This is a genomic window from Streptomyces albireticuli, assembly GCF_002192455.1.
In the GTDB taxonomy this organism is placed as follows: domain Bacteria; phylum Actinomycetota; class Actinomycetes; order Streptomycetales; family Streptomycetaceae; genus Streptomyces; species Streptomyces albireticuli_B.
In genome coordinates this window covers 6,472,501-6,529,107 of the sequence record NZ_CP021744.1, presented here as the reverse complement: position 1 = coordinate 6,529,107, position 56,607 = coordinate 6,472,501, and the positions used below count along the sequence as shown (strand labels likewise).

Annotated in this window: 48 protein-coding genes, 2 rRNA genes, 1 pseudogene and 1 riboswitch (2 of these 52 cut by a window edge); of the genes and pseudogenes, 18 read left to right on the top strand and 33 right to left on the bottom strand. The window is 72.4% G+C overall.

Going from position 1 to position 56,607, the window contains the following annotated elements:
* Positions 1-253: the start of a CinY protein gene (locus SMD11_RS28385; protein ID WP_087929149.1), read on the bottom strand. 773 nt of this gene lie to the left of the window's left edge; 253 of the gene's 1,026 nt are visible here — the first part of the coding sequence; it begins with the start codon at positions 251-253; the stop codon falls past the left edge of the window.
* 115 nt (positions 254-368) lie between these two features.
* A complete protein-coding gene (locus tag SMD11_RS28380) occupies positions 369-2,522 on the bottom strand; it encodes a SpoIIE family protein phosphatase (RefSeq protein ID WP_087929148.1) in 2,154 nt (717 codons plus the stop codon).
* A gap of 70 nt (positions 2,523-2,592) precedes the next feature.
* Here SMD11_RS28380 and SMD11_RS28375 point away from each other — a divergent pair, with 70 nt between their 5' ends.
* The gene (locus SMD11_RS28375; protein ID WP_087929147.1) at positions 2,593-4,020 is read left to right on the top strand and encodes a lipase maturation factor family protein; all 1,428 of its coding nucleotides are present in this window, start codon (positions 2,593-2,595) and stop codon (positions 4,018-4,020) included.
* 4 nt (positions 4,021-4,024) lie between these two features.
* On the opposite strand, the gene SMD11_RS28370 is transcribed toward SMD11_RS28375, so the two are convergent.
* A complete protein-coding gene (locus tag SMD11_RS28370) occupies positions 4,025-5,449 on the bottom strand; it encodes an FAD-dependent monooxygenase (protein ID WP_087929146.1) in 1,425 nt (474 codons plus the stop codon).
* A gap of 351 nt (positions 5,450-5,800) precedes the next feature.
* On the opposite strand from SMD11_RS28370, the gene SMD11_RS28365 reads away from it, so the two are divergent.
* Together SMD11_RS28365 and ligD (SMD11_RS28360) are read left to right on the top strand one after the other, a co-directional pair.
* Positions 5,801-6,823, top strand: a complete 1,023-nt coding sequence (locus SMD11_RS28365; protein WP_087929145.1) for a PHP domain-containing protein — start codon at positions 5,801-5,803, stop codon at positions 6,821-6,823.
* 58 nt (positions 6,824-6,881) lie between these two features.
* The gene (gene ligD, locus SMD11_RS28360; RefSeq protein ID WP_087929144.1) at positions 6,882-7,835 is read left to right on the top strand and encodes a non-homologous end-joining DNA ligase; all 954 of its coding nucleotides are present in this window, start codon (positions 6,882-6,884) and stop codon (positions 7,833-7,835) included.
* A gap of 16 nt (positions 7,836-7,851) precedes the next feature.
* On the opposite strand, the gene ligD (SMD11_RS28355) is transcribed toward ligD (SMD11_RS28360), so the two are convergent.
* On the bottom strand, positions 7,852-8,754 hold the full coding sequence (gene ligD, locus SMD11_RS28355; RefSeq protein WP_087929143.1) for a non-homologous end-joining DNA ligase: 903 nt from the start codon (positions 8,752-8,754) through the stop codon (positions 7,852-7,854).
* A gap of 41 nt (positions 8,755-8,795) precedes the next feature.
* Here ligD (SMD11_RS28355) and SMD11_RS28350 point away from each other — a divergent pair, with 41 nt between their 5' ends.
* Positions 8,796-9,788: a Ku protein gene (locus SMD11_RS28350; RefSeq protein ID WP_234366194.1), complete on the top strand. Its 993-nt coding sequence runs from the start codon at positions 8,796-8,798 to the stop codon at positions 9,786-9,788.
* Positions 9,789-9,815: 27 nt separating this feature from the next.
* Here the strand turns inward: SMD11_RS28350 and SMD11_RS28345 are convergent, their stop codons facing one another.
* Positions 9,816-12,518: an ATP-binding protein gene (locus SMD11_RS28345; RefSeq protein ID WP_087929141.1), complete on the bottom strand. Its 2,703-nt coding sequence runs from the start codon at positions 12,516-12,518 to the stop codon at positions 9,816-9,818.
* A 536-nt stretch (positions 12,519-13,054) separates the two neighbouring features.
* On the opposite strand from SMD11_RS28345, the gene SMD11_RS28340 reads away from it, so the two are divergent.
* From SMD11_RS28340 to SMD11_RS28320, 5 genes are read left to right on the top strand one after another with little or no spacing between them, the layout of a single operon-like run.
* A complete protein-coding gene (locus SMD11_RS28340) occupies positions 13,055-14,608 on the top strand; it encodes a sensor histidine kinase (protein WP_234366193.1) in 1,554 nt (517 codons plus the stop codon).
* 25 nt (positions 14,609-14,633) lie between these two features.
* On the top strand, positions 14,634-15,026 hold the full coding sequence (locus tag SMD11_RS28335) for a roadblock/LC7 domain-containing protein (protein WP_221505784.1): 393 nt from the start codon (positions 14,634-14,636) through the stop codon (positions 15,024-15,026).
* On the top strand, positions 15,023-15,391 hold the full coding sequence (locus SMD11_RS28330; protein ID WP_087929139.1) for a DUF742 domain-containing protein: 369 nt from the start codon (positions 15,023-15,025) through the stop codon (positions 15,389-15,391). The genes SMD11_RS28335 and SMD11_RS28330 overlap by 4 nt, the downstream gene beginning before the upstream one ends.
* Positions 15,372-16,022, top strand: a complete 651-nt coding sequence (locus SMD11_RS28325) for a GTP-binding protein (RefSeq protein ID WP_087929138.1) — start codon at positions 15,372-15,374, stop codon at positions 16,020-16,022. Before SMD11_RS28330 ends, SMD11_RS28325 begins: the two co-directional genes overlap by 20 nt.
* On the top strand, positions 16,019-17,452 hold the full coding sequence (locus SMD11_RS28320; protein ID WP_087929137.1) for a cytochrome P450: 1,434 nt from the start codon (positions 16,019-16,021) through the stop codon (positions 17,450-17,452). The genes SMD11_RS28325 and SMD11_RS28320 overlap by 4 nt, the downstream gene beginning before the upstream one ends.
* On the opposite strand, the gene SMD11_RS28315 is transcribed toward SMD11_RS28320, so the two are convergent.
* Complete coding sequence (locus SMD11_RS28315; RefSeq protein WP_234366478.1) at positions 17,341-18,483, bottom strand: terpene synthase family protein; 1,143 nt, start codon at positions 18,481-18,483, stop codon at positions 17,341-17,343. The two genes, SMD11_RS28320 and SMD11_RS28315, sit on opposite strands and share 112 nt — an antisense overlap.
* 380 nt (positions 18,484-18,863) lie before the next feature.
* Here SMD11_RS28315 and lnt point away from each other — a divergent pair, with 380 nt between their 5' ends.
* Positions 18,864-20,429, top strand: coding sequence for an apolipoprotein N-acyltransferase (gene lnt, locus SMD11_RS28310; protein WP_418952488.1), 1,566 nt, complete (start codon positions 18,864-18,866; stop codon positions 20,427-20,429).
* On the opposite strand, the gene SMD11_RS28305 is transcribed toward lnt, so the two are convergent.
* Entirely contained in the window at positions 20,401-21,306 is a 906-nt protein-coding gene (locus SMD11_RS28305; protein ID WP_087929135.1) for a Gfo/Idh/MocA family protein, read from the bottom strand. The two genes, lnt and SMD11_RS28305, sit on opposite strands and share 29 nt — an antisense overlap.
* Positions 21,303-22,534 (bottom strand): annotated as a pseudogene (locus SMD11_RS28300) (FAD-dependent monooxygenase). The gene SMD11_RS28305 and the pseudogene SMD11_RS28300 overlap by 4 nt, the downstream one beginning before the upstream one ends.
* A 77-nt stretch (positions 22,535-22,611) precedes the next feature.
* On the opposite strand from SMD11_RS28300, the gene SMD11_RS28295 reads away from it, so the two are divergent.
* Positions 22,612-23,241 carry a TetR/AcrR family transcriptional regulator gene (locus SMD11_RS28295; RefSeq protein ID WP_107421980.1) on the top strand — a complete coding sequence of 210 codons (630 nt, stop codon included), beginning with the start codon at positions 22,612-22,614 and terminating at the stop codon, positions 23,239-23,241.
* A gap of 304 nt (positions 23,242-23,545) precedes the next feature.
* Complete coding sequence (locus SMD11_RS28290) at positions 23,546-24,322, top strand: hypothetical protein (RefSeq protein ID WP_159395366.1); 777 nt, start codon at positions 23,546-23,548, stop codon at positions 24,320-24,322.
* Between the two features lie 51 nt (positions 24,323-24,373).
* Here SMD11_RS28290 and SMD11_RS28285 read toward each other — a convergent pair whose 3' ends face one another.
* The 6 genes from SMD11_RS28285 to SMD11_RS28260 form a co-directional block, all read right to left on the bottom strand.
* Complete coding sequence (locus tag SMD11_RS28285) at positions 24,374-25,060, bottom strand: uracil-DNA glycosylase (protein ID WP_087929133.1); 687 nt, start codon at positions 25,058-25,060, stop codon at positions 24,374-24,376.
* 77 nt (positions 25,061-25,137) lie between these two features.
* A complete protein-coding gene (locus SMD11_RS28280) occupies positions 25,138-25,890 on the bottom strand; it encodes an SDR family oxidoreductase (RefSeq protein WP_087929132.1) in 753 nt (250 codons plus the stop codon).
* A 17-nt stretch (positions 25,891-25,907) separates the two neighbouring features.
* Positions 25,908-26,669, bottom strand: a complete 762-nt coding sequence (gene fabG / locus SMD11_RS28275) for a 3-oxoacyl-ACP reductase FabG (RefSeq protein WP_087929131.1) — start codon at positions 26,667-26,669, stop codon at positions 25,908-25,910.
* A gap of 173 nt (positions 26,670-26,842) precedes the next feature.
* On the bottom strand, positions 26,843-27,238 hold the full coding sequence (locus SMD11_RS28270; protein WP_087929130.1) for a DUF3037 domain-containing protein: 396 nt from the start codon (positions 27,236-27,238) through the stop codon (positions 26,843-26,845).
* Positions 27,235-28,059: a HipA family kinase gene (locus SMD11_RS28265; RefSeq protein ID WP_087929129.1), complete on the bottom strand. Its 825-nt coding sequence runs from the start codon at positions 28,057-28,059 to the stop codon at positions 27,235-27,237. Before SMD11_RS28265 ends, SMD11_RS28270 begins: the two co-directional genes overlap by 4 nt.
* Before the next feature lie 122 nt (positions 28,060-28,181).
* Positions 28,182-28,865, bottom strand: a complete 684-nt coding sequence (locus SMD11_RS28260) for a cysteine hydrolase (protein ID WP_087929128.1) — start codon at positions 28,863-28,865, stop codon at positions 28,182-28,184.
* A 130-nt stretch (positions 28,866-28,995) separates the two neighbouring features.
* Here SMD11_RS28260 and SMD11_RS28255 point away from each other — a divergent pair, with 130 nt between their 5' ends.
* The gene (locus SMD11_RS28255) at positions 28,996-29,466 is read left to right on the top strand and encodes a pyridoxamine 5'-phosphate oxidase family protein (protein WP_087929127.1); all 471 of its coding nucleotides are present in this window, start codon (positions 28,996-28,998) and stop codon (positions 29,464-29,466) included.
* A gap of 20 nt (positions 29,467-29,486) precedes the next feature.
* Here SMD11_RS28255 and SMD11_RS28250 read toward each other — a convergent pair whose 3' ends face one another.
* Entirely contained in the window at positions 29,487-30,404 is a 918-nt protein-coding gene (locus SMD11_RS28250; RefSeq protein ID WP_087929126.1) for a LysR family transcriptional regulator, read from the bottom strand.
* 74 nt (positions 30,405-30,478) lie between these two features.
* Here SMD11_RS28250 and SMD11_RS28245 point away from each other — a divergent pair, with 74 nt between their 5' ends.
* Positions 30,479-31,474 (top strand): DMT family transporter, encoded by a 996-nt coding sequence (locus SMD11_RS28245; protein ID WP_087929125.1) that lies wholly within the window; start codon positions 30,479-30,481, stop codon positions 31,472-31,474.
* A gap of 97 nt (positions 31,475-31,571) precedes the next feature.
* On the opposite strand, the gene SMD11_RS28240 is transcribed toward SMD11_RS28245, so the two are convergent.
* From SMD11_RS28240 to SMD11_RS28230, 3 genes are all read right to left on the bottom strand, one after another.
* Positions 31,572-32,585 carry an EamA family transporter gene (locus SMD11_RS28240; RefSeq protein ID WP_087929124.1) on the bottom strand — a complete coding sequence of 338 codons (1,014 nt, stop codon included), beginning with the start codon at positions 32,583-32,585 and terminating at the stop codon, positions 31,572-31,574.
* Between the two features lie 40 nt (positions 32,586-32,625).
* The gene (locus tag SMD11_RS28235; RefSeq protein ID WP_087929123.1) at positions 32,626-33,216 is read right to left on the bottom strand and encodes a Clp protease N-terminal domain-containing protein; all 591 of its coding nucleotides are present in this window, start codon (positions 33,214-33,216) and stop codon (positions 32,626-32,628) included.
* A 211-nt stretch (positions 33,217-33,427) separates the two neighbouring features.
* Positions 33,428-34,024 carry a PadR family transcriptional regulator gene (locus SMD11_RS28230; protein ID WP_087929122.1) on the bottom strand — a complete coding sequence of 199 codons (597 nt, stop codon included), beginning with the start codon at positions 34,022-34,024 and terminating at the stop codon, positions 33,428-33,430.
* A gap of 155 nt (positions 34,025-34,179) precedes the next feature.
* Here SMD11_RS28230 and SMD11_RS28225 point away from each other — a divergent pair, with 155 nt between their 5' ends.
* Positions 34,180-34,995: a PhzF family phenazine biosynthesis protein gene (locus SMD11_RS28225; RefSeq protein WP_087929121.1), complete on the top strand. Its 816-nt coding sequence runs from the start codon at positions 34,180-34,182 to the stop codon at positions 34,993-34,995.
* Between the two features lie 31 nt (positions 34,996-35,026).
* On the opposite strand, the gene SMD11_RS28220 is transcribed toward SMD11_RS28225, so the two are convergent.
* Both SMD11_RS28220 and SMD11_RS28215 read right to left on the bottom strand, forming a co-directional pair.
* Complete coding sequence (locus SMD11_RS28220) at positions 35,027-35,830, bottom strand: CPBP family intramembrane glutamic endopeptidase (protein ID WP_087930774.1); 804 nt, start codon at positions 35,828-35,830, stop codon at positions 35,027-35,029.
* A 188-nt stretch (positions 35,831-36,018) separates the two neighbouring features.
* Positions 36,019-37,521, bottom strand: a complete 1,503-nt coding sequence (locus SMD11_RS28215; protein ID WP_087929120.1) for a glutamate--cysteine ligase — start codon at positions 37,519-37,521, stop codon at positions 36,019-36,021.
* A 495-nt stretch (positions 37,522-38,016) separates the two neighbouring features.
* Between SMD11_RS28215 and SMD11_RS28210 the strand changes: the two genes are divergently transcribed.
* Positions 38,017-38,604 (top strand): hypothetical protein, encoded by a 588-nt coding sequence (locus tag SMD11_RS28210; RefSeq protein WP_087929119.1) that lies wholly within the window; start codon positions 38,017-38,019, stop codon positions 38,602-38,604.
* A gap of 304 nt (positions 38,605-38,908) precedes the next feature.
* Positions 38,909-39,115, top strand: coding sequence for a DUF5999 family protein (locus tag SMD11_RS28205; protein WP_276522629.1), 207 nt, complete (start codon positions 38,909-38,911; stop codon positions 39,113-39,115).
* Between the two features lie 143 nt (positions 39,116-39,258).
* On the opposite strand, the gene gcvP is transcribed toward SMD11_RS28205, so the two are convergent.
* Positions 39,259-42,150, bottom strand: coding sequence for an aminomethyl-transferring glycine dehydrogenase (gcvP, locus tag SMD11_RS28200; protein WP_087929117.1), 2,892 nt, complete (start codon positions 42,148-42,150; stop codon positions 39,259-39,261).
* Positions 42,151-42,338: 188 nt separating this feature from the next.
* A riboswitch (glycine riboswitch) is annotated at positions 42,339-42,446 on the bottom strand.
* 164 nt (positions 42,447-42,610) lie between these two features.
* Here gcvP and SMD11_RS28195 point away from each other — a divergent pair.
* Positions 42,611-42,997 carry a PRC-barrel domain-containing protein gene (locus tag SMD11_RS28195; RefSeq protein WP_087929116.1) on the top strand — a complete coding sequence of 129 codons (387 nt, stop codon included), beginning with the start codon at positions 42,611-42,613 and terminating at the stop codon, positions 42,995-42,997.
* Here SMD11_RS28195 and SMD11_RS36575 read toward each other — a convergent pair.
* The 12 genes from SMD11_RS36575 to SMD11_RS28135 form a co-directional block, all read right to left on the bottom strand.
* On the bottom strand, positions 42,904-45,345 hold the full coding sequence (locus tag SMD11_RS36575; RefSeq protein WP_234366192.1) for a DNA polymerase IV: 2,442 nt from the start codon (positions 45,343-45,345) through the stop codon (positions 42,904-42,906). The genes SMD11_RS28195 and SMD11_RS36575 overlap by 94 nt on opposite strands.
* Positions 45,346-45,492: 147 nt before the next feature.
* Positions 45,493-46,098 (bottom strand): MerR family transcriptional regulator, encoded by a 606-nt coding sequence (locus SMD11_RS28185; RefSeq protein WP_418952540.1) that lies wholly within the window; start codon positions 46,096-46,098, stop codon positions 45,493-45,495.
* Positions 46,099-46,287: 189 nt separating this feature from the next.
* A complete protein-coding gene (locus SMD11_RS28180) occupies positions 46,288-46,761 on the bottom strand; it encodes a bifunctional nuclease family protein (RefSeq protein ID WP_030874883.1) in 474 nt (157 codons plus the stop codon).
* Between the two features lie 52 nt (positions 46,762-46,813).
* The gene (locus tag SMD11_RS28175) at positions 46,814-47,599 is read right to left on the bottom strand and encodes a MerR family transcriptional regulator (RefSeq protein WP_087929114.1); all 786 of its coding nucleotides are present in this window, start codon (positions 47,597-47,599) and stop codon (positions 46,814-46,816) included.
* Between the two features lie 44 nt (positions 47,600-47,643).
* Positions 47,644-48,507 (bottom strand): FHA domain-containing protein, encoded by an 864-nt coding sequence (locus tag SMD11_RS28170; protein ID WP_087929113.1) that lies wholly within the window; start codon positions 48,505-48,507, stop codon positions 47,644-47,646.
* 106 nt (positions 48,508-48,613) lie between these two features.
* Entirely contained in the window at positions 48,614-49,603 is a 990-nt protein-coding gene (locus SMD11_RS28165) for a DUF881 domain-containing protein (RefSeq protein ID WP_087930773.1), read from the bottom strand.
* Between the two features lie 269 nt (positions 49,604-49,872).
* The gene (locus SMD11_RS28160; protein WP_049715989.1) at positions 49,873-50,205 is read right to left on the bottom strand and encodes a small basic family protein; all 333 of its coding nucleotides are present in this window, start codon (positions 50,203-50,205) and stop codon (positions 49,873-49,875) included.
* Positions 50,202-51,101 carry a DUF881 domain-containing protein gene (locus SMD11_RS28155; RefSeq protein WP_199843970.1) on the bottom strand — a complete coding sequence of 300 codons (900 nt, stop codon included), beginning with the start codon at positions 51,099-51,101 and terminating at the stop codon, positions 50,202-50,204. Before SMD11_RS28155 ends, SMD11_RS28160 begins: the two co-directional genes overlap by 4 nt.
* A 105-nt stretch (positions 51,102-51,206) precedes the next feature.
* On the bottom strand, positions 51,207-53,702 hold the full coding sequence (locus SMD11_RS28150) for a mannose-1-phosphate guanyltransferase (RefSeq protein WP_087929111.1): 2,496 nt from the start codon (positions 53,700-53,702) through the stop codon (positions 51,207-51,209).
* A gap of 116 nt (positions 53,703-53,818) precedes the next feature.
* Complete coding sequence (locus tag SMD11_RS28145; protein ID WP_087929110.1) at positions 53,819-54,427, bottom strand: CDP-alcohol phosphatidyltransferase family protein; 609 nt, start codon at positions 54,425-54,427, stop codon at positions 53,819-53,821.
* Between the two features lie 172 nt (positions 54,428-54,599).
* Positions 54,600-54,716 (bottom strand): 5S ribosomal RNA (gene rrf, locus SMD11_RS28140).
* Positions 54,717-54,791: 75 nt separating this feature from the next.
* Positions 54,792-56,607 (bottom strand): 23S ribosomal RNA (locus tag SMD11_RS28135); it runs 1,309 nt beyond the window's last position.

The following is a 56,607-nucleotide window of genomic DNA, read 5'->3' as shown; positions in this document are numbered from 1 at the left end:
AGGTGCCCGAGCGGCCGGCGATCTGGCCCAGGGAGCGGGGTTCGAAGCAGGTGCCGTCGGAGGGGGTGCCCGGCCGGCAGGCGAGGGCGGCGCGGGTGATGCGCTCATGTTCGGTCTGCTGGCCGAACTTCCCTATGGTGCCGAACGCCTGAGCGGGCGCCACCTGAGTCAGCGTCAGTATCGGTGCCACCAGGGTCGCGACCGCCAGGGACAGCACGGCGCGGCGGATCGGGGTGGGTCTCTTCTGCCACATGGGTCTTCGGCCTTCGTTACGTCGAGGGGGGTGGAAAAAGGCGTAAAGACGACAGTGCACCGGCAAGTGACGGAATATGCAATGTTGCTTGTAGTGTCCCACGTTATCCGTGGGGTCATTGGGGTCCAGGCTCTCCCGCCAGGCGCGGCTCACGGCGCGGTTCCCGCGCGGAAGCGGGGTCGGGCTCGGCGAGCTCGTGCCGCCCCGGCACGACGAACTCGCACCACACCGACTTGCCGGTGCCCCGCGACTCGACCCCCCAGACGTCGGCGAGCCGGTCCACCAGCAGCAGGCCGCGCCCGGAGACCCCGGACTCGCCGGGTTCGCGGCGGCGCGGCAGGGCGCTGGAGCGGTCCTCCACCTCGACGCGCAGCCGGCGTTCGGGGCCGGTGAGCATACGGATCGTCACCACGGCCGCGCCGTCGGTGTGCAGGAGGGCGTTGGTGACCAGCTCGTCGGCGACGAGCTCGATCTCGTCCGAGCGCTCCCGGGCGCCCCAGGCCCGAACCGCCGCCCGGATCATGTGCCGGCCGGCGGAGAGGGCCTCGGGGTCGGCGGGCGCGATGTGCTGCTGGAGGCGGCCACCGTGCCGGGCGGTGGAGCCGTGCCGGCGCAGCAGCAGGACGGCCATGTCGTCCTCGCCGACCCGCTCCTCGATCACGTCGCACAGCCGGTCGGCGAGCTCGTGCAGGTCGTAGGGGCCCTCGCCGACGAGGCTCGTGAGGTACTGCATGCCTTCGTCGAGGTCGGAGCCGGGCTGTTCGACGAGGCCGTCGGTGAACATCAGCAGGGTCTCGCCGGGGTCCAGCTCCACCGTGGTCACGGGGTAGTCGAGGCGGCCGAACTCGGCGGAGAGGCCGAGCGGCAGGCCGCCGGCGACGGGCAGCCGGCGGGCGGTGCCGTCGGCGTGCCGCAGCAGCGGGTCGATGTGGCCCGCGCGGACGAGCTGGACGACGCCGGTGGAGAGGTCGGCCTCGGCGTAGGAGCAGGTGGCGAAGCGGTCGGTGTCGAGCTCGTGGAGGAAGGAGGAGGCGCGCGCCATGATGGTGGCCGGGGCGTGGCCCTCGCTGGCGTAGGCCCGCAGGACGATGCGCAGTTGGCCCATGACGGCGGCGGCGTGGGTGTCGTGCCCCTGGACGTCGCCGATGACGGCGCCGACCCGGCCGCCGGGCAGCGGGATCACGTCGTACCAGTCGCCGCCGATGTCCCGGCCCATCCGGGCGGCGCGGTAGCGGACGGCGATCTGCGCGCCGGGGACGTCGGGGATCCGGCGCGGGAGCATGGCCTGCTGGAGCCCCTCGGCGAGGTCGTGCTCCTGGTCGAAGAGCATCGCGCGGGCGATGGCCTGGGCGAGGCTGCTGGAGAGGGCGATGAAGAGGTTGCGCTCCTGCTGGGTGAAGCCGCGGGTGCTGCGGTAGAGCAGGCCGAGGGCGCCGATGGGGCGGGCCTGGGCGATGAGGGGGAGGTAGGCGGCGCAGGAGATGCCGATGTCCTCGATGTTCTCCCACAGCCAGGGGTAGGAGGTGGCGAAGTCCTCGCGCGACTCGATGAAGCGCGGCGCCATGGTGCGGACGACCTCGCTCATGGGGAAGGCGTCGTCGATGCGGGTGTAGCGGGTGCCGGGGATGTAGTGCTCCTCGGGGCCCTCCGCGACCAGGTGGATCCGGCCGGACTCGACGAGGCCGAGGACGAGCAGGTCGCAGCCGATGTGCTGGATGGCCTGGGAGTCCTTGAAGAAGTCGATGACGTCCTGGACGGTCCTGGCGTGGGCGAGGGCCGCGGTGAGCGTCTCGACGACGGTGGTGGTGTCGCGCGCCTCCAGGTCCGGCAGGCGGGGCCCGGCCGCCTCCAGCTCCACGGTGGCGTCGCGGACGATGCCGACGATGCGGCAGGGGCGGCCCTGGTCGTCGCGCTGGATGCGGCCCTGGGTGTAGGTCCAGCGCAGGGAGTCGTCGTCGGCGCGGACCCGGTAGTAGGCGCCGTAGGTCTCGCTGCCGTCCTTCAGGGCGCGGGAGACGAGGGCGTCGAGCCCGGAGGCGTCGGCGCGCGGCAGCCGGCCGGTGAGGTCGGTGATCCTGCCCTCGAACCGGCCCGGGGGGACGTTGAGCACCTCCAGGGCGGTCCCGTCCAGGTGGAGCCTGCCGCTGACGAGGTCCCAGTCGAAGGTGCCGACGCGGTTGAGGGCGGCGCACCGCTCCGGGCGAGCGGGCCAGTCGTCCGGCACCGATCCGGCCGGCACGGCGGCAGGCGTCGCTCCCCGATCAACCATAGAGCTACTCTGACACCTTTTGCCCGTTTCTTCGATGTGACTGCACGCTCCAGGGTGGTACGGATACGCCATGGAGTGGTTCACGGTCTCCGGGTACTGGCTGAGCCGGCTGGTGGTGCAGCGCGCGCTCGCCGCCGTCTACCTGACCGCCTTCCTCACGGCCGCCCTCCAGTTCCGCGCGCTCATCGGCGAGCGCGGCATGCTGCCCGTACCGCGCCACGTGCGCGGCCTGCCCTTCCTCCGCGCCCCGGGCGTCTTCGTGCTGCACTACTCCGACCGCTTCTTCGCCGCCTGGGCCTGGGCGGGCGCCGCCCTCTCGGCGGCGGTCCTCGCGGGCGCCGCGGACGCGGTGCCGCTGTGGACGTCGGTGCTGATGTGGGCCGCCCTGTGGGTGATGTACCTGTCGATCGTCAATGTCGGCCAGACCTGGTACGCCTTCGGCTGGGAGTCGCTGCTGCTGGAGGCGGGCTTCCTCGCCGTCTTCCTCGGCAACGCCCGGACCGGCCCGCCGGTGCTGGTGCTGTGGCTGATGCGCTGGCTGCTCTTCCGCGTCGAGTTCGGCGCCGGGCTGATCAAGATGCGCGGGGACCGCTGCTGGCGGGACCTGACGTGCCTGTACTACCACCACGAGACACAGCCGATGCCGGGCCCGCTGAGCTGGTTCTTCCACCGCCTGCCCCGCCCCCTGCACCGCGTCGAGGTGGCCGCCAACCACGTCGCGCAGCTGGTCGTGCCGCTCGGCCTCTTCACCCCGCAGCCCGTCGCGAGCGTCGCCGCCGGCGTGATCATCTGCACCCAGCTCTGGCTCGTCGCCTCCGGCAACTTCTCCTGGCTCAACTGGGTGACGATCGTCCTCGCCTTCTCCGCCGTCGACGGGGACCGCATGGCCGACGCGCTGGGGCTGCCCGCGCACGGGGCCATGGGCGGGGCCCCGGTCTGGTTCGAGGTGCTCGCGCTCGCCGCGACCGCCCTGGTGGCCGTGCTCAGCTGGTGGCCGGTGCGCAACATGCTCTCGCGGAACCAGCGCATGAACATGTCCTTCAACGCCTTCCACCTGGTCAACACCTACGGCGCCTTCGGCAGCGTCAACCGGCTCCGGCACGAGGTGGTCGTCGAGGGCACGGACACGGCGGAGGTCGGCCCCGGCACGGTGTGGCGGGAGTACGGCTTCAAGGGCAAGCCCGGCGACCCCCGTCGGCTGCCGCGCCAGTTCGCCCCGTACCACCTGCGGCTCGACTGGATGATGTGGTTCGCGGGGATCTCGCCGGCCTACGCGCAGTCCTGGTTCGGCCCGTTCGTCGAGCGGCTGCTGGAGGGCGACCGGGACACCCTGCGGCTGCTGCGCCACAACCCCTTCCCCGGCGCCCCGCCCACGTACGTACGGGCCCGGGTCTACCTCTACCGCTTCACCACGTGGCGGGAGCTGCGGGCCACCGGCGCCTGGTGGCACCGCACGCTGGAGCGGGAGTTCCTGCCGCCGGTGGCGCTGCGCCGCTGACCCCTCAGCGCGGCGGCAGCCCGCACAGCGCGAGCTCCGCCGCCGTGATCGGCGGCCCGCCCCGGCGACCGGCCCGCCCGGGGCCGCGCGCGACGCAGAGCGCCACGGACGGTCTGAGCAGCTCGGTCATCGGCGCGGACAGCGTCATCACGTCCATCAGCGCCTTCAGCACCACCGGGTCGCCGGTCGCCGTCCGCATCAGCCGCTGGACATAGCCGCGCAGCAGCCGGGTGGCCGCCGGCGGCGGCGCGCCGATCGCGCCGGGGTAGTTGATGTCCTCGCCGGTGGCCAGGTCCCAGGGCCCGCTCGCCGCGCGGGCGACCCGTCGCTGGAGGTCCGGGGCCAGACCCGGCGCACGGACGCTCCGCAGGGCGAGCGTGTCGCGCAGCACCACGGCGCTCCGGGCCGCCACCGAAAGGCCCTGCCCGTACACGGGGTTGAAGGTCGCGAGGGCGTCCCCAAGGGCGACGAACCCGTCGGGCGGCGCGGGCAGCCGCTCGAAGAACCGGCGCCGGTTGACCGTGCTGCGGGTGAGCGCCACGTCCGTCAGCGGCTCGGCGCGCGCGACGAGGTCGGCGATGAGCGGATCGCGCAGGGCCCGGAGGAACGGCTCGAACTCCCCCGCCTCCCCCGAGGGTTCCCCGCCCCGGGTGCCGGAGGTGGTGACCAGCCAGCGGCCGCCCTCGACGGGGACCAGCACGGCGCCCTGGCCCGGCCTCCGCCGGCGCGGGTCGGCCTGGACGCTGACGACCGGGAACCGCTCGGACTCCGGCGGTGCCTGGAAGATCCGGGTGGCGTAGACCAGCCCGGAGTCCACGGTCTCCTCGTGGACGACCGGCAGCCCCAGCTCGGTGAGCCGGCGCGCGGCCCGCGAGCCCCGCCCGGAGGCGTCGACTACCAGATCGGCCTCCAGCGTCCCGCCGGCGCCCGTACCGGCGTCCCGGACCCGTACGCCCGTGACCCGGCGGACGTCACCGAGCAGGGCGACCGCCTCGGTGCCCTCCCGCAGCACGATGCCGGGCAGGGCCAGGACCCGCGCGCGGACGACGAGGTCCAGCAGGTCGCGGGTGCAGGCCAGGAGGTACTGCGTGCCGGGCCAGCGCGGGAACCAGCCGCCGGGCCCCAGGGCCACCAGCCCCGTCGGCAGCGCCAGCCGCCGGGCGCCCGCGCTCACCCACCCGTCGAGCGTGCCCGGCAGCAGCGACTCCACCGCCCGCGCGCCGCCGGACATCAGCAGGTGCGCGTGCCGGGCCTGCGGCAGCCCCTTGCGGGGCAGCGGCCCCTCGGGCATCCGGTCCCGGTCGACGACCACGACCTCGTCGACGTGCCGGACGAGCACGGCGGCGGCCAGCAGCCCGGCCATGCCGCCACCGAGAACGACGGCACGGGTCCGGCCGTCGCGGGCAGGGATGTCGTCAGACGTGCGCATGCCCGGACCCTCCCCTTCCGGCAGAGGGGTTACGCACGGTTCACCCGTGCGTAACCGCACCGAGGCGCGGTTCCCCGCCTCACAGGGCTCTGCCCCCGGTCTCGTCGGGCAGGTCGGGACGTGCTTGCCCGCGGGAGACAGCCGGCCTGAGCGAGATCCAGCCCGTCCGGCGCTTGAGGACACCGCGCGGAAGCGCGGAACGGGGGCCCGGGGGCCGGCCCCCGCCACGCGGCGGAGCCGCACATCGGATGCAGCGGGAAGGGGCGGGCAGGGGAAGGCCCCCCGCCACCACATGCGCCCCGCCCCACCATCCCGCACCGTAGGTACCGACCCCGGCGAAAGGCGGCCCCCATGGACCCCCTGGACGCCCTCGACCGCATCGCCTTCCTCCTCGAACGCACCCAGGCCCCCACCTACCGCGTCAAAGCCTTCCGCACCGCCGCCGACGTCATCAGCGCCCTCCCCGCCGCGGAACTCCGCCGCCGCGCCGCATCCGGCACCCTGACCAGGGAGAAGGGCATCGGCCCGAAGACCGCCGCCGTCGTGGCCGAGGCCCTGGCCGGGGCCGTCCCCGGCTATCTGGCGCGGCTGGAGGAGGAGGCCGCAGGGCCGCTCACGGAGGGCGGCGAGACCCTGCGCGCGGCACTGCGCGGCGACTGCCACCTGCACTCCGACTGGTCCGACGGCGGCAGCCCGATCGAGGCCATGGCCCGTACCGCCCGCGCCCTCGGGCACGAGTGGGCGGTGCTCACCGACCACTCACCCCGGCTGACGATCGCCCGCGGCCTCTCCCCCGAGCGGCTGCGCGCGCAACTCGCCGTCGTCGCCGAGGTCAACGAGCTGCTGGCGGCCGGGGGCGGCGGCTTCCGGCTGCTGACGGGCATCGAGTGCGACATCCTCGCCGACGGGTCGCTCGACCAGGAGCCGGAGCTGCTGGAGGAGCTGGACGTCGTCGTCGCCTCCGTCCACTCCAAGCTGCGGATGGACGCGGAGGCCATGACCCGCCGGCTGGTCGCGGCCGTCGCCAACCCGCTCGTCGACGTCCTCGGGCACTGCACCGGGCGGCTGCTGGGCGGCAAGGGACGCCCCGAGTCGGAGTTCGACGCGCCGCTGGTCTTCGCCGCGTGCGCCCGCTTCGGCACCGCCGTGGAGATCAACAGCCGCCCGGAGCGCCTCGACCCGCCGCGCCGGCTGATCCACGAGGCCCTCGACGCGGGCGTGCTGTTCTCGATCGACAGCGACGCGCACGCCCCCGGCCAGCTCGACTGGCAGATCCACGGCTGCGCCCGGGCCGAGGAGTGCGGGGTGCCCGCGGAGCGGATCGTCACCACCTGGACGGCCGACGAGCTCCTGGAGTGGACCCGCTCCCGCTGAGCCACCGGCCGGCGGCGCCGACCTGCGGGCGGCCGGGCTCCCCCTGATCATCGGAGACATGGGCCACGCCACGATCCCCGTGATCCAGCCGATGCTCGCCACCCCCGGCCCGCTGCCCGCCCCGGGGGACGAGGCGGCGTGGGCGTTCGAGGTCAAGTGGGACGGCGTACGCTGCGTCGTCACCGCGCCCGGCGACGGCACCGTCCGCCTCACCACCCGGACGGGCAACGACGCCACCGCGACCTACCCGGAGCTCCGGGCGCTCGGCGAGCGGTTCCGCCGCCACGCGGCCGTGCTGGACGGCGAGGTCGTCGTCCTCGACACCCAGGGGCGGCCCGACTTCGGGCTGCTCCAGCGCCGCATGAACGTGCTGAACCCGCGCCGCGCCGCCCAGCTGGCGATGGAGTACCCCGTCCACCTGATGGTCTTCGACATCATGCACCTCGACGACCGGTCGCTGCTCAAGCTGCCCTACCGGGACCGCCGGTCCGTCCTGGCCGGGCTCCGCCTGGGCGGTACGCACTGGTCGGTGCCCGCCTACATGGAGGGGCACGGCCGGCGGGCCTGGGACGCCACCCTCAAGGACGGCTTCGAGGGCGTGCTGGCGAAACGGCTCTCCTCCCTCTACCTCCCGGGCGTCCGCTCACCCGAGTGGCGCAAGACGAAGCATGTGACGACCATCGATGTGGTCATCGGCGGCTGGGCCGAGGGCCGGGGCATGCTGACCGGGCTGCCCGGGGCGTTCCTCACCGGCCTGGACGAGCCGGGCGGCCTGCGCTTCACCGGCTCCGTCGGCTCGGGGCTGTCCGAGCGCGAGCGGCGCGACCTCGCCCGCTATCTGGAGGTCCTGGCCCGCCCGGAGTCACCCTTCGCGGGGCCCACGGGGGTGGCGGGCGCGCACTGGGTCGAGCCCCGGCTCATCGCCGAGGTCACCTTCTCCGGCTGGACCCCGGCGGGCCATCTGCGCCACCCGACCTGGCACCGGCTGCGCCCCGACCTGACCCGGCTGTGAGGCGCCGGCCGCCCGCTCAGGGCAGCGGACGGCGGGTGTCGTCCCCGGTGAGCGGCGCCAGCAGGTCACCGTGGGCGGCGACCCGGTCGAGCACCTCCTCCGGGGTGAAGGCGAGCTCCCCGGGGTCCGCGCAGGCGGCGATCTCGTCCCAGCCGACCGGGGCGGCGACGCCCGGGCGGTCGCGCAGCCGGACGGTGTAGGGCGCGGCCGTGGTCTTGGCGCTCGCGTTCTGCGACCAGTCGATGAACACCTTCCCCCGGCGGGCCGCGCGTGCCATGGAGGCCACCACCAGCCCCGGGTGCTCCCCCTGCATCCGGCCGGCCAGCTCCTTGGCGTAGGCGGAGGCCGCCCGGCCGGGTGTGGGGCACAGGGCGGCGTAGAGGTGGAGACCCTTGGAGCCGGAGACGACGGCGTGGGCGGTCAGGCCGTCGTCGTCCAGGAGCTGGCGCAGCCGCTGCGCGACCCGGCAGCACAGCACCAGGTCGGCGCCGGGCCCCGGGTCCAGGTCGAGGACGAGGCGGTCGTGCGCGTCGGGCCCGGCCGCGGCCGTCCACTGCGGGACGTGCACCTCGTACGCCCCGAGGTTCGCCATGGCGATCAGGGCGGCGGCGGAGTCGATCACGACCTGCTCGGTGACGCCCTCCCGGTGCTCGACCGGCACCACGGACACCCAGCCGGGCACCCCGCCCGGCGGGTTCTTGGCCACCCAGCTCTGGCCCGTGAGGCCCTCCGGGGCACGCACGAAGGAGGCGGGCCGGCCGGTGGCGTGCGGCAGCAGCACCCCGGCGACCCGGGCGTAGTAGTGCAGCACCTGCGCCTTGGTGTGGCCCGAGGCGGGGAACAGCACCCGGTCGAGGTGGGAGAGGGACAACCGGTGCCCCTCGATCTCCACCGCCTGCCGGTCCGAGGATGCGGGCATAAGGTAGGAATTCCCCGTGGAGGGAACAAACTATGCGAACGATGTGGAAAGGTGCGATCGGCTTCGGACTGGTGTCCGTGCCGGTCCGGCTGTACGCCGCGACCCAGGAGCACGGCGTCCGGCTGCACCAGGTCCACGACAAGGACGGCGGCCGGATCCACCTCAAGCGCGTCTGCGACGTGTGCGGTGAGCAGATCGACTACGAGCACATCGCCAAGGGCTTCGAGGACGACGAGGGCCACACCGCGGTCGTCACCCAGGACGAGCTGGCGGGGCTGCCGCTGCCCAGCAAGAAGCTCATCGACGTCCTGGCCTTCGTCGACTCGGACCGCATCGACCCGCTCCAGCTGGCGAGCTCGTACTACCTGGCGCCGGAGAGCGCGGCGGCGAACAAGCCGTACGTCCTGCTGAGGGAGACCCTGAAGCAGACGGACCGGGTGGCCGTCACCAAGATCGCGCTGCGCACCCGGGAGTCGCTGGCCCTGCTGCGCGTCCACGGCGACCTGCTGACCCTGCACACCATGTACTGGCCCGACGAGGTCCGCGACAGCGGCGACCTGGCCCCGCCGGCCTCGGTCACCGTGCGTCCGCAGGAGCTGAAGATGGCCACGAGCCTGATGGACACGCTCTCCGAGGACTTCGACCTGGCGGAGCAGGAGGACGAGTACGAGGTCGCCCTCCGCGAGCTGATCGACGCGCACCTGTCCGACCGCCCCGTGCCCCGCAAGGAGACGGCTCCCGCGCCCGACAACGTCATCGACCTGATGGCCGCCCTCCAGGCGTCCATCGACTCCGCGGGGAAGAAGCCCTCGGAGCCGGCGGCCGGGAGGAAGGCGCCGGCGGCGAAGGCTGCGCGCGGAACCGGCAAGAAGACCGCCGCGCCCAAGAAGAGCGCGGCGGCCAGGAAGACCTCGTCCTCGTCCTCCACGGCGAAGAACTCGTCCTCCACGGCGAAGAAGACAACGGCCAGGAGCACCACGGCCAAGAGCACCAAGAAGACCGCGGCCAAGAAGACCGGCCGCCGCGCCTCCTGAGTGCCGCGGGCCCGCGCGGCCCGCCCGTCAGCCCGCCGGCTCGGCCTCCCCGCACACGGCCTCGGGCAGCAGCGAACGGACGGTCCTGACCAGACCGTGCGCACCGCAGAACTCGGCGACCTCCCGGCCCTCGCGCAGCCGCTCCTCGGCCTCGGCCGTACGGCCGGCACCGTTCAGGGCGACGCCGTGGTCGACCAGGGCGGCCGCGAACTCGTACTTGCACGGGGACTTGCGCAGGTGCCCCACGGACTGGTCGAGCATCTTCAGGGCGTCCTCCGGCTCCGCGACCTTGGCCGCCATGCGCAGCGCCTCACCGAGCGCGGAGTCGGTGCCGAACCGGGCGGCGTTCCGCACGGCCTGGCCCGAGAGGGTGCGGGCGCGCTCCGGGTCGTCGGGCGCGACCGCGACGGCCAGATCGAGTGCCCAGGGTGCCCAGACGGTGTTGTGCCGTCCGCGCTCCTCCAGTCTGCGCCCGGCCGCCTCCAGCTCGGCGACGGCCTCCTTCCGCCGCCCCTGGGCGAGCATCAGGCGTCCGGCGAGGCACATGGCGTCGGGCAGCACGACCGCCGGGGTGTAGGGCGGGCGGAAGCCGTTCTCCTCGGCGACGACCTGCGCCTCCGCCACATCGCCGCGGGCGAGCAGCGTGTCGATGAGCATGCAGGTGCCGTCCCACTGGATGGGCAGCCCGGGACCCAGCCGGTAGGCCAGCCGCAGCCCTTCGCGCAGCAGCTTCTCGGCCTTGTCGAGCTCACCGAGGCGACGGTAGGCGTAGCCGAGGAAGTCATGGGCGAAGGCGAGGTGGATGCCGCTCCAGCCGGAGATCTCGAAGGCTCGGATGGCCTCCTCGAACAGCTCCTTGGCGCGGTCGAGCCGGTCGGTGTAGAGGAAGCTGATGCCGACGATGCTGGGGAGTTCGAAGCCCCACTCGGTGTTGGTCCAGCTCATGCCGTGGGCCAGCCGGCCGTCCACCAGCGCGCGCTCGATCCGGTCGAGCACCTGCACGGCGTCCTCGCCGCGGATCACGCCGTCGAAGGCGCGGATGGCGAGCAGGGCCCGCTCGGCGTCGTCCCGGCCCCGCAGGTGGTCGGCGAGCTCGGAGATCCGCCGGGACCTGGCGGGCGCGTCCACCTCCTCGGACTGGATGCCCTTCCACAGATAGTGGGCGGCCTGGAGCCGCATCCGCCCCGCGCCCGGCGGGGTGCGGGCCGCCTGCACCGAGAGGACCTCGGCGGCCTCCTTGAGCTGGTTGTTGTGCGCGTACACCTGGGAGAGGCGGTAGGTGGCGTCCACGCGCAGCTCCTCGGTGAGGTGCGGCAGGGCCAGGGCGGACTTGAGGTGGTTGATGGTGGTGGACGGCGAGGTGAGCAGGGTGGAGCAGGCCAGCTCGTAGAGGACGGAGGCGCGCTCCTCCTCGGGCGGTGGCTCCCGCAGGGCGCGCTCCAGACAGCGGCGGGCCGCGTCCGGGGCGCCGACGGCGAGGTGCTCGCGGGACGCCACCCGCAGCTGTTCGACCAGCTCGGGGTCGTGGTCGGGGTGGACCTCCAGCAGATGGCGGGAGGCCACGGCGGCGCCCTGGCCCGCCTCGGAGACCGCCCACGCGGCCTGGCCGTGCATCGCGGTGCGGGTGGCCGCGGGGATCGCGCTGTAGACCGCGGTGGCGATCAGCGGGTGCACGAACTCCAGCTGGTGGACGCCGGTGAGGATACGGGCCTTGCGCAGCTTGTCCGCGCAGTCGGCGCCCTGCGCCGGGCCCATGCCCGCGAGGTTCGCGGCGAGGGTGGGCGAGATCTCCGTGCCGAGGACCGCGGCGGCGAAGGCGAACCGGGTGACGGCGTTGCCCAGGCTGTCCAGGCGGGCCACGAGGCCGCTGCCCCGGGCGGCGGCGCCCAGCTCCCGCAGGAGGGCGGCGGACTCCTCCAGCGGCTTGAGGTCGCGCTCCCGGGCCTTGGCGATCAACTCCACGGCCTCGTAGGGATTGCCGCCGGTGACGGCCCAGACCTCGCGGCAGAACGGGGCGTCCGCCTTGCCGTCGAAGGCCGAGTGCACCAGGCCGGCGACCGCGTCGGGCGTGAGGGCGCGCAGCTCGACGGGGCGCACGCTGCGGCCTTCGACGAGGTCGCGGAAGGCCGGGGTGTGGTCGGGCAGTTCGTGCGGGCGGTAGGAGAGGGCGACCAGCAGCGGCATCTCGCGCAGCCGCACGGCGTAGGAGGTGAGCCACGCCAGCGACTCGGCGTCCGACCAGTGGACGTCGTCGATGATGACGACCACGGGGTCGCCCTTCATGGCGAGTTGGGTGACCAGCCAGTCGAGTCCGTCGCGCACGCCCTGTGGGTCCTGCGGGCCGCTGGGCGGCGAGATGCCGAGCGCGGGGCCGGCGATGTCGTACCAGCCGCTGAGCAGGTCCTGCCGGGCCGCCGTGGTCATCGGGGCGAGGGCCGGCTGGAGGAGCTGGCGCACGACGTTGAACGGCACGGAACGCGAGGACTCGCTGCCGCGCGCGAAGAGCACGGTGCAGCGCTCCGTCTCGGTGGCGATGCGGCGCAGTTCGGAGAGCAACGACGTTTTCCCCAGGCCCGCTTCGCCGCTGTAGAGCAGAAGTCCGCCGAGCCGGCTCCTCCCTTCACTCACGTGCCCGCACAGGCGGTGCACCGCCTGTTCCGCTGTCTCAAGTTCAAGCTCACGCTCGAACAGGGCGGCGGCTGCGTTCTGTTCACGCTGAGGCCCTGACATGGCGTTGACTCCCGGGAGGATGTGGTGGGGGCGAGCCTAGTCCGGTCGGCCGGGCCAGGGGCAGGGTTCGCCGGACGCACCACCCGGGAGCGTGACCTTCGAGCCGTGCCCGCAACCATCCGGTGGCACCGCGCGTACGACACCCCCGTGACTCCGGTGCTCACGCGGTGTGACGCCGGCGCGGTTCCGGCCGCCGGGGACCTCTCACCCCGGCATGATCGAACATTTATCCAGGAAATGCGGAAACACATTCGGTATTTGTGACGTGGGGTCATTATGAGGCCTTGCCAATTCCCCCGTCAGGCCAATCCGCGAATATGACAACTTCGCGCCGGAGCACCTCGACGACCGGCTACGCTCCATGTCGCGCAGCGGGTTGTGGCCAGTGCATGGCTGCTGCACAACCAGTGCACGCCCACCGCACGCTGCGGACGAGTGCCGCCCTGTCGCCGTTCTCCGCGAGACCGCGAAGACCGCTGCGCTCCGGCACCCACGCCCCTTTTTCTCCTGCGTTTCCAAGAGTTCCGAGGATCCCGATGGTTGGTACTGGCTCGTCAGACCGGCGACGGCCCGTCTCCGCGCTGATATGGCTGATCTCACCTCTGGTGCTGGCGGTGTGCACGGGAACCGCGGTGGTCGCCGTGACCCCGGAGGCACGCGTCCCCGTCGGCTGGTGCGGCTCCTCGGCCACGGTCGCGGTGGCACTGGCGGCCTCCGAGGCGGCCCGGCGCGGCCGGGTGATCACCACCCTGCGCCGCCGGTGCGCCGAGCAGGAGACCGCGCTGCGGTACCGGCTCGACGAACACGAGGCGGAGACCTTCCGGTTGGCCCGTGAGCTGCTGCCCCGGGCGGTCCGCCTGCTGAAGCGCGGTGAGCCCACGGAGGTGATCCTCCGGCACACCCTGCCGACGCACGACCTGGAGCCGGGCTACGCCGCGGCGCACCGCTCCGTGCTGAAGTCCGTCATCGAGGCGGTCCAGGCGGAGGAGAGCATGCGCGACTCCGCGCAGCGCGCCTTCGTCAACATCGCCCGCCGGGTGCAGGCCATCGTCCACCAACAGGCCTACGACATCCGGGAGATGGAGCACAAGCACGGCAACGACCCGGACGTCTTCGGCGATCTCCTCCACCTCGACCACGGCAACGCCCTGACCGGCCGCCTGGCCGACAGCATCGCCGTGCTCGGCGGCTCCCGCCCGGGCCGCCAGTGGAAGAACGAGATCCCGCTCTACAACGTGCTCCGCGGCGCCATGTCCCGGATCCTCGAGTACCGCCGCGTCGACCTGCACTCCGTCGCGGACGTCGCCGTGGTCGGCCCCGCCGTCGAGCCGGTGATCCACGCGCTGGCCGAGCTCCTGGACAACGCCACCCGCTACTCCCCGCCGCAGACCCGGGTGCACCTGACCGCCGTGGACATCCAGTCCGGCATCGCGGTCGAGATCGAGGACGCCGGCGTCGGCCTGACCGACGAGGCCAGGCGCCGCACCGACCGGGTGCTGTCCAAGGAGAGCGAGCTCGACCTCGACGACCTGGGCGAGGCGCCCCGGCTGGGCCTGGCGGTCGTCGCGCGGCTCGCCCGCTCGTACAACTTCCTGGTGTCGCTGCGGCCCTCCGCCTACGGTGGCGTGCGGGCGGTCCTGGTCATCCCCATGGACCTGATCACCGCCAGCAAGCACCCCGGCGGCGACATCGCCCGCGCCCCCAAGCTGCCCCCCTTCAAGTCCAAGCGGCGCCCCGGCCAGCGAATCCCCGCGCCCGGCCCCGAGACGCCGCCGCCCATGATGGAGCACCCCATCCCGCCGCCGCTGGGCGACAGCGGACTGCCGCAGCGCCGGCGGCGGCGCGGGCCCGCGCCGCTCCCCTTCGGCCGGGCCGCGGCCGCCCAGCGCGAAAGGGAGCGGGAGCAGGCGATGCGCACCCGGCCGAGCGTCCCGGTGCAGCCGGGGCCCGAGCGGGACAGCCTCCCGGAGCAGCCGCCCAAGCAGCCCGGCATGTGGCTGGCGGCCTTCACCAGAGGCATCAACGGGGAGCTCCCGGAGCCGGATCCCGACCGGCCGAACAGTGATCTCTCGTCAGACAAGGAAGAGTAGCCAAGTGACGCAGCCGCGGTTCAACATGGACTGGATGCTCAAGGACCTGGCAACGGGCGTTCCGCAGACCCGGCACGTGATCGTGCTGTCCTCGGACGGCCTGCGCATGGCCCAGCACGGCACCGACCCTGACGTCGCCGACCGTCTCGCCGCCGCGTGTGCCGGACTACAGAGCCTGTCCGCCGCCATCGCCGCGGAGTTCCCGAATCCGCGCGGGGACGGACAGATGCGGCTGGTCGTCATCGAGGTCGACGGCGGTTTCTTCTACCTCATGGCCGCCGGGGCCGGAGCGTATCTCGCCGTGCTGGCCGACGACGACGTGGACGCCGAGCTGATGGGCCTGCGGATGCGGGACCTGGTGGCCCGCATCGGCTCGCACCTCACCAGTCCCCCCCGGGTCGGCGGGCCGGTGACATGAACGGGGCCGGACCCGACCCAGCGACAGCGCCCGGCAGTCCGGACCGGCTGTACATCCTCACCGGCGGCCAGGACCGCGCGGAGCAGCGGCGGACCGAGCTCGATCTCGTCACCCTGATCGTGTCCCGGACGGAGTCCGAGGCCGGTCTCCAGCCGGAGCACGCGGCCATCGTCCGGATGTGTCACTACCCGCTCTCCGTCGCGGAGATATCCGCTTATCTGGAGCTGCCGGTCAGCACCCTGACCCAGCTTCTCACCGAATTGCTGGCGGGCCGACAGGTGGAGGCCCGCCCCCCGGTCCCGGCGGCGGCCCTGCCCGACGTCCGACTTCTGGAGGCGGTGATGAATGGACTACAGAAGCTCTGACCCGTACGCCTCCCCGTACGGCCCCGACACCCCCGCGGGGCCGCGGCGCGAGGACGTCCTGCCGGCGTCCGCCACCGCGGCCGTCAAGGTCGTCATCGTCGGCGGCTTCGGCGTGGGAAAGACGACCCTGGTGGGCGCGGTCAGTGAGATCAGGCCGCTGACCACCGAGGAGACCATGACCCAGGCCGGTGTCGGCGTGGACGACCTGGCCGGGGTCGAGCACAAGACCGAGACCACCGTGGCCATGGACTTCGGCCGGATCAGCATCAACGAGCAGCTGGTGCTGTACCTCTTCGGCACCCCCGGCCAGGAGCGCTTCTGGTTCCTGTGGAACGGCCTCTTCGAAGGGGCGCTCGGCGCGGTGGTGCTGCTCGACACCCGCCGGCTGGAGGTGAGCTACGACGTGATCGGCCGCCTGGAGGAGCGCGGCGTCCCGTTCGTCGTGGGCGTCAACCGCTTCCCCGGCTCCCCCACCTACCCCATGGCGGAGCTCCGCGCGGCGATGGACCTGGAGGACTCCGTGCCCATGGTCGACTGCGACGCCCGGGACCGCGGCTCCTGCCGCGACACCCTGCTGACCCTCATGCGCTATCTGTACACCCTCACGACCGCCTCCCCGGAGCCTCAGTGACCCTCCCCCCCGAACACTCCCGCGCCGACTCCATGGCCGTGCCTCCCCCGCAGTGCCCCGCCCACGGCCCGGGCGGTGTCACCCGGCTCTACGGACCGGAGGCCGAGGCCGACCCCATGGGGCTGTACGAGCGGCTGCGCGAGAAGCACGGCCAGGTGGCGCCCGTCCTGCTGCACGGCGACGTGCCCGCCTGGCTGGTGCTCGGCTACCGCGAGAACCTCGACGTCGCGCGCACCCCCTCGCGGTTCTCGCGGGACTCCCGGCTCTGGCGCGAGGCGCGCGAGGGCCGGATCGCCCCGGACCACCCGCTGACGCCGATCACCACCTGGCAGCCCATCTGCGTCTTCGCGGACGGGCAGCAGCACGAGCGCTGGCGCGGCGCGGTCAACGACGGCATCGCGCGCTTCGACAAGCGCGGCATCCGGCGCCATGTCACCCGCTTCGCCAACCAGTTGGTGGACCGCTTCTGCGAGGCGGGCCGCGCCGATCTGGTGCACCAGTTCGCGGAGCACCTGCCGATGATGGCGATGACCCAGCTGCTGGGCATGCCAGAGGCGTACGACACCCGGCTGGTCAACGCGGCCCGCGACATGATCAAGGGCACCGAGACGGCGGTCGCGAGCAACGAGTTCGTCCAGGAGACGCTCCGCAAGCTGGTGGCCCGCAAGCGGGTGGAGCCGGGCTCGGACTTCACGAGCTGGCTGCTGGAGCACCCCTCCGGGCTCACCGACGACGAGGTGCAGCAGCATCTGCGGCTGGTGCTCATCGCCGCCTACGAGACCACCGCGAACCTCATCGCCAACACCCTGAAGATGGTGTTCACGGACGTCCGCTTCCGGGCCTCGCTCGCGGGCGGCCATATGACGCTGCCGGACGCGGTCGAGCAGGTGCTGTGGGACGAGCCGCCCTTCATCACCATCCTCGGCCGCTGGGCCACCCAGGACACCGAGCTGGCCGGGCAGCCGATCAAGGAGGGTGACGCCCTGGTGCTCGGGCTGGCCGCCGCCAACATGGACACGGTGGTCCGCCCCGATCCGGACCTGCCGATCCACGGGAACCGCTCCCACCTGGCGTTCAGCGGGGGTGCCCACGAGTGCCCCGGGCAGGACGTGGGCCGGGCGATCGCGGACACGGGCATCGACGCCCTGCTGCTGCGGCTGCCCGACCTCACCCTGGCGGTGGAGGAGTCCGAACTGGTCTACGCCTCCGCGCTGATGTCCCGCCACCTGACGGCCCTTCCGGTGAAGTTCGCGGCACAGCCGCCGCTGCCCCCGGAGCCCGCCGAGGACCGCGCACCGGAAGGACCGGCCTCCTCCGTTCAGCCGGAGCGGCTCGAACAGCCGGTGGTCACGCCGGCGCCGTCCGGCCGGGCCACCCCGTCCCGGACGTCGTGGTGGAGGTCGTTGCGCCGCTGGCTGCGGCGCGGATAGGGGGTGGATTCGAGTTGGTCCCACCACCAGGCGACGGCGGGCAGGGGCAGCGGCTCCGGGCTGTCGTCGGCCGGGGCCGACTTCCACCACCGCGCGGGCTCGCCGCTCCCGTAGGGATCGGCGTAACGGGCGCAGGCGGAGGCCCAGTCGAGGTGGCCGCGGACGAACTGGCCGAGCGCCACGAGGTAGCAGCGCAGCTCGACACCGGAGCGGGGCCAGAGCTGCTCGCGCAAGCGCAGGAAGAGCGTCATGACACGGTCGCGCATCGCCATGGCCTCCTCCTGCGCGCGGGCGGGCGTGCAGTCCCGTTCCTGGGCGAGGACGTCGATCAGGTTGAGGTTGTCACCGGCTCGCTGGATCTCCTTGTTCCGCGAGTAGAAGTCGTTGTCCCAGGCCACGAGGGTCCAGGTCATTTCGGTCATGGCCCGGATCTCGGGCCGGTCGAGGTCCTGGTCCTGGAGCTCGTACCCCCCGGCGATGTCCATGAGCGCGGTGGACGGCGCCATGCCGATGGCGCGCATCCACATGGCGGCGTAGTCGTTGACGGACGGCAGTGCCCGGTCGCGGCGGCACGCCGCCTCCCACACCAGGCCGGACATATAGGTGCGCATGCCTTCGGTCCAGTGGCGTAACTGGCCGGGCGTGGCGTGCTCGGCCAGCTCCAGGCGGACGGCGCGGAGCGCCGCCGCGTGGGGCGAGTCGTCCGGCCAGGCCGGTGTCGGCGCCTCCAGGACGCGCATGATGCGGGAGGTCGTATGGGCAAGGCCGTGAGCCGTGGCGCCCGCCTCGTCGCAGAGGGCGTCGTCCAAGGAGAAGAGCACCGAATGCAGCTTCGCCACCACCGTCAGCGGGCGGACCTGCCCGTAGGGCATGGTCCTCGCCGTCAGGCCGCCGAAGTCGCACCGGATGAGGCGTTGCCGCTGGTGGGAAGAGGTATCGAGCTCCTGCTGGAGCATCCAGTCCACCGAGGCGTCGTCGATCTCCCGCACCCGGGGATGGACCGCCGGCGCTATCGGACAGTAGAAAGGCACGATCTCCAAGGGCTGGACTGTTATGCGGTCTCGCACGCTTGTCACGCCGCCTCCCCAGGCCGACTCGCAGCGTTCCTGTCCACTTTTGCGCGGTACCTGCCCAGGGCGGACCGCGGATAACCCGTTACGCATATCCGGTCACACCTTTCCAGCACGGGACGCAAGGTTCACCTCGGATCGTTTTCGATCGAATCGAGTCAAAGCCGCCCTCCGGAAGGGTAGGAACGGTTGAATATTGCACACCGTTGTCGGGGTTTTTTCCTCATGATCCTCCGTTGTTCGAAAAACTGAGGGATGGCCGGATCCCGCTCACACCTGGCAGGGACGGATGATCGAGGATCCCCGACACTGGTGATCGTCGAGCCCGAGGGAGGCAAGGCATGGCGATGGCATCGTCGGTCCGGCGGTACGGCCCGCTCCGCGCCGGTCCCTGGCGCCGTGGCGCCCTGGCCGTGGTGGCGGGCGCGCTGCCCGCCCTGTGCTTTCCGGCGCCGGCCCTGTGGTGGCTCGCCTACGTGGCCCTCGCGCCGTGGCTGCTGCTGGTCCGCTCGGCCGCCACGGGCCGCCGGGCGGCGCTCGAAGGCTGGCTGGGCGGGGCTGGTTTCCTGCTCGCGGTGCACCATTGGCTGCTGCCGAGTCTGCATGTCTTCATTCTGGTACTCGCGGCGCTGCTGGGGTTGTTGTGGGCGCCGTGGGGACTGGTGGTGCATCGCCTGCTGGGAGGATCACCCGGCGCCGGGCGGTGCGCGGCGGCTCTCGTCGTCGTCCCCTCCGCCTGGTTGATGGTCGAACTTGTCCGATCGTGGGAGTACTTGGGTGGCCCCTGGGGGCTGTTCGGAGCGAGTCAATGGCAGGTGCCACCCGCCCTCAGACTGGCTTCCCTGGGTGGGATCTGGCTGGTTAGTTTCCTCCTCGTGGCCCTCAACACGGCCCTCGCCACGCTGATTTGTGCCCCGCGCGCACGCGCCACCGGGGCGGTGGGCGCGCTCGCGTGCGCCGCGGTCGCCGCCGGTGGGTGGCTGTGGGCCCCGCAGCCGCGGGCCGCGGGCAACGTCCGGATCGCCGTCGTCCAGCCGGGCGTGGTCTTTGGCGCGCACAGCCCGCAGCGGCGCTTCGACCGCGAGGAGGAGCTGACCCGGCAACTGGCCGGGCAACGCCCTGACCTGGTGGTCTGGGGCGAGAGCAGCGTGGGCGAGGATCTGGACCGGCGGCCCGACCTGCGGAAGCGGCTCGCCGCGCTCTCCCAGGAGACCGGCGCCGATCTGCTGGTGAACGTCGACGCCCGCCGCGCGGACCGGCCCGGGATCTTCAAGAGCTCCGTGCTGATCGGCCCCACGGGCCCCACCGGGGACCGGTACGACAAAATGCGGCTGGTGCCGTTCGGGGAGTACGTCCCGGCGCGCTCGCTGCTGGGCTGGGCCACCTCGGTGGGCAAGGCCGCGGGCGAGGACCGGCGGCGCGGCGAACGGCCGGTGGTGATGCGGCTGCCGTCCGGGCTGCGGATCGGACCGCTGGTGTGCTTCGAGTCGGCCTTTCCCGACATGAGCCGGAAGCTGGCGCGGGACGGCGCCGGGGTGCTCGTCGCCCAGTCGGCGACCTCCACCTTCCAGCACAGCTGGGCGCCGCGGCAGCACGCCTCGCTGGCGGCGCTGCGGGCCGCCGAGACCTGGCGGCCCGTGGTGCACGCGACGCTGACCGGGGTGAGCACGGTCGCCGGCCCCCGCGGGGAGACGGTGGGCGCCCCGCTGGGCACGGAGCGCAGCGCCGCCGCCGTCTACGAGGTGCCCCTCGCCCGGGGCACCAGCCCGTACGTCCGCACCGGCGACTGGGCGGTCCTCGGCTCGGTCACGGTCCTGGTCTGCTACGCCGCCGCCGCGACCGCGCGGGCGCTGCGCCGGAGGCGTTCCGGAGGAACCGTCAGGAAGCCTGCTCCAGAGCGGCGTTGACGACCCGTTCGGCGAGCTCATGGGTGCGCAGCGCGTCCTCGGCGTCCAGCACCTCGCCCGCCCGTACCGCGTCGAGGAAGACGCCGACGACCTGCTCGATACCGCGCTGACGGGCCACGGGCACCCAGTCGCCGCGGCGGCGGACGCTCGGCTGGCCCTTGTGGTCGACGATCTCGGCGAGGTTCACGACCTGCCGCTTGGTGTCCTGGCCGGAGACCTCCAGGATCTCCTCGGTGGAGCCGCTCATCCGGTTCATCGTGCCGATGGCGGTGAAGCCGTCGCCCGACAGCTGGAGCACCACGTGGTGCATCAGGCCGTCGCGGACCCGGGCCCGGACGTCGACGTGCTCGACGGGCCCGGGGGCGAGGAAGCGCAGGGTGTCGACGACGTGGATGAAGTCGTCGAAGACGAGGGTGCGCGGGTCCTCGGCGAGCCCGACCCGGTTCTTCTGCATCAGGATCAGGTCGCGCGGGTGGTCCAGGCACTGGGCGTAGCCGGGGGCGTGGCGGCGGTTGAAGCCGACGGCCAGGCTCACCCGGCGCTCCCGCGCGAGGCGGACCAGGCGCGCGCTGCCGGCCAGGTCGTAGGCGAGGGGCTTGTCCACGTAGACGGGCACGTCCGCTTCGAGGAGGCGGGTGACGATCTCGGGGTGCGCGGCGGTGGCCGCGTGGACGAAGGCCGCGTCGAGGCCGGCGGCCAGCAGCGAGTCGAGGTCGGTGTGGCGGTGCGCGTCGGGGACGCGGTAGGTGTCGGCGACGCGGTGGAGGGTCTCGGGCGTGCGGGTGTGGAGGTGGGGTTCGAGCCCCGGCTGTGTGGTGAGCACCGGCAGGTACGCCTTCTGCGCGATGTCGCCGAGCCCGATGCAGCCGACCTTCACGGAGCCTCCTTGGTACGCGTTCCCGTTTGAGCAGCATACGGGTGTGCGGGTGGGCGCCAGTCGGCCACTCCGTCGAGGCCGCGCAGGGCGAGGTGGGGCGCGAAGCGGTCCGCCGCGACGAGGGCGGCGTCGCGCAGGAGGCGGCCGGACCGGGAGGAGAGACAGGCGAGGCGGCCGACGCGGGCGGAGCGGCGGACGACCGCCGTGGTGCGGGGCAGCCGCTCGGCGGTGTAGCGCGGCAGCGCGGGCAGCGGGTCGCCGCCGTGCACCGTGGCGGCCTCGGCGGCCAGGTGGGCGAGGACGACCGCGTCCTCGACGGCCTGGCAGCCGCCCTGGCCGAGGTTCGGGGTCATGGAGTGGGCGGCGTCGCCGAGGAGGGCGACCCGGCCGTGGTGGTGGGCGGGCAGCGGGTCGGCGGCGCTGTGGACGTCGTTGCGCAGCACGGCGGCGGGGTCGGCGGCGGCGAGGAGCTCCGGCACGGGGTGGTGCCAGTCGCCGAAGAGGCGGCGCAGCTGGGCGAGTTCGCCGCCCGGGGACTGCGCGCGGGCGGGCGCGGCGGCCTGGGCGTAGGCGTAGACGCGGCCGTCGAGCAGGGGACGGTGCCCCAGAGCCGGCCGGGCCCCCAGGTCTCGTGGGCGGTGGTCCCGCCCTGCGGCGCGGCCGCCGCCGGGACGACGAAGCGCCAGGTGGTGAAGCCGGTGTAGCGCGGTGCCGGGTGGCCGGGGAAGAGCGCGGCGCGGACGGCGGAGTGGATGCCGTCGGCGCCGACGACGAGCTCGGCCTCCAGGACGCCGCCGGGGGTGGTGACGCGGGCGGGCCGGTCCGGCCCGCCGGGGTCGGCGAGTTCCCCGCGGACCCCGGTGCGCACGGCGCCCTCGGGGAGCCGGGAGGCGAGCAGGGCGATGACGTCGGCGCGGTGCGCGACGACGACGGGGCCGCCGAAGCGCCGGGCGGCGGCCGCGTTGTCCGTGCGGGAGAGCCAGTACCCGCCGGGGCGCCGCAGTCCGCCGTCCACCTGCGGGACCGACAGGGCGCGTACGGCGTCGCCCGCGCCGAAGGTGTCGAGGGCGCGCTGGGCGTTGGCCGCGAGGGCGATCCCGGCGCCCACGGGTTCGAGCGAGGCGGCGCGTTCGAGGACGGTGACGTCCCAGCCGCGGTGGTGCAGGGCGGCAGCGGCGGTGAGGCCTCCCACCCCGCCACCGATGACGACGGCTCGGAGCTCTCGCATGGACTTACCTCCGGATGACTACGCCTGTAGTTCGCCTGACGATACTACCCCTGTAGTGCGGGCGGTAGGTTGAAGGCATGTCAGTGGAGAAGGAACCCGCGCAGTACCCTGGGAAGCCGCTGGTGCGGCTGCCCGCCGGAGCCGCCCGCGGCCGGCTGATCGCCGACACCGCCCTCGACCTGCTCGCCGAGCGCGGCATGCGCGGGCTGACCCACCGGGCCGTCGACGAGGCGGCGGGCCTGCCGACCGGCTCGACGTCCAACCAGGCCCGGACCCGGCTCGCGCTGCTGGAGGCGGCGGTGCGGCGGCTCGCCGTGCGCGAGGGCGAGGTGCTGGCCCTGAAGGAACTGCCCGATCCGGCGGACGGCCCCGAAGCGCTCGCCGACGCGATCGCGCTCGCCCTGCACCGCACCCTGACCGGCCGGCGCGAACTCCTGATCGCCCGCTACGAACTGGCCCTGGAGGCCTCACGCCGGCCCGAGCTGCGAGCCATCTACGACACGGAGGGCCGCGCCTTCCGCGAGCCCCTCGTCGCGCTGCTGACGGCGGCGGGCTCGAAGGCCCCGGAGCGGCACGCGCTGTCGGTGCTGGCCTGGTGCGAGGGGTTGATGTTCTCGTGCGCGGCGGGGTCGTACCACGCGGAGGTGCCGGGGGTGGAGGGGTTGCGGGTCAGCGCGCGGGAGTTGTTGCGGGGGGTGCTGGGGTGACCTTTCCGCAGTCCCGCCCCTTCCCGCCGCATCCGATGTGCGGCTCCGCCGCGTGAGGGGCTCCGCCCCGGGCTCCGGTCCTCAAGCTCCCCCAGCTACCGCTGGGAGGTGCCCCCGGACGGGCTGAAATCAGCCCGTCCGGCGCTTGAGGACACCGCGCGTCAGCGCGGAAGGGGGCCCGGGGGCGAAGCCCCCGGTTACGGGAAGGGGCGGGGTGGGGAAAGCCCCGCCGGCAGGCGGATGATCGCACATCACCCCTCCGGGGCATTCCCAACCCCCTCCCCAGGGCAGCAGAGTTGAGCGAGTGCATCGAGTCCCCGCAGCGGCAGCCCTGACGGTGGTGGCGATGATGGCCACCACCGGCTGCGTATCCGTGTCCCCGCACACCGCCGCCCACGCCCCGGCCGGCTCGTCGCGGTGGTCGGGCTCCGGTCCCCGCACCGGCCCGGGCCCGGCCCGCGAGGCACTGGCCACGACGGGGCCGGACGGCCCGGGTGCCGGTCCCCGCACCGGGCGCGGCGGGGATCCGGACCGGCTGGGCGGCGCACCGACGTTCTGGGACCCGTCCGACCTCTCGCACCCCGGAGCCCCCCGGGACCTGGAGAGGTTCTGGAATCCGGCGGACCCTTCCGCGCCTTCCGTATTCACGGACCCCTCAAGCCCCTCAGGCCCTTCCGGCCCCTCCGGCCACGCGGATCGCCCGGCCCGCTCGGGCCCCTCCGGGCCGTCCGGCCCGGCCGGCTCCTCGGGCCCGGCCGACCGCTCCCCCGGCCGGAGCGCGCACTCCTCGTCCCCCTCGGACTCGGGCTCGGCCCCGGGCTCGTCCGGCCCCTCCCGGGACGCGGGCCCTCAGGCGGCCTCCCCGGAGCGGTCCGCACCGCGTCAGGACACCCCCGCCCCCCAGCACCACTCGGACCCGCCCGCGAGCGGCCACGCCTCCGAGCCCCGCCACGAGGCGCCCGCCCCCGCCCCGGCACCGGCCAAGGGCGGCGGCAATGTCTGCGCCATGGGCCGCGACTACGGCCGCTGGCAGCAGGGCGGCGACGCCAACCGCATCTGCGGCCAGGTGTACGGGCACTGAGCCGGGCGGGCGCCGCGGCCGTGTCCGTACACCCTCACGCGCGGACCGGGCTCAGACCGCCAGGTCCGGGATGCGCCAGTCGATCGCTTCGTGGCCCTGGGCCGCGACCGCCTCGTTGATCTGGGTGAAGGGGCGGCTGCCGAAGAACTTCTTGGCCGACAGCGGCGAGGGGTGCGCGCCCTTGACGACCGTGTGGCGCGTCTCGTCGATCAGGGGCAGCTTCTTCTGGGCGTAGTTGCCCCACAGCACGAAGACGGCCGGGTCGGGGCGGGAGGCCACGGCGCGGATGACCGCGTCGGTGAACTTCTCCCAGCCCTTGCCCTTGTGGGAGTTGGGCTCACCGCCGCGGACCGTGAGGACCGCGTTGAGCAGCAGGACGCCCTGCTCGGCCCACGGCTGGAGGTAGCCGTTGTCCGGGACGTCGTAGCCGAGCTCCTCGCGCATCTCCTTGTAGATGTTGCGCAGGGAGGGCGGGGTCTTGACGCCGGGCCGGACCGAGAAGCAGAGGCCGTGTCCCTGACCCGCCCCGTGGTAGGGGTCCTGTCCGAGGACGAGGACCTTCACCCGCTCGTACGGCGTGGCCTCCAGCGCGGCGAAGACCTCGCCGCGCGGCGGGTACACCGGAGCGTTCGCCCGCTCCTCCTCGACGAAGTCGGTGAGCTCCTTGAAATAGGGCTTCTCCAGCTCCTCGCCGAGGACTCCGCGCCAGGACTCGGGCAGCGTGTCGGTGACGGTCACGTCGACAACCTCCGGGGTTCGATCCGTTTACACCGGAGAACTTACCGGCGGCCACTGACATCGCCCGCCGCGCGGCCTCAGAAGCCCGCGTTGAGGAAGATCCCCCCGTCCACCACCAGCGTCTGCCCGGTGATCCAGGCGGCGGCGGCGGAGAGCAGGAAGGCGGCCGCTCCCCCGATGTCCTCGGGCACGCCGAGCCTGCCGAGCGGGTACGACGCCACGACCTCCGCCTCGCGCCCCTCGTAGAGGGCCGCGGCGAACTTCGTCTTCACGACGGCGGGGGCGATGGAGTTGACGCGGACGCCGGGGGCCATCTCGTGGGCGAGCTGGAGCGAGAGGTTGACCATGGCGGCCTTGCTGATGCCGTACGCGCCGACGAACGGCGACGCGCCCAGCCCGGCGACGGACGCGATGTTGACGATCGCCCCGCCGTTCTCCTTCTGCCACGCCCGCCAGGTCTGCTGGGCGAAGCCGAGCGCGGAGATCACATTGGTCTCGAAGACCTTGCGGGCGACGGCCAGGTCGAGCTCGGCGATCGGGCCGAACACGGGGTTGGTCCCGGCGTTGTTGACGAGGTAGTCGATGCGGCCGAAGGCGTCCATCGCGCGCTCCACGGCGGCGGCCTGGTGGGCCTCGTCGTGGGCCTTGCCGGGCACCCCGAGCACCCGGTCGGGGCCGAGTGCCTCGGCCGCCCGCTTCAGGCTCTCCTCGTCCCGGCCGGTGATGACGACGCGGTCGCCGCGGGCGACGAGCGCCTCGGCGATGCCGTATCCGATGCCGCGGCTGGCGCCCGTGACGAGGGCGACCTTCCCGCTGTCCGGTGCGGTCATGTCCGTTCCCCTCCCCGTCAGTTGAGCGGTCCGCCGGCCACGTACAGCACCTGACCGGAGACGAAGCCGGCCTGCTCGCCGGTGAAGAAGGCGACGGCGTTGGCGATGTCCTCGGGCTCGCCGACGCGCTGGACCGGGATCTGGCTCGCGGCGGCGGCCTTGAAGTCCTCGAAGCCCATGCCGACGCGGTCGGCGGTGGCGGCGGTCATGTCGGTGGCGATGAAGCCGGGGGCGACGGAGTTGGCGGTGACGCCGAACTTGCCGAGTTCCTTGGCGAGGGTCTTGGTGAGGCCCTGCATGCCGGCCTTGGCGGCGGCGTAGTTGGCCTGGCCCCGGTTGCCGAGGGCGGAGCTGCTGGAGAGGTTGACGATCCGGCCGAAGCCCGCGTCGACCATGTGCTTCTGGCAGGCCCGCGACATCAGGAACGCGCCCCGCAGGTGCACGCTCAGGACGGTGTCCCAGTCGTCGTCGCTCATCTTGAACAGCAGGTTGTCCCGGAGCACCCCGGCGTTGTTGACGAGGATGACGGGGGCGCCCAGCCCGTCCGCGATCCGGGCGACGGCGGCCTCGACCTGGGCCGAGTCCGAGACGTCGCAGCCGACGGCGAGGGCCGTGCCGCCCGCCGCCGTGATCTTCTCCACGGTGCCCGCGCAGGCCGCCTCGTCGAGGTCGAGGACGGCGACCGCGCGGCCCTCCCCGGCCAGGCGGACGGCGGTCGCGGCGCCGATGCCACGGGCCGCGCCCGTCACGACGGCTACGCGCTGCTCGGTGGTGGACATGCGGGGCTCTCCTCACCTCGGAGACGTCGGCGTCGACGTCGGGCTCGGCTCCAGCGGCGCCACCCCGGCCGAGCAGGTGAGCAACCGCTTAGTAGCTAGTGGATCAGACGCTAGAAGCCCCGCCACCCGCTGTCAACGCCTCGGGCCGCGCCCCCTGGCGCGGCCCGGCACCCTCACCGCACCAGCAGGTCGAGGAGGCGCTCCGGTTCGCCCTCGGGGTCCGCGGTCAGCCCGGTGTGCACCGGGCCGGGCTGGACGACCGTGGAGCGCGGCGCGATCAGCCATCGGAAGCGGCGCCCCGGGGCGTCCTCGGCGGCCTGCCCGGCCCGCTCCCCGCCGAGGCAGACGCCTTCCACGGCGCCCAGCGCGGCCCGTACGCCCGCGACGTCCGCGGTCGGGTCGAGGGCCAGCAGCCGCGCCTCGTCCAGGTGGACGCGGGCGGCCACGTAGGACTTCGCCTGGCAGTAGACGACGACCCCGGCATTGATCTGCTCACCCCGCTCCACGCGCGGGACCACGCGCAGCAGGGCGTATTCGAAGACGTCGCGTCCGTTGTGGCGCCCGGTCACTTGCCGGCCTTTCCGTCGAGCCTGACACGCACCCACTCCGGCGCCTGCGAGGGTTTGTCCTTGCTTCGTTCGCCGAGGACGACGCGGTCGCCGATGGTGGCGGCGCGCTCCAGCAGCACCTCGACATAGGCGCGGCGCAGCGCGTCCGGGCTGTCGAAGCCCGGTTCGTCCACGAGCCACTCGTCGGGCACGTCGGCGGCGACCTCGGTCAGCAGCTCCTCGGTGACCTTCGGGGCGAGGGCGGCCGCCGCGCCGGCGACGTCCGGCGCGAAGGAGGCCAGGACGTGGTCGGAGGCGTCGTAGGCCTTGCCGGCCGCGGCGGTGGCGGACGGCCAGTTGTGGTGCCAGATCATCGTCGCGCCGTGGTCGATGAGCCACAGCTGTCCGTGCCACACCAGGAGATTGGGGTTGCGCCAGGACCGGTCGACGTTGTTGATCAGCGCGTCGAACCAGACGACCCGGCCGGCCTCGGCCGCGTCGGTCTCGAAGGCCAGGGGGTCGAAGCCGAGCGCGCCGGGCAGGAAGTCCATGGCGAGGTTGAGCCCGCCGCTGGCCTTGAGGAGCCCCTGCACCTCCTGGTCCGGCTCGCCGCGGCCGATGACCGGGTCGAGCTGGATCTTGGCGAGGTCCGGGACGCGCAGGCCCAGGGCCCGGCCGAGCTGTCCGCAGATGACCTCGGCGACGAGGGTCTTGCGGCCCTGCCCGGCGCCGGTGAACTTCATGACGTACGTGCCGAGATCGTCGGCCTCGACGATGCCGGGGAGCGAGCCACCCTCACGCAAGGGCGTGACATACCGGGTGGCGGTGACTTCGGGGAGCATTGCCCCAGGCTACTGCGGTGGGCCGGGGCCCCCGGCACCGGGCGCGGCGGGGTGGGCGCGGCCGTCCGGGTGGAGCGGCCGCCCGGCCGGGTCGCGGGCCCGGCCGTGCGGGTGTCGCGGGTTCAGCGGGCCCGGCGCGGGCGCCGCCAGTCGCGCAGCACGGCCTCGGCCGTGGTGATGGTGGCGACGAGGGCGAGGGTGTGGCGGATCATCGCCTCGGTGTATTCGGCGGGCACCCCGGCGATGGCGTCGGCGGGGACGACGGCCGTGTAGCCGAGGTTCACGGCGTCGAAGACGGCGTTGGGGACAGCCACGTTGGCGGAGACCCCGGTGACGACGAGCGTGCGGCAGCCGAGGTTGCGCAGCAGGGCGTCCAGGCCGGTGCCGGCGAGCGGCGAGAGGCCGTGCAGCCGCCGGACGACCAGGTCCGCGTCGGCGACCGGGACGGGCTCGGCGACCCGGACGGCCTTGGTGCCGGCCAGTTGCCGCACGGGCAGCCGCTCGGCGGCGCGGAAGAGGCGGGCGTTGCGGCCGGTGCCACGGCCGTCGGGGCGGCGCTCGGCGAGGGCGTGCACGACCTGGACCCCGGCGGCGTGCGCGCCGGCGACCAGCCGCGCCACGTTGACCAGGGCGCCGGAGGTGCGCGCGGCGGCGGCGAGTTCGGGCAGGGCGCTGTCGGTGCCGACGACGCCCTCCTGGCACTCGACGGTGAGCAGGACGGTGGTGGCGGGGTCGGGCGGCTCGGCGCGCGGGTCGGTGTACGAGGTGAGGAGGGGGTCGGCGAACGGGTCGGGTGGCGGGGGCATGGCTCCCTCGTCCGGGGCGCGGGGTCGGTGCTCGGCCGCGTGAGGCTAGCGGGGATTGCGCGGCGCCGGAAGAGGCCCCATTCTTTCTGACTACCAGTCAGATGCACGGGGACCACCGGGAGGTGCGGAGATGGCCGCCACCCAGCGGCGGGGCCGCCGGATCATGCTGACCCCGGCCGAGCTCGACGCCTTCCTCGCGGAGCGGCGCACCTGCCGGGTGGCGACGGTCGGCCGGGACGGCCGGCCGCACGCCGGGGCCCTGTGGTTCGTCTGGGACGGCCGGTCCCTGTGGCTCTACTCTCTCGTGCGCAGCCGGCGCTGGGCCGACCTGCGCGGCGACGCGCGGATCGCGGTGGTGGTCGACGACGGGCGGGAGTACGGGGAGCTGCGCGGCGCGGAGCTGTCCGGCACGGCCGAGTTCGTCGGCGAGGCGCCGCGCACCGGTGAGCCGTGCGCGGAGCTCGACGCCCCGGAGGCGCTGTTCGCGGCCAAGTACTTCGGCCTGGCCGCGATGCCGCACGACGGCCGCCACGCCTGGCTGCGCCTGACGCCGGGGACGACCGTCTCCTGGGACTTCCGCAAAATGGCGGGGCAGGGGTAGGCCCGTACCGCTCGGGCCGCTCAGGCCTCCGCGGGCTCGCCGGAGATCCGGGCGCCCGCCGCGCGCAGCACGTCCACCGCCGCGCGGATCGACGGGCGGCGGTCGGCGTCCGCGCGCCAGATCGCGTAGACGTGGCGGCGCATCGTGTGCCGCACGGGCACCACGCGCACCCCCTCCGGCACCGGGCCCCGCCCCAGTCGGGGCGCGACCGCGACCCCCAGCCCGGCGGCGATCAGCGCGAGCTGGGTGTGGTGTTCCTCGGCCATGTGGGAGATACGGGGCTCTATGCCCTTGCCGCGCAGCGTGAGCATCAGCCAGTCGTGGCAGAACTCGCCGCGCGGCCAGGAGACCCATTCGTCGTCGGCGAACTCCTCCAGGTCCACCTCCGCGCGGTCGGCGAGCGGGTGGTCCGCGGGCATCGCCACGTCGGCGGGGTCGTCGAGGATCGGGGCCTTGGCGAGGCCGTCCGGCATGGGCAGCGGCTTGTTGTACCAGTCGAGGACGACGGCGAGGTCGATGTCACCGCGCACCACGCGCGGCACGGCCTCGTCCGGCTCCATCTCCTCCAGCCGGGCGCGCAGCTGGGGGTGCGCGGTGCGCAGCTCGGCGAGCGCGGTGGGGAAGAGGCCGCGGGCGGCGGTGGGGAAGGCGCCGAGCAGCAGCTCGCCGACGGCCTGGCCGCGCTGCGCCTCCAGGTCGGCCTGGGCCAGCTCGACCTGGGAGAGGATCCGGGAGGCGTGGTCGGCGAGCAGCCGTCCGGCGTCGGTGAGGCGCACGCCCCGGCCCTGCTTCGCCAGCAGCTGCTGGCCGGTCTCCCGCTCCAGCTTGGCGAGCTGCTGGGAGACGGCGGAGGTCGTCACATGGAGCCCGTCGGCGGCGGCGCTGACGGAGCCATGGCGGGCGACGGCGTTGAGGGTCCGCAGGCGGTCCAGGTTCATATAAGCGATGCTACGCGATGAACACTACAATTATTTGCTTGTTCTAATGGGTTTTGATCGTCATTGTGGTGCCCATGAGCACCACGAGCCCCGCCGTCACCCCTGCCGGAAGAACCTCCGCCGGCACCCCGCCGTCCGCACAGCCCGCCGGCCCTCCGCCGGCCCCGCGGAAGGGGTCCGGCGTCGACTGGCGGATCCGGTTCGGCGCGCTCGCCCTCATCTGGGGATGCAGCTTCCTCTTCATCAAGCTCGGCACCGACGGCTTCGCGCCGCTGTACGTCTCGCTCGGCCGCATGGTCTTCGGCACGGCGGTGCTGCTCGCGGTGGTCGCCGTCAAGCGCGAGCGGCTCCCGTCCGGCCTGCGGGTCTGGGGCCACCTGGCCGTCGCGGCCTTCCTGCTCAACTCCCTGCCCTTCACCCTCTTCGCCTACGCCGAGCTGCGCGTCTCCTCCACGCTCGCCGGCATCTGCAACGCGACGACCCCGCTGTGGGGCATGGCGCTCTCGCTGGTCGCGCTCTCGGAGGACCGGCCGACCCGGCGCCGCGTCGCCGGGCTCGGCATCGGCTTCCTCGGCGTCCTCACGGTGCTCGGCGCCTGGCAGGGCTTCTCCGGCCAGGACCCGGCGGGCACGCTGATGGCGCTGGTCGCCTCGGCGAGCTACGCGGTCGGCTGGATCTACGTCCGGCGCAACCTCTCCTCGACCGGCGGCTCCCACCTGGCCACGTCCGGGAGCCAGCTGCTCGTCGGCACGGTCCAGCTCGCCGTCGTCGCCCCGCTGTTCAGCCCGCTGCCGGTCTCCTTCCCGGCCGTGCCGCTGCTGGCGGTCCTCGCCCTGGGCGCGCTCGGCACCGGATTCGCCTTCCTCGTGCAGTACGGGCTGGTCGCCGAGGTCGGGCCGACGACCGCGACCCTGACGACGTACTTCATCCCGGTCGTCGCGACCGTGGCCGGAGTGGCCCTGCTCGGCGAGGAGCTCACCTGGAACACCCCGGTCGGCGCCGTGATCGTCCTCGCGGGCGCGGCGCTCACGCAGAGCAGGCCGAAGGCGGACGGCGCGGAGAAGGCGTAACGCCCCGACCAGGACGGGCCGGTCACGGAAGCGTCCGTGACCGGCCCGTCCTGGTGCCGATGGGGGGCGTACGGAAGCCGGGAGCGCTCCCGGAGCCCTACGCCCGAGGTGATCCGGCCGGCAGTTCCTCCCCGGCGGGCGCGGCCGCGCCGCCGTCCCGCGGCCCGGACCCGTCGACGGGGCCCTCGGCGGGTGCCTTCGGCGTCGAGGACTGGGCGATGAAGGCGCCCAGCAGCACCACGGCACCCCCGACGAGCTGCGGCGCCGAGAGCGTCTCGCCGAGCAGCACCCAGGCGAGCACCGTCGCGACGACGGCCTCCAGGCAGGCGACGACACCCGCGACCTGCGGCGAGAGCCGGCGCACGGAGAGGACGCCGGTGACGTAGGCGGCCACCGTGGCGATCAGCACGATCCAGCCGAGCAGCAGGGCGGCGGGCAGCCGGGTGCCGTCCATCTCGGCGCTCCCCGCGAGCACGGACCAGTCCATGCCCCACGGCCGGGAGACGGCGGTGAGGACGAGGGCGCCGATCAGCAGCCCGTAGGCGATGACGCCGACCGGGTCCGCGGGCTCGTCGCCGTCGCTGCCGTGGTCCGCGAGGACGAAGTAGCCCACCTGGCAGCAGGCGGCGCCGAGGGCCAGCAGCAGGCCGACGGCGTCGAAGCTCAGCCCCGACCACACCTCCACGACGCAGGCGAGGCCGCCGACGGCGAGGACGACGCCCACGGCCGCGGCCCGGCTCACCGGGCGCCGCTGGACGAACCGCACCCAGCCGAGCACCAGGGCGGGGGCGAGGTACTCCACCAGCAGGGCCACGCCGACGGGTATCCGGGATATCGAGGCGAAGTAGCAGGCCTGTACACCCGCGACGGCCAGCAGGCCGAAGCCCGCGAGGAGTCCGGGGCGCCGGGTCACCAGCGCGCGGTGCCGCCAGGCGACGGGCAACATGACCAGGGCGGCCCCGGCCACCCTCAGCCAGACGACGTGGAGCGGGTCCAGACCCGCCAGGATCAGCGGCTTGGCCGCGACACCGGACCCGCCGAACGCCAGCGCGGACACCAGGGCCAGGCCCAGTCCCACGCTCCTCCCCCGGGAAACATCAGACGCGTGCATCGGAGCATCATGTCAGCCGATGACAGGACCGTCACCCTTTTCACTCATGGCAGTTCTCGCGCGGGGGCGTGACCGCCTTTCCCGGGGAGACACGGCCGCCGCCGGGCTCGCTCCCGCGGCCGTGCGCGGCATCGAGCGAGGCGGCCAGCAGCCCGGGGTCGACGCCGGCCCGGCGCAGCACCTCGGCGGCCCGGCAGTCGGGGTCCCGGGCGAGCGCGGCGAGCAGGTCCACGCCCGCGACCCGGTCGGCTCCCCGCGCCCGGGCGCGGGTGTACGCACCCTCCAGCGCCGCCCCGGCGGGCGGCGACCAGCCGGGCGCCCGGCTGTCGGGAAGGGCCGACAGGGCCCCGGAGTCCTCGGCCGTGCCGCTCCAGCGCAGCCCGTAGCCGATGGTGCGCTGGACGAGATAGCCCAGCAGCCGTACGACCCGGCCCGTGCCGCCGTCGAGGACCAGGCGCGCCTCGGCGTCGGCCTCCAGGAGGGTGTGCAGCAGGTGCGCGGTGTCGATCTGCCGGTCGCCGTCGCGGACGGCGCGCCTGCGGGCGCCCGCTACCACCGAGGCCAGCTCGGCGCTGAGCCGGTCCTCACAGGCGGTGCCGGCCGGTCCGATGTCACGTGTACGGCTTTGCACCTTCCCACCCCATCAGTCACACACCGGCCCGGTCATCCCCGGCGGGAAGCATTCGCGCCTCCGACGACAGTTGGGCACGCACGGCTCCGCCCTCATCCTTGAGGAGGATGAGGGCGGATTTGTCTCAGGGGCGCCGGCGCTCCGGAGAGCCGGCGCCCACGGGCCCGGCCCGTCGGCCAGGCCCGTGTCGGGGCCGTGCCGGGGCCGTCGGTCAGCCCTCGTCGGCCAGGATCAGGTACAGCTTCTTGCGCGAGTCGTTGATGACGTCGAGCGCCTTCTGCCGCTGCTCCTTGCTGCCCGTCTTCCAGACCTGCCCGAAGGCCTCCAGCAGCTTGAACCCGGCCTGCCGGACCTCCTGGGCGCCTTCCCAGTCGGCTCCCCGGCCGACCTCCTCCCAGGGGGTGGCGGAGCCGGCGTCGGCCTCGGCGCGCCCGGCGCCGGTGAGGGTGAACAGCTTCTTGCCACCCTCGCTCGCGCTCTCGATCAGGCCCTCGTCCTCCAGCATCTGGAGCGTGGGGTAGACCGAGCCCGGGCTGGGCTTCCAGGCCCCGCCACTGCGCTCGGCGATCTCCTGGATCATCTCGTAACCGTGCATCGGACGGTCCTTCAGCAGGGCCAGGATCGACGCGCGGACGTCACCGCGCCGCGCCCGGCCGCCCGGACCGCCGCGCCCCCGGCCCCGGGGGCCGCCGAAGGGCGGTCCGCCGAAGCCCGGCCCGAACGGGCCGAAGGCCGCGCGGCGCCCCTCGAAGTCGCCCGGCCCACGGCGGCCGTGGTGCTCATGTCCCTGTGCGTGTGTACGCCACATGGCGTTTCCCCTCTCGATCGGTATCGCAGAACTCCTTTGATCAGTCGCGATGCATCAACGATATATCGGTAACGCTCGTTCGGCAACGCTTTGCGGGCCAACTCCCGAAGATTGGCTCTGGCCTGCGGCTTCACCCGCTCCGGTACGGTCCGGGCATGCGGATTCGAATCGTCGACGCGTTCACCGACCGGCCCTTCGCCGGCAACCAGGCCGGGGTCCAGCTCCTCGACACCGAGGAATTCCCCGACGACACCCGGCTCCAGCGGATCGCCGCCGAGCTCAACCTCTCCGAGACGGCGTTCGCCCACCGGCTCCCGGCCGGCGGCGAGGCGGACTGGGCCCTGCGGTGGTTCACGCCCACCACCGAGGTCGACATGTGCGGCCACGCCACGCTCGCCACCGCGCACGTCCTGCACACCACGGGCACCGCCACCGGCACCGTCCGCTTCGCCGCGCGCTGCGGGATCCTCACCGCGACCGCCCATCAGGACGGCTCCGTCACGCTGGACTTCCCCACCTCGGAGCTCGTCCCGGCCGCCGTCCCCGACGGGGTGGCCGACGCGCTCGGCGCCGAGCCCCTCGGCGCGTACGACACGAGCGCGCACGTCGGCGACCTGCTGATCGAGCTCGCCGACGAAAAGGCCGTGCACGCCCTGGACCCGGACATCCCGGCCCTCGCCCGGCACTCCCGGCGCGGCATCATCGCCACCGCCGCGGCCGAGGACCCCGCGAACGGCTACGACTACCTCTCGCGCTGCTTCTTCCCCAACGTCGGGATCGACGAGGACCCGGTGACCGGCAGCGCGCACACCGCGCTGGCCCCCTTCTGGTCCGCCCGGCTGGGCCGCGACGACCTGACGGGGCTCCAGGCATCCGCCCGCGGCGGGCTCGTCCGCACGTCCCTGCGCGGCGACCGTACGCTGCTCACCGGCCGGGCGGTCACCGTCATCGAGGGCGACCTGCTCGTCTGACGCGCGGGGGCCGGGCCGCGGGCCTCCTCCGTCAGGCGGTGGGCAGCCAGCCCACCTTGCCCGCGAGCAGCGCGTACCCGACGAAGGCGACGATGTCGATCAGGGCGTGCGCGGCGACCAGCGGCCCGACCCGCCCCCACCGCCGGTAGAGCAGCACGAACACCACGCCCATCGCCATGTTCCCGAGCAGCCCGCCGACCCCCTGGTACAGGTGGTACGAGCCGCGCAGCCCGGCGCTCGCCGCCAGGGCCGCGACCGGGGTCCAGCCCAGCTGCCCCAGCCTGCGCAGCAGGTAGCCGACGACCACGACCTCCTCCAGGAGCGCGTTCTGCACGGCGGAGGCGATCAGCACCGGCAGCTTCCACCAGACGTCGGGCAGCGACTCCGGCACCACCGTGAGGTTGAGACCGGCCGCGCGCGCCCCGAGGTAGAAGAACAGCCCGGTGCCGCCGATCGCCGCCGCGAGGCCCGTCCCCCGGGAGAGGTCGAAGCCGGGGCGCGACCGGTCGAGGCCGAGCGTCCGCAGCCCGCCGCGGGCCGGGTCCTCCCGCAGCAGCAGGTGCGCCACGAGCAGGACGGGCACCAGCGCGGTCGCGATGCCGAAGAGCTGCCAGGAGAGGTCCAGCCACGGCCGGCCGGGGGCGTGCGAGGCGTTGAGCCGCGCCGCCTGGTCCTTGAGCCCGCCCGGCCGGGTGAGCGCGCCCACAAAGCTGATCAGCGCCGACACCGCGCTGGCCCCCAGCGACAGCGCCAGGACGAGCAGTGTCTCTGAGCGCAGCAGACGCCGCCGGGACGCCTCGCCGGACGGCGGCCCGGCGGGCGCCTCCGCCAGGATGCCGCCCTCGTCCCGCGCGTTCCGCCGCACAACCGCCTCCACTTCGCGTGCCCGGCCCGCCCGGGAGGCCGGGCCGTCGTCACAGCTTGCCCGACGGCCACGCGGCGGTGCGGCAGGGGGCGGCCCGTGCCGCTCGGCACCGAGCCCGGTCGGCCCGTGCCGGCCCGTGCCGGTCAGTACAGGCCGGGTCAGTCCGCGATCCCCGGCGGCCAGGTGTGCACGGGCTCCCCCGTCCGCATCAGCTCGCAGTAGCGGCGGGTGGTCGCGGCGAGCGCCTTGTCCCGGTCCAGGCCCTGCTCCAGCGCCCGGTGGTAGGTGTCGACCTGCCAGGAGGCGCCGTTCACCCGGCGCCGGCAGCGCTCCTCGACGACCCCGAGGTAGCGGTCGCGGTCGGCCGGCTCCACGCCCCAGGCGTCGAGCCCGGCGGCGGCCAGCGGCAGCAGTTCCTCCTGTACGAGCCGGACGGCGGGCATCCGGGTCAGCCCGCCGGCCCGGCCGGGCTTCGGCCAGCGCAGCCACGCGTCGATGCCGTGGCGGCACGCGGTGTCGAAGTTGTCCGCGGCGACGCCGAACGGCATCCGCGTCCAGACCGGCCGGGGCTCCTCCGCGAGCGCCCGCACCACCCCGTAGTAGAAGGCGGTGTTGGCCATGACGTCGGTGATGGTGGGGCCGGCCGGCAGCACGCGGTTCTCCACCCGGAGGTGCGGGACGCCGTCGGCGACCGCGTAGACCGGCCGGTTCCAGCGGTAGATCGTGCCGTTGTGGAGGGTGAGTTCGTAGAGCTCGGGCACGCCGCCCTCGGCCAGCACCCGCACCGGGTCCTCGTCGTCCGAGAGGGGCAGCAGCGGCGGGAAGTAGCGGAGGTTCTCCTCGAACAGGTCATAGGCCGAGTCGATCCAGCGCTCGCCGAACCAGGTGCGCGGGCGCACCCCCTGTGCCTTGAGCTCGGGCGGGCGGGTGTCGGTGGACTGGACGAACAGCGGCGGCCGGGACTCGCGCCACAGCTCCCGGCCGAAGAGGAAGGGCGAGTTGGCACCGACGGCGATCTGCGCGGCCGCGACGGCCTGCGCGGCGTTCCACACGGCCGCGAAGCGCCTCGGCGTGACCTGGAGGTGCAACTGCACGGAGGTGCAGGCGGCCTCGGGGGCGATGGAGGCGGCGGTGCAGTTCAGCCGCTCCACGCCCTCGATCTCGATGGTGAAGTGCTCGCCGCGCGCGGCGAGCACCTGCTCGTTGAGCATCGCGTAGCGGTCGGCCTCGGAAAGGTTCGCGGAGACCAGATGGCTGTCCCGGAGGGTCGGCAGAATACCGATCATCACGATGCCGGAATCGACCTCCATCGCTTTGCGGTCGGCATACGACAATCCCGTTCGCAACTCCTCGGCGAGCTGGTCGAGCACCCGGCCGGACAGCCTGTGCGGAACAATGTTCACCTCAAGGTTGAAGCGGCCGAGCTCGGTCTGGAAATCCCCACTGGCGATACGTTTCAGCACTTCGGCGTTCACCATGCTCGGCATACCGTCGGGCCCCGCGAGATTCAGCTCGATCTCCAGGCCCACGAGATTCCGGGGCCGGTCGAACCGCTTCTCCGCCAGCAGCCTCGCCAACACGTCCAGGCACTGCCGGAGCTTGTCCCGGTGGCGCTGCCGGTCGGGGAGCACGAACCTGTCGGCCACGACCTTCTCACCCATCGCGGCGTCCTTCCTGGCACGGGTCACCCGGGGCGCCGGCCGCCCGGGTCACGGTCGATGATGCCCAGCCATTGTGATCGATAACGCCCCGCCGGGCCCGTCTACCCGGTAGGCTCGGCAGTACGCACGCGTTGGCACATTCCGTAGGCAAGGCACAAAACTCCGTATTTCCGCACGGCGCTGGTGATAAACACCGACGAGATCCGGCCTACCCTGCCCGGGATGTCATACGAGGTGACGCGCGCGGACCCGGCACAGAATCACCGAAATCCCCCTGGACAGGGCCTGGATTTCCTCTTGCGGGAAATACGCACGACGGCTAGGCGAAACACCATGTGAACATGTGTCGTATAAACTTCGTTGACGAGGCAGAGAGCAGGCGCCCCGGCCCCGGTTAGTCGGAACGGTCCCCGGCCCCCCTCTGACCCCGCACGCTGACAGCGTCGTCCGCACCTGCCCAGCACAACGTGTCTCCGAAGTGAGAGGCGACCCACCATGCCGCTGCATGTCCCCCCTGCCCCCGCGCCTGCCCTGCTCAGCGTCGTCACCGCCCTTGGCTCCCCCACCGCCGTGCGCGAGGCCCGCACCCCTTCCCTGAAGTCCGCGCAGGGGCCCCTGACGCCCGAACTCCCCTTGCCCGTCCACCTCCTGGAGCGGGACACCCACCGCGGCGGCACCCCGCGCACCCGGCTCACCGGCTGGCGCTTCCTCATCCGCGGCGGCGAGCGGGCGGTGGCCGCGGCCGACACGGCACCGACGGCGGACGGCTGGGCGTTCTCCCACTTCTTCGAAGGCCCCTACCTCGCCTCGACCGAGCGGGCGCTGCGCCAGGCCGAGGCCCTGACGACGCCTTACCAGCCCCGGCTGCTGTCCGTGCCGGAGCTCTACATGCTCACGCTCTGGCTGCACGGCGACATCACGGCCGACGCCGCGTCCGGGCTGCCGGCCCCCGGCGACCTGCTGGTGCCGCTCGCCCCGGCGCCGCCGGGCATCGCCGCCCACCGGCCGCACCGCTTCGGCGAGCTGCTGCCCGTCATCTCCCTGCGGCTGACGCCACCACCACTGCTGAAGACGCCCGCCTGACGCGGGCCCGACGCGCGAGAGCCCCGCGGCCGGGCACCATGCCGCGGGGCGTACACCTGTGCTCACCCTCGCGGACTAGCCCGTGCCGGCCATGCCGGACCACCCGAAGTGGCGGTGCGGGCGGGGGCAACCGCCCGCACGGGTGACGCGTCCTCATCGAGTGAGGAGCGCTGCCGGGAAATCCCTGCGGAATCACGCCCGTGGGGCAACACTGGTATCGACCAACCGATTCGCCTACGGGGGCGGCATGACCACCGCATCGAGCCGCAGGACAGCCACCACATCAGAGCGAAAGATCCCTTCCATGTGCCAGCACCAGCCCGCGTGTCCCACCGCCGACTCCACCGACCGGGAGGCCGCCCATCTCGTGGCGCACCACCCGGAGCAGGGCTGGAGCCTGCTGTGCAACGGCGTCCTCTGCTTCGAGGACACCGGTGAGCTGCTGCCGGACGGCCGCATCATCGCACCGCACCGGCCGTTGGACGCGGATCACGTGGTGACCGCTGCCTGATATCGGCATCCACGCAACACGGCACGACGGCACAGCACCACACGCGAGAACAGCACCACGCACATGATGGGGCCGGCCCGGCGCACTCGCCGAACCGGCCCCGACCCGGGTCCTGACCCGGGCCGTCGGACCTCGCGGGTCCCTCAGCCCTCGTACTCCTCCATGGGCGGGCAGGAGCAGACGAGGTTGCGGTCACCGTAGGCACCGTCCACGCGGCGCACCGGCGGCCAGTACTTGTCGGCGGACACCCCGGCCGGGAAGGCGGCCTCCTCGCGGGTGTACGGGTGCTCCCACGCACCGGTCACCGAAGCGGCGGTGTGCGGGGCGTTCCGCAGCGGGTTGTCGTCCTTGGCCCACTCCCCCGAGCCGACCTTCTCGATCTCGGCACGGATCGCGATCATCGCCTCGCAGAAGCGGTCCAGCTCGGTGAGGTCCTCGCTCTCCGTCGGCTCGATCATGAGCGTCCCGGCCACCGGGAAGGACATGGTGGGCGCGTGGAAGCCGTAGTCGATGAGGCGCTTGGCGACGTCGTCCACCGTCACACCGGTCGCCTTGGTCAGCGGCCGGAGGTCGACGATGCACTCGTGCGCGACCAGGCCGTTGGGGCCGGTGTAGAGCACGGGGTAGTGCGGCTCCAGGCGCTTGGCGATGTAGTTGGCGCCGAGCACCGCGACCTGGGTGGCGCGCTTGAGGCCCTCGCCGCCCATCAGCCGGACGTACGCCCAGGAGATCGGCAGGATGCCCGCGGAGCCCCACGGGGCGGCGGAGATCGGGCCCACGCCCGTCGCCGGGCCGGCGGTGGGCTGGAGCGGGTGGTTGGGCAGGTACGGCGCCAGGTGGGCGCGGACGCCGACCGGGCCGACGCCCGGACCGCCGCCGCCGTGCGGGATGCAGAAGGTCTTGTGCAGGTTCAGGTGCGAGACGTCGCCGCCGAACTTGCCCGGCTTGGCCACGCCCACCAGCGCGTTGAGGTTCGCGCCGTCCACGTACACCTGGCCGCCGGCCTCGTGCACGGCCGCGCAGATGTCGGCGACGTGCTCCTCGAAGACGCCGTGCGTGGACGGGTAGGTGATCATCAGCACGGCGAGCTCGTCGCGGTGCTTCTCGATCTTGGCGTGCAGGTCCTCGGCGTCCACCTCGCCGTCGTCCGCCGTCTTGACGACGACGACCTTCATGCCGGCCATCACGGCGCTGGCGGCGTTGGTGCCGTGCGCGGAGGACGGGATCAGACAGACGGTGCGCTGCTCGTCACCGTTGGCGCGGTGGTAGGCGCGGACGGCCAGCAGGCCCGCGAGCTCGCCCTGCGAGCCGGCGTTCGGCTGGATCGAGACCTTGTCGTAGCCGGTGACCTCGGCGAGCCTCTCCTCCAGCTCGGTGATGAGCGTGAGGTAGCCCCCGGCCTGCTCGACCGGCGCGAAGGGGTGCAGCGCGCCGAACTCCGGCCAGGTGACCGGCTCCATCTCGGTGGTGGCGTTGAGCTTCATGGTGCAGGAGCCGAGCGGGATCATGCCCCGGTCCAGGGCGTAGTCCCGGTCGGCGAGGCGGCGCAGGTAGCGCAGCAGCGCGGTCTCGGAGCGGTGCTGGTGGAAGACCGGGTGCGTGAGGTACTCGTCGGTGCGCAGGAGGCCCTCGGGGAGCGCGTCGGCCACCGAGGCGTCGAGCGCGTCGAGGGACTCGATGTCCGCGGCCACCCCGAACGCGGCCCAGACCGCCGCCACCTGGGCGCGGGCGGTGGTCTCGTCGCAGGCGATGCCGACCTGGTCCGCGTCCACGAGGCGGAGGTTGACCCCGTGCTCGCGGGCCGCCGCCACGACCTCGGCCGCCTTGCCGGGGACGCGGGCGGTCAGGGTGTCGAAGTACGCGCCGTGCACGATCTCGACGCCGCCGGCCCGCAGCCCCTCGGCGAGCAGCGTGGCGTAGCGGTGGGTGCGGCGGGCGATCGCGGCGAGGCCCTCCGGGCCGTGGTAGACGGCGTACATGCCGGCCATCACGGCGAGCAGCACCTGCGCGGTGCAGATGTTGCTGGTGGCCTTCTCGCGGCGGATGTGCTGCTCGCGCGTCTGAAGGGCCAGGCGGTAGGCCTTGTTGCCGTCCGCGTCGACGGACACGCCGACGAGGCGGCCGGGCAGGCTGCGCGCGAACTGCTCGCGCACGGCCATGAATCCGGCGTGCGGGCCGCCGAAGCCCATGGGCACGCCGAAGCGCTGGGTGGTGCCGACGGCGATGTCCGCGCCGAGCTCGCCGGGCGAGGTGAGCAGGGTGAGGGCGAGCAGGTCGGCGGCGACGGTGACGATCGCGCCGAGCTCGTGGGCGCGCTCGATGACCGGGCGGAGGTCGCGCACGGCGCCGGAGGCACCGGGGTACTGGAGCAGGACGCCGAAGACGCCGCGCTCGGCGATCTCCTCGGGGATGCCCCCGCTGAGGTCGGCGACGACGACCTCGACCCCGGTGGGCTCGGCGCGGGTCTCGATCACGGCGACGGTCTGCGGCAGGGTGTCGGCGTCGACCAGGAAGACGCCCTGCTTGACCTTGCCGACCCGGCGGGAGAGCGCCATGGCCTCGGCGGCGGCGGTGCCCTCGTCGAGCAGGGAGGCGCCGGAGGTGGGCAGGCCGCTGAGCTCGGCGACGACGGTCTGGAAGTTCAGCAGGGCTTCGAGCCGGCCCTGGGAGATCTCCGGCTGGTACGGCGTGTAGGCCGTGTACCAGGCGGGGTTCTCCATGACGTTGCGCAGGATCACCGGCGGGGTGAACGTGCCGTGGTAGCCGAGGCCGATCATCGGGGCGAGGACCTGGTTGCGGTCGGCCAGCGTGCGCAGCTCGGCCAGCACCTCGGCCTCGGTGCGGGCGGCGGGCAGGGCCAGCGCCTCGGCACTCTTGATCACGTCCGGCACGGCGGCGGCGGTGAGTTCGTCGAGCGAGCCGAAGCCGACCTGGGCGAGCATCTTGGCCTGGGCCCCGGCGTCGGGCCCTATGTGGCGCTGCTCGAAGGGTGTACCCCGCTCCAGGTCGGAAAGGGAGATGCGGTGGGCTGTCATCTGCGGAGGCCTCCTGGTCATTGCGACCTGCGAGGGGTACCACGGCGCGGGTACCCGGACGGCCTCCCCCTCTGTCATCTCAACCTGAGAGCTTCACCGGGCCGCCTCACACAGCCCAGCTTTCACCGTCGGTGAGGACGGGCGTCGGCGTCGTGCCAGACCGGGCCCGCCCTGCTTTCCAGAGTGACCTCGTCCATGCGGTACGGGTGCCTGAGAGATTCCGGGGAGGATTTGCTCCTTCGGCGCCTCCGGAGAAGCCGGTGAGGGCTCTCGGAAGACTCTCCCGCACGGGGTCTGCGGCCATTCGCCAGCCTACCAGCGTGGCTTTGGGCAGAGCCTTCGAGTGGCCGGTTCCCGCTTTGTGGCTTTTCGTTGTTGTCGGGGGACGTTGCCAGGGGGGTCGGGACCCGGCTGGGACCCTTGGCGCAGTCGGGGCTTCGCGCGACCCTTGGGAGGAACGGTGCAGAGCGATATCGATCCGCGGAGCCTGATCGGCCGCAAGGCCTTCGACCGCGACGGCGCGAAGATCGGCACCGTGGACGAGGTGTATCTGGACGACGCGACCGGAGAGCCGGAGTGGGCGGCGGTCCGCACGGGGCTGTTCGGCCGGGACGCCTTCGTACCGCTGGAGCCGAGCGAGGTCGTGGACGACACCCTGCGGATCCCCTACGAGCGATCCCTGATCAAGGACGCACCGGACTTCGGCGTCGGCCGCCACCTCTCCCCGGAGCAGGAACTCCAGCTCTACCACCACTACGGGCTCACCCTCCCCACCCCGGACGCCCCGCCCCCGGCCGGCGCCCCCTCCGACGAGGGACTGGGCACGGTCAACGGCGCGGGCGGCTGATCCGCCGCTCCGCCGGGGGCGTTCCCCTGGCCAGGAGGGGCTTCGCCGCCGGAGGCGCCTTGCGGGCCGGGGAGAGCTCCTGTGCCGGGAGCGGCTCCCAGGCCGAGAGGGCCGTCCGTGCCGAGAGAATCAGCCACGCCGGGAGCGTCACCCGTGCCCGGGATGCCTCCCGCAGCAGGAAGGCCGTCCACGCCGGGAGGAGCTTCCACGCGGCAAGACTCCTCCGGGCCCGGCTCCGGCACGTCCCCCGCACCTGCCGGGCCGTCCACACCGGGAAAGGCACCCGCACCGCGAACGGCTGCCACCCCAGGAGAAGCTTCCGCACGGGGAGAGCCCTCCGCGCCCGAAGCATCTCCCGTGCCGGAAGGGCCGTCCGCGCCGGGAAGAGCTTCCGCACGGGAAGACTCCTCCGCGCCCGGCTCCGACATGTCCCCCGCACCTGCCAGGCCATCCACGCCGAGAGCGCCACCCTCACCACTGGTAAGGGCCTCCACCCCAGGAGGAGCTTCCGCACGGGAAGAGCCCTCCGCGCCCGAAGCATCTCCCGCGCCGGAAGGGCCGTCCGCGCCGGGAAGAGCTTCCGCACGGGAAGACTCCTCCGCGCCCGGCTCCGACATGTCCCCCGCACCTGCCAGGCCATCCACGCCGAGAGCGCCACCCTCACCACTGGTAAGGGCCTCCACCCCAGGAGGAGCTTCCGCACGGGAAGAGCCCTCCGCGCCCGAAGCATCTCCCGCGCCGGAAGGGCCGTCCGCGCCGGGAAGAGCTTCCGCACGGGAAGACTCCTCCGCGCCCGGCTCCGACATGTCCCCCGCACCTGCCAGGCCATCCACGCCGAGAGCGCCACCCGCACCACTGGTAAGGGCCTCCACCCCAGGAGGAGCTTCCGCACGGGAAGAGCCCTCCGCGCCGGGAAGAGCTTCCTCTCTCGCGGGGCCTTCCGCCGTGACCGGATCCTCCGCCCCGGCCGCGGCTTCCGCCCTGATCAGCGGAAGCGGCTCAGCCGGCTCCAGCGCGGGGTCGTCGACGGCGAAGGTCCGCACCCGGCCGGGCTCCGACCAGGGCTGTTCGAAGCGCACCGTGACCCGGCCGACGCCGCTGCCCTGGATCCAGCCGGCGCCGTACTCGCTGTGGCGCACGTCCAGCCCGGGCAGCCAGCGCCGGGGCCGCTCCGGGGCCGCCGCGCCCTCGCCGCCCGCCTCGGGCGCCGCCTCGCCCGCCGGCCGGTCTGCGCCCTCGGGGGGCGGGAGCTCCGCCACCGCCGCGGCCGCCTCGCTCGCCGCCTGGGCGAAGAGGTCCTCCTGGGTGTAGTCGGCGAGGCCCGTGACGCCCACGCCCAGCAGCCGCACGCCCGCCGTGGTGTCCACCCCGTCCAGCAGCCGCGCGGCCGCCTCCCGCACCACTCCGGGGTCGTCGGTCGGCCCGCGCAGCGTCTCCGAGCGCGTCAGGGTCGAGAAGTCGTAGCGCCGCACCTTGATCACCACGGTACGGCCGGACCGGCCCGCGGAGCGCAGCCGCTGCACGCACCGGTCGGCGAGCCGGGCGAGCTCCAGCTGGACCCGGGTCCGGTCGGTCACGTCCTCCTCGAAGGTGTCCTCCACCGACACCGACTTGGCGTCCCGCTCGGCGACGACGGGGCGGTCGTCGTGCCCGGTGGCCAGGGCGAACAGCCCCGTGCCGTGGGCCTTGCCCAGCAGCCGCACCAGCTCCGCCTCACCCGCCTCGGCGGTCTCGGCGACGGTGGTGATCCCGGACCGGCGCAGCGCCTCGGCGGTGGCCGGGCCCACGCCCGGGACGGCGCGCACCGACATGGGGCCCAGCAGCTCCCGCTCGGTGCCGGGCTCGATGAGGACGAGCCCGTCCGGCTTGGCCTGCTCGGAGGCGATCTTGGCGAGCATCTTGGACCCGGCGAGGCCCACCGAGCCGGTGAGGCCCGTGGCCGCCAGGATGTCGCGCCGCAGCCGCTCCCCCACGGCCCGGACTGCGGCCGACGAGGGCTCGACGCCGCCCGCTTCGAGGTCGACGAACGCCTCGTCGAGGCTGAGCGGCTCCACCAGCGGCGACAGCGCGCCGAGCAGCCCCATGACCACCTCGCTGACCTGTCGGTAGACGGGGAAGCGCGGGGTCAGATAGGCGGCGTTGGGGCAGAGCCTGCGGGCCTGGGCCGTGGCCATCGCGGAGCGGACGCCGAAGACCCGCGCCTCGTAGGACGCGGTCGCCACGACGCCGCGCGGGCCGATGCCGCCGACGACCACGGGCTTCCCGCGCAGGCTGGGCTTGGCCGCCTGCTCCGCCGAGGCGTAGAAGGCGTCCATGTCCAGGTGCAGAATCGTCGGTGCGGCTCTCACACCACCGATGCTGCCGCACACCACTGACAATCGCGCTGATGTGCCAGGCGATTCCGGCGAATCCGGCCGTTCCGCACCGGTGCCCCGCCGGTTCCGTACCGCTGCCGGCCGGGAGGATCCGCGCCCCCGGCGGGGGCGCGGCGGTCCTCAGCCCGCCCGGTTGCGCCGCCTGGCCAGCTCGTCCGCGGGGTTGTGGCCGACGAGGGTCTCGCCGGTGTCCACGCGCTCGCCGTGCAGCTGGGAGAGCACCGCCTCGACGTCCCGCCATACGACGCCCACGGCGATGCCGAAAACCCCCTGCCCGCCCTGGAGGAGGTCGACGACCTCGTCCGGGGACGTGCACTCGTAGACCGTCGCGCCGTCGCTCATCAGCGTCATCTGCGGCAGGTCCTCCATGCCGCGCGAGCGCAGATGCTGGACGGCCGTGCGGATGTTCTGGAGCGAGACACCGGTGTCCAGCAGCCGCTTCACGATCTTCAGGACGACGACGTCCCGGAAGCTGTAGAGCCGCTGGCTGCCCGAGCCGTAGGCCGGCCGGACACTCGGCTCGACCAGGCCCGTACGTGCCCAGTAGTCCAGCTGGCGGTAGGTGATCCCCGCCGCCGCGCAGGCCGTCGGCCCGCGATATCCGATCTTGTCGGTCTCCGGCCCCTGCGGTGCGTCGGCCGCTGCCGGGATGACATGACGGGAGGGCTGTTCGACCGCCCCCCCGTACAGCGGAAACGGACTGCCGACCGCCGTACCGTCGCCCATGCTTCTCACGCCGACCTCCGTCCTTGACCTGCCTTCACGACGGTAGGCAGTCACCCGGGGTGCGTCAACGATCGCCACACTCGGCACGCCGAGTGATAATCACCCAGAGAGTGGTTTTACGTATCCCCGCGCCGGGAAAGGCTACTCGAATGCGCCCCTGCGCCCGGGCTCATCGACCCGGTGCGCGCCTCACTGGCTGTTGGTGCCGAAGTCCTCCGGCGAGATCTGGTCGAGGAATTCACGGAACTTCTCGACCTCGTCCTCCTGCTCGTCCGGGATCGCGATCCCGGCGTCGTCCAGCACACCGTCGCTGCCGTAGATCGGCGTACCGGTGCGCAGCGCCAGCGCTATGGCGTCGGACGGCCTGGCGCTGACCTCCACCCCGCTGGCGAAGACGAGCTCCGCGTAGAACACGCCCTCCCGCAGGTCCGTGATGCGGACCTCGGTGAGCTGCTGCCCGACCGCTTCCAGCACGTCCTTGAACAGGTCATGGGTCAGCGGACGGGCCGGCGCCATGCCCTGCTGGGCGAAGGCGATGGCCGTAGCCTCTCCCGGTCCGATCCAGATCGGGAGGTAACGGTCGCCTCCCACTTCACGCAGGAGCACGATCGGCTGGTTGGAGGGCATTTCCACCCGGACACCCACGACATCGAGCTCGTTCACACAGCAACCCTAGGACGTGCCCGGCAGGTTTGGGTAGTCGGGCACTCGCCGGTCAGTGCGAACCCGCGCGCAGAGCGGCCTGCACAAGCGCCGCGTGGAGCCTCACGGACAGCGCCGCGAGCTCGCGCGCGGTGGCCTCCGCATGCGCCCTGGTCTGGGGATTGCGGTGCCTGCGCAGCGGTGCGACCAGTTGTTCGACAAGATCGGCCTGGCGGTCGGCGGCGGCCCGCATGGCGCGCAGGTGACGGGGCTCCAGGCCGAAACGGCCCAGGTCGGCGACGAGCTTGGCCACCGCGACGGAGTCGGCGTGGAATCCGCCGTCCGGGTGGGCGGCGATCAGGCCGTACGACTCCCACTCCACCAGCTCACTCTCCGTGACCCCGGTGGCGCTCAGCAGCTCCGCGCGGCCGATCCGGGCCGCCGTGGGGCGCCCCGAGCCCGCCCGCGCCGGGTCCTCCAGGCCGGCCGCGCCCTCGGCCCCGGCCTCCAGGGCGCCCAGGGCGTCCCGGGGCTTGCCGGGGGCGGGGAGCTGGGCCTGCTCCCCCCTGGCGAGGGCGTCGAGGTGCTCCCTGATGACCTTCAGCGGCAGATAGTGGTCCCGCTGCATCCGCAGGACGTAACCGAGCCGCTCCACGTCCGCCTCGCTGAACTTGCGATAGCCGGACGGGGTGCGCTGCGGCTCCACCAGGCCCTCCGCCTCCAGGAAGCGGATCTTGGAGATGGTGACCTCGGGGAACTCGTCACGCAGCAGATTGAGCACCGTGCCGATGCTCACCAGCCGCCCGTCCGGGCCGGCGGCGCCGGAGGATCCGGCACCGCCCGACGGTGTTCGAAGCATGGCCCTTCCTGGAGGTCTTCCCCCGGACGGCGTCCGGGGGAGGATCAGATGCCTCGCTGGCTGCCGTAGAAGACCAGACGGTACTTGCCGATCTGGACCTCGTCGCCGTTCTGGAGGGCGACCGAGTCGATGCGCTCACGGTTGACGTAGGTGCCGTTGAGGCTGCCGACGTCGGCGACGGTGAAGCCGCCGTCCTGGCCTCTGCGGAACTCCACGTGGCGCCGGGAGACGGTCACGTCGTCGAGGAAGATGTCGCTCTGCGGGTGCCGGCCCGCCGTGGTCAGGTCGCCGTCCAGCAGGAAGCGGCTGCCCGAGTTCGGACCGCGGCGCACCACCAGGAGGGCGGAGCCCAGCGGAAGGGCGTCGACCGCCGCCTGTGCCTCGGGCGAGAGCGTCGGGATCGGCGTCTGGCCGGTGGCCTCCGAGTCATAGGCCTCAAGGCCGGAGATGGAGATCGTCGACGTGGTCTCCGAGGCGCGCTCGGCGACGGCACCCGGCCGCAGCGGCGCGCCGCAATTGGAGCAGAACCTGCTGGCCTCGGCGTTCCGGTGGCCGCACCTCGTACATACCGGCAAGGCATACCCTCCACCCGCGCTTGAGGTCGCTGGTGCTCCGAAACCTATGGGCCCACCTGCGGCGGGGTCAACAGCGGACCCGCCGTGTCCGTGCTGGACATCGCCGGACCCACCCACCTGGTCCCGGAACAGCGGGCGCCCTTCCTGGGTGCCTTCCCCGCCTTCCGCGGGGCGCGACGCCCGGTGGCGAGCGGAGCTGCCACCCTCCTGGCGTGCGCTCTTGCCGAACAACTTCGCAAACAACTTCACGGGCGATTCCCCTTGACCGAAACAGACCCGCCCGTGGGGCAGGACAAACCCTCGATGCACACACCGTCCGACCTGGACATCCATACAACGTCCGTGGTCAACAGACAGTTTCCACCACGCACCCTCGACTTGGTGCGCCGACCCCCCGCAACCTCGTGGCCTCCGCGTGAAGCCCCCATGCCCGCCCGCCTCACTGCGATGACGACCGAGCGTAGTCAGGCCGCTTCGCCGGGCGCAAGGCATCGACAATGATCTTCTCAGACCGCTGGACCGTGATGCCCGCCCGTTCCTTCTCCAGAGTCTGCACCACTCCTCCGGGGATGTTCAGGGCCGGCTCCAGGTCCTGCGGCTTGCCGATCACCTTGAACCGGTAGGGCTGGGAGACCTTTTTGCCATCGATCTCCACCTTCCCCGCCACGCCCGAGAAATAGGTGTCGGCGGCGATCCGTACGTCGTTGATCTGGATCGCCTCCGCGCCCGCGGCGCGCAGCTCCTGGAGGGCGTCGAGCAGTTTGTCCGCCTCGACCGCCCCCTTGGGATCGCTCACCGTGAGCTCGATGCCGGGCCCCTCCGCCGCCACGGTACCCGCGAGGACCCCGAGCTGCTGTTCCTTCTGCGCGGTCTGCTTACGGGCCTCCGCGGCCTGGTTGGAGCTGCTCTCCAGCTCGGTGCGCTGCCCCTCCAGACGCCGCTTCTCGTCCTCCAGCCGCTTGGTGCGGTTGTCCAGCTCGTCCAGGATCCGGACGAGGTCCTCCTGGCGGGCACCGCGCAGCGCGCTGCTGTCGTTGGTCGAACGGACCTGGATGGCCAGGCCGAGGCCGAGCACGCAGAGCAGCACGGCGACGGTCAGCTGGGCCCGGGTCACCCGGGGCGGCCACAGGCCGTTCACCAGGCGCTGACGGCCGGTCAGCGGCGCGGCTTCCGGGGGCGACGGCGGGATCCCGGCGGCGGCTCCCGGCAGCGGCCCGGAGTCCTCCTCGGCCCGGGGGCCGGCCACCGGGCCGGCCGCGACCGCCGGCTCGGGTTTGGGCTCTGATTCCGCTTCCGTTTCCGCTTCCCCGCCGGGCCCCGGCGGAACGGCACCGGCCGACGGCTCCGGCTCGCGGGGCTCCTTCGGCTCCCCGGGCTTCCCCGAGCCTCCGGCCTTCCCCGGCTCCCCGGCCTTCTCGGGCTTCTCCAGTGAACGCGGCGGCTCGGGAGATTTCGGCGCCTTCCTGGACTTCGAAGGCTTCACGGCCTTCCGGCCCTCCTCCGGCTCCGCGCCGGGTCCCGGCGCGGCGGAGTCGGCGGAAGCCTCCCCGGCGGCGTCGGCGGGAACGCCCTCGGGGGCCGCGGAGGGGCCTTCGGCGGCCGCTCCGCCCGGCGTACCGGCGGGCCGGGCCCCGGACGCTCCGGCGGGCTTCTCGGTGCGCCCCGGCTCCTCCGGGGTGTCCTCGGCGCTCATCCCGCTCACGCCCGGAAGACGTGCCGCCGGATGGCGGCCGCGTTGGAGAAGATCCGGATGCCCAGGACGACCACGACGCCGGTGGACAGCTGCGCCCCGACGCCGAGCTTGTCGCCGAGGAAGACGATCAGCGCGGCCACCACCACGTTGGACAGGAAGGAGACGACGAACACCTTGTCGTCGAAGATCCCGTCGAGCATCGCGCGGAGCCCGCCGAACACCGCGTCGAGTGCCGCCACGACGGCGATGGGCAGATAGGGCTCGACCGCCGTCGGCACCACGGGGCGGACGACAAGTCCGACCACGACTCCCACGACGAGGCCCAATACGGCGATCACGATGTGCCCTTCCCCTGCGGCTTTGCGTTACGTACGATCAGGCTCGGCGCGGCCGGCAGCCGGACCTCGCCCTGGGCGGAGATGCTCGTGCGGACCCCGAAGCTCTCCTGGAGAGCGCGGAGGTAGTGCCCGTCGGCGCTCCGCTGGAAGGCCGTGACAAGCCGCTCCCCGTCCCCGACCGCCAGCACCGTGTACGGCGGCGGCAGTGGCTTGTTGTCGACCAGTATGGCGTCACCGGCGGCCCGGATCGCGGACAGCGCCGTCAGCCGCTGCCCGTTCACCGCGATCGCCTCCGCCCCCGACTGCCACAGGCCGTTGACGATCCGTTGCATGTCGCGGTCGCGCACCCGGCCCGTGTCGGAGAAGCCGCTGCTCTCGCGCGGTCCGCCGGCACCGCTCTGCTTGGTCTGCTTGGCGTCGTCGACGACCAACTTGAGGCCGGGCCCCTGCACGGCGGTGGCCCCGGCGAGCAGGGCCACCAAGTCGGCCTTGTCCCCGCCGTGTTTCTCCAGCACGTCGCGCTGCTTGGTGCCGACCGCGTCCCGGAGGGTGTCGACGTTCTTCTGGAGCGCGTCCGCGTCGGAGGACTCCTTCTGGATGCGGTCGATGAGCTGCTGGCGCTCCTTGGCCAGTGTCGGAGCCGATATCCGCGCCTGGGCCGCGCCCAGCGTCACCACCACCGCGGCGAGCAGCAGCGCGGCCGCGAGCCCCAACTTGGCACGCAGGGCGGTGGGCAGCTGCTGCCCGCCCTCCGCGGCGCGCCGGGCGGCCGCCTCCGCGTAGCCCTCGTCGAGGCTGTGGTCCATCACATTGGTCAGCAGCGACATCGAGGCATCGGGGCGCGGGGACGGCGTTGCCGTCCTCCGAACGGGGGGCTGCTGCGACATGCCGCACATCGTCGCACGTCGGGGCCGTCGTCTCCCAATGGCCCCACCGGCGTGCCGGATCCCGGAAAAGGGAAGACGGCGACCCGCCGGGCGTGGCCCGGCGGGTCGGGGCGGTCAGCGCCCGGCGCCGTCCACGACCGCCGACCACTCGTCGAGCAGCGCCTGCGCCGAGGCGTCGTCAGGCCCCTCCGCCCACAGGTGGGTCACGGCCTCGGCCGGGTCGGGCAGGACCATCACCCAGCGGCCGTCGGCCTCGACCACCCGGACGCCGTCGGTGGTGTCCACCGAGCGGTCCCCGGCCGCCTCGACGACGTGCCGCATGACGAGCCCCTTGACGGCCCACGGCGTCGCCAGGTCCCGGCGCAGCACATGGGCCCTGGGGATGCGGGCGTCTATCTGGCTGAGCGTGAGCTGCGTACGGGCCACCAGCCCGATGAGCCGTACGAAGGCGGCGGTGCCGTCGAAGACGCTGCTGGACTCGGGCACGATGAACCCGCCGCGCCCGTCCCCGCCGAAGATCGTCGTATCGGCGCGGCCGACCCTGGTGAGGTCGTCGGGTGAGGTCGTCGTCCACTCCACCTGGGTGCCGTGGTACGCGGCCACCTGCTCGGCGATGCGGGTCGTGGTCACCGGCAGCGCCACCTTCCCGCTGCGGCGCTCGGCGGCGACCAGGTCGAGGAGGACGAGCAGTGCCCGGTCGTCCTCGACGATGCGCCCGCGCTCGTCCACGAGCGAGATCCGCTCGCCCACCGGGTCGAACCGCACCCCGAAGGCGGCCCGTGCCGACGCCACGATCTCGCCGAGCCGGACCAGACCGGACCGGCGGGTCTCGGCGGTCTCGGTCGGACGTGCCTCGTCGAGCCCGGGGTTGATGGTGAAGGCGTCCACGCCGAGCCGGCCGAGGAGGCTGGGCAGGACGAGGCCGGCGCTGCCGTTCGACGCGTCGACCACGACCTTGAGCCCGGCCTCGGCGACCCCGCTGGTGTCCACGGACCGCAGCAGGGAGCCGGTGTAGGAGTCGTAGACGCTGGAGGGGAAGGACAGGTCGCCGATCTCGCCGGGGAAGGCGCGCCGGTACTCCTGGCGGGCGTAGACCCGGTCGAGCTTGCGCTGGCCGGCCTGGGAGAGGTCGGCGCCGCGCTCGTCGAAGAACATGATGTCCACGGAGTCCGGCACCCCGGGCGAGGTACGGATCATGATGCCGCCGGCGCTGCCCCGCGCGGTCTGCTGACGGGCGACGGGCAGCGGGACGTTCTCCAGGTCCCGGACGTCTATGGCGCTGGCCTGGAGCGCGGAGATCACCGCCCGCTTGAGCGCCCGGGCGCCCCGGGAGTGGTCGCGGGCCGTGGTGACCGTCGAGCCCTTCTTGAGCGTGGTGGCGTACGCCCCGGCGAGCCGGACCGCGAGCTCCGGGGTGATCTCCACATTGAGGATCCCGGACACGCCGCGGGCGCCGAAGAGGTGCGCCTGGCCGCGGGACTCCCAGATGACCGAGGTGTTGACGAAGGCGCCGGCCTCGACGGTCTTGAAGGGATAGACGCGGACGTTGCCCTGAATAATCGATTCCTCACCGATCAGGCACTCGTCCCCGATGACGGCTCCGTCCTCGATCCGGGCGGCGCGCATGATGTCGGTGTTCTTGCCGATGACACAGCCGCGCAGATTGCACTGCTGGCCGACGTAGACGTTGTCGTGGACGACGGCCTTGTGGAGGAAGGCTCCGCTCTTGACGACGACGTTGGAGCCCACGACGGTGTGCTCGCGGATCTCGGCGCCGGCCTCGACCTTGGCGTAGTCGCCGATGTAGAGGGGGCCGCGCAGCACGGCGTCGGGGTGGACCTCCGCGCCTTCGGCGACCCAGACCCCGGGCGAGATCTCGAAACCGTCTATGTCGACGTCGACTCTTCCTTCGAGGACGTCGGCCTGGGCCTTGCCGTAGCTCTCATGGGTGCCGACGTCCTCCCAGTAGCCCTCGGCGACATAGCCGAAGACGGGCTTGCCCTCCTTCATCAGCTGCGGGAAGACATCGCCCGACCAGTCGACGGGCACATCGGCCTCGACGTAGTCGAAGACCTCCGGCTCCATGACGTAGATGCCGGTGTTCACGGTGTCGGAGAAGACCTGGCCCCAGGTGGGTTTCTCCAGGAAACGGTCGACCTTGCCGCTCTCGTCGACGATCGTGATGCCGAATTCCAGAGGGTTGGGCACCCGTGTCAGGCAGACCGTGACGAGGGCGCCCTTCTCCTTGTGGAAACGGATCAGGTCGGTGAGGTCGAAATCGGTGAGGGCGTCCCCGGAGATCACCAGGAAGGCATCGTCCTTGAGCGCCTCCTCGGCGTTCTTGACGCTGCCCGCCGTGCCGAGTGGCTTTTCCTCATTGGCGTAGGTGAGCTCCATGCCCAGTTCCTCGCCGTCACCGAAGTAGTTCTTGACGAGGGAGGCGAGGAACTGCACGGTCACGACGGTCTCGGTGAGTCCGTGCCGCTTGAGCAGTCGCAGCACATGCTCCATGATCGGCCGGTTGGCCACCGGCAGGAGCGGCTTGGGCATGCTCGAGGTCATGGGGCGAAGGCGCGTGCCCTCACCACCGGCCATCACGACGGCCTTCATGTCGGAAGCGTCCTCCTCGGGAGACGACGGTCATTTCCGACTGCACGCGCCCCGGCCGGTCTGCGTATCTCACATACGGCAGCCGGCCCTGGTAGGGCTCCGGAACTCCGGCGAGGTCAGTCGGACTTGCGGTCCGCCTTCACTAGGCGGCGGACCTGGACCACATAGAGGATCCCTGCCCACCAATACAGGGTTGTACCCCATCCGGCGAACGCCCATCCGAAAATCGCGGCGAGTGAGCCCAGCCAGCCGCCACCGTCACTGAGAAGCAGCAACGGGAACGCGTACATCAGATTGAAGGTCGCGGCCTTCCCGAGGAAGTTGACCTGCGGGGGCGGATAGCCGTGCCGGCGCAGAATCCACACCATGACCAGGAGCATCGCCTCGCGCGCGACGAGTGCGGCGGTCATCCAGAGCGGAAGGATCTCCCTCCAGGTGAGGCCGACGAGGGTGGAAAGGATGTAGAGCCGGTCGGCGGCGGGGTCGAGGAGCCGGCCGAGGCTGCTGATCTGATTCCAGCGCCGGGCGAGCTTTCCGTCGAGGTAGTCGCTCACGCCGCTCAGCGCGAGCACCAGCAGGGCCCATCCGTCGCTGTTGTGGCCGTCGATGACCGGCCGGAGGATCAGCCACAGGAAGAGTGGTACGCCGACGAGGCGCGCCATGCTGAGGATGTTCGGGATGGTGAGGACACGGTCGGTCTGGACTCGCGTCTCCTGGACCTCCACCCGGGGGCCTCCTGTGGGGGAAATGTACCAACGATGCCCCATGACCCTACCCTCAGCCCCGGCCGGCCCGTGCAGAGGGGTCGGGCGAGGGACCGGGAAAGACGTGGGGGAAATGCAAGAAAGCCCCTTGGGGAACCGGATTCGGTTCCCCAAGGGGCTTTCTTCAAAATTTGTTCGGCGGCGTCCTACTCTCCCACACGGTCCCCCATGCAGTACCATCGGCGCTGAAAGGCTTAGCTTCCGGGTTCGGAATGTAACCGGGCGTTTCCCTAACGCTATGACCACCGAAACTCTATGAAATTAACGAAACCGGATATCGACACGGGTCGTTACTTCAGAACCTACACAGTGGACGCGAGCAACTGAGGACAAGCCCTCGGCCTATTAGTACCAGTCAGCTCCAACCGTTACCGGTCTTCCACACCTGGCCTATCAACCCAGTCGTCTACTGGGAGCCTTACCCTCTCAAAGGAGGAGGGAGTCCTCATCTCGAAGCAGGCTTCCCGCTTAGATGCTTTCAGCGGTTATCCTTTCCGAACGTAGCCAACCAGCCATGCCCTTGGCAGGACAACTGGCACACCAGAGGTTCGTCCGTCCCGGTCCTCTCGTACTAGGGACAGCCCTTCTCAAGACTCCTACGCGCACAGCGGATAGGGACCGAACTGTCTCACGACGTTCTAAACCCAGCTCGCGTACCGCTTTAATGGGCGAACAGCCCAACCCTTGGGACCGACTCCAGCCCCAGGATGCGACGAGCCGACATCGAGGTGCCAAACCATCCCGTCGATATGGACTCTTGGGGAAGATCAGCCTGTTATCCCCGGGGTACCTTTTATCCGTTGAGCGACGGCGCTTCCACAAGCCACCGCCGGATCACTAGTCCCGACTTTCGTCCCTGCTCGACCCGTCGGTCTCACAGTCAAGCTCCCTTGTGCACTTACACTCAACACCTGATTGCCAACCAGGCTGAGGGAACCTTTGGGCGCCTCCGTTACTCTTTAGGAGGCAACCGCCCCAGTTAAACTACCCACCAGACACTGTCCCTGATCCGGATCACGGACCCAGGTTAGACATCCAGCACGACCAGAGTGGTATTTCAACGACGACTCCACACACACTGGCGTGCATGCTTCACAGTCTCCCACCTATCCTACACAAGCCGAACCGAACACCAATATCAAGCTATAGTAAAGGTCCCGGGGTCTTTCCGTCCTGCTGCGCGAAACGAGCATCTTTACTCGTAGTGCAATTTCACCGGGCCTATGGTTGAGACAGTCGAGAAGTCGTTACGCCATTCGTGCAGGTCGGAACTTACCCGACAAGGAATTTCGCTACCTTAGGATGGTTATAGTTACCACCGCCGTTTACTGGCGCTTAAGTTCTCAGCTTCGCCTGGACGAATCCAAGCTAACCGGTCCCCTTAACGTTCCAGCACCGGGCAGGCGTCAGTCCGTATACATCGCCTTACGGCTTCGCACGGACCTGTGTTTTTAGTAAACAGTCGCTTCTCGCTGGTCTCTGCGGCCACACCCAGCTCAGGAAGTAAATTCCATCACCGGACATGGCCCCCCTTCTCCCGAAGTTACGGGGGCATTTTGCCGAGTTCCTTAACCATAGTTCACCCGAACGCCTCGGTATTCTCTACCTGACCACCTGAGTCGGTTTAGGGTACGGGCCGCCATGAAACTCGCTAGAGGCTTTTCTCGACAGCATAGGATCATCCACTTCACCACAATCGGCTCGGCATCAGGTCTCAGGCTTCATGCTGTCCGGATTTGCCTAGACAGCGCCCTACACCCTTACCCCGGGACAACCACCGCCCGGGCTGGACTACCTTCCTGCGTCACCCCATCGCTTACCTACTACCACCTTGGGTCAGCGGCTCCACCACTCCCCTTTGTCCGAAGACTCCAGGGCGGCTTCACGGCCTTAGCATTAATGGATTCGATATTGGGCGTTTCAAAGCGGGTACCGGAATATCAACCGGTTGTCCATCGACTACGCCTGTCGGCCTCGCCTTAGGTCCCGACTTACCCTGGGCAGATCAGCTTGACCCAGGAACCCTTAGTCAATCGGCGCACACGTTTCCCACGTGTGTATCGCTACTCATGCCTGCATTCTCACTCGTGAACCGTCCACAACTCGCTTCCGCGGCTGCTTCACCCGGCACACGACGCTCC

What these genes read in the sequence shown, in the direction of transcription:
- SMD11_RS28380 (WP_087929148.1), bottom strand. Translation starts at nt 2,522, where the DNA reads ATGGTTGATCGGGGAGCGACGCCTGCCGCCGTGCCGGCCGGATCGGTG.
- SMD11_RS28375 (WP_087929147.1), top strand. Translation starts at nt 2,593, where the DNA reads ATGGAGTGGTTCACGGTCTCCGGGTACTGGCTGAGCCGGCTGGTGGTG.
- SMD11_RS28370 (WP_087929146.1), bottom strand. Translation starts at nt 5,449, where the DNA reads ATGCGCACGTCTGACGACATCCCTGCCCGCGACGGCCGGACCCGTGCC.
- SMD11_RS28365 (WP_087929145.1), top strand. Translation starts at nt 5,801, where the DNA reads ATGGACCCCCTGGACGCCCTCGACCGCATCGCCTTCCTCCTCGAACGC.
- ligD (WP_087929144.1), top strand. Translation starts at nt 6,882, where the DNA reads ATGGGCCACGCCACGATCCCCGTGATCCAGCCGATGCTCGCCACCCCC.
- ligD (WP_087929143.1), bottom strand. Translation starts at nt 8,754, where the DNA reads ATGCCCGCATCCTCGGACCGGCAGGCGGTGGAGATCGAGGGGCACCGG.
- SMD11_RS28350 (WP_234366194.1), top strand. Translation starts at nt 8,796, where the DNA reads ATGTGGAAAGGTGCGATCGGCTTCGGACTGGTGTCCGTGCCGGTCCGG.
- SMD11_RS28345 (WP_087929141.1), bottom strand. Translation starts at nt 12,518, where the DNA reads ATGTCAGGGCCTCAGCGTGAACAGAACGCAGCCGCCGCCCTGTTCGAG.
- SMD11_RS28340 (WP_234366193.1), top strand. Translation starts at nt 13,055, where the DNA reads ATGGTTGGTACTGGCTCGTCAGACCGGCGACGGCCCGTCTCCGCGCTG.
- SMD11_RS28335 (WP_221505784.1), top strand. Translation starts at nt 14,634, where the DNA reads ATGGACTGGATGCTCAAGGACCTGGCAACGGGCGTTCCGCAGACCCGG.
- SMD11_RS28330 (WP_087929139.1), top strand. Translation starts at nt 15,023, where the DNA reads ATGAACGGGGCCGGACCCGACCCAGCGACAGCGCCCGGCAGTCCGGAC.
- SMD11_RS28325 (WP_087929138.1), top strand. Translation starts at nt 15,372, where the DNA reads ATGGACTACAGAAGCTCTGACCCGTACGCCTCCCCGTACGGCCCCGAC.
- lnt (WP_418952488.1), top strand. Translation starts at nt 18,864, where the DNA reads ATGGCGATGGCATCGTCGGTCCGGCGGTACGGCCCGCTCCGCGCCGGT.
- SMD11_RS28295 (WP_107421980.1), top strand. Translation starts at nt 22,612, where the DNA reads ATGTCAGTGGAGAAGGAACCCGCGCAGTACCCTGGGAAGCCGCTGGTG.
- SMD11_RS28280 (WP_087929132.1), bottom strand. Translation starts at nt 25,890, where the DNA reads ATGACCGCACCGGACAGCGGGAAGGTCGCCCTCGTCACGGGCGCCAGC.
- fabG (WP_087929131.1), bottom strand. Translation starts at nt 26,669, where the DNA reads ATGTCCACCACCGAGCAGCGCGTAGCCGTCGTGACGGGCGCGGCCCGT.
- SMD11_RS28265 (WP_087929129.1), bottom strand. Translation starts at nt 28,059, where the DNA reads ATGCTCCCCGAAGTCACCGCCACCCGGTATGTCACGCCCTTGCGTGAG.
- SMD11_RS28260 (WP_087929128.1), bottom strand. Translation starts at nt 28,865, where the DNA reads ATGCCCCCGCCACCCGACCCGTTCGCCGACCCCCTCCTCACCTCGTAC.
- SMD11_RS28255 (WP_087929127.1), top strand. Translation starts at nt 28,996, where the DNA reads ATGGCCGCCACCCAGCGGCGGGGCCGCCGGATCATGCTGACCCCGGCC.
- SMD11_RS28250 (WP_087929126.1), bottom strand. Translation starts at nt 30,404, where the DNA reads ATGAACCTGGACCGCCTGCGGACCCTCAACGCCGTCGCCCGCCATGGC.
- SMD11_RS28245 (WP_087929125.1), top strand. Translation starts at nt 30,479, where the DNA reads ATGAGCACCACGAGCCCCGCCGTCACCCCTGCCGGAAGAACCTCCGCC.
- SMD11_RS28240 (WP_087929124.1), bottom strand. Translation starts at nt 32,585, where the DNA reads ATGCACGCGTCTGATGTTTCCCGGGGGAGGAGCGTGGGACTGGGCCTG.
- SMD11_RS28230 (WP_087929122.1), bottom strand. Translation starts at nt 34,024, where the DNA reads ATGTGGCGTACACACGCACAGGGACATGAGCACCACGGCCGCCGTGGG.
- SMD11_RS28225 (WP_087929121.1), top strand. Translation starts at nt 34,180, where the DNA reads ATGCGGATTCGAATCGTCGACGCGTTCACCGACCGGCCCTTCGCCGGC.
- SMD11_RS28215 (WP_087929120.1), bottom strand. Translation starts at nt 37,521, where the DNA reads ATGGGTGAGAAGGTCGTGGCCGACAGGTTCGTGCTCCCCGACCGGCAG.
- SMD11_RS28210 (WP_087929119.1), top strand. Translation starts at nt 38,017, where the DNA reads ATGCCGCTGCATGTCCCCCCTGCCCCCGCGCCTGCCCTGCTCAGCGTC.
- SMD11_RS28205 (WP_276522629.1), top strand. Translation starts at nt 38,909, where the DNA reads ATGTGCCAGCACCAGCCCGCGTGTCCCACCGCCGACTCCACCGACCGG.
- gcvP (WP_087929117.1), bottom strand. Translation starts at nt 42,150, where the DNA reads ATGACAGCCCACCGCATCTCCCTTTCCGACCTGGAGCGGGGTACACCC.
- SMD11_RS28185 (WP_418952540.1), bottom strand. Translation starts at nt 46,098, where the DNA reads ATGGGCGACGGTACGGCGGTCGGCAGTCCGTTTCCGCTGTACGGGGGG.
- SMD11_RS28175 (WP_087929114.1), bottom strand. Translation starts at nt 47,599, where the DNA reads ATGCTTCGAACACCGTCGGGCGGTGCCGGATCCTCCGGCGCCGCCGGC.
- SMD11_RS28170 (WP_087929113.1), bottom strand. Translation starts at nt 48,507, where the DNA reads ATGGATGTCCAGGTCGGACGGTGTGTGCATCGAGGGTTTGTCCTGCCC.
- SMD11_RS28155 (WP_199843970.1), bottom strand. Translation starts at nt 51,101, where the DNA reads ATGTGCGGCATGTCGCAGCAGCCCCCCGTTCGGAGGACGGCAACGCCG.
- SMD11_RS28150 (WP_087929111.1), bottom strand. Translation starts at nt 53,702, where the DNA reads ATGAAGGCCGTCGTGATGGCCGGTGGTGAGGGCACGCGCCTTCGCCCC.